Origin of the sequence: Mycoplasma zalophi (assembly GCF_018914005.1) — a bacterium.
In the GTDB taxonomy this organism is placed as follows: Bacteria; Bacillota_I; Bacilli_A; order Mycoplasmatales; family Metamycoplasmataceae; genus Metamycoplasma; species Metamycoplasma zalophi_A.
The window spans coordinates 634,388-692,058 of record NZ_JAHMHI010000001.1 but is presented as its reverse complement, the minus strand read 5'-3'; the positions used below and the strand labels follow the sequence as shown (position 1 = coordinate 692,058).

At 24.9% G+C, this 57,671-nt stretch carries 52 protein-coding genes, 2 tRNA genes and 3 rRNA genes (2 of these 57 running past the window's edge); 28 read left to right on the top strand and 29 right to left on the bottom strand.

The window, feature by feature from the left end; translation table 4 throughout:
* Window positions 1-287, bottom strand: the 5' end (the start) of a protein-coding gene (cysS, locus tag KQ877_RS02730) for a cysteine--tRNA ligase (protein ID WP_216488206.1). It extends 916 nt beyond the left edge of the window; the window shows 287 of its 1,203 coding nt (coding positions 1-287); it begins with the start codon at window positions 285-287; the stop codon falls past the left edge of the window.
* Between the two features lie 62 nt (window positions 288-349).
* Between cysS and argS the strand changes: the two genes are divergently transcribed.
* From argS to KQ877_RS02615, 23 genes are all read left to right on the top strand, one after another.
* Complete coding sequence (gene argS, locus KQ877_RS02725; RefSeq protein ID WP_246529761.1) at window positions 350-1,963, top strand: arginine--tRNA ligase; 1,614 nt, start codon at window positions 350-352, stop codon at window positions 1,961-1,963.
* Window positions 1,964-1,975: 12 nt separating this feature from the next.
* Window positions 1,976-2,500 carry a hypothetical protein gene (locus tag KQ877_RS02720; RefSeq protein WP_216535981.1) on the top strand — a complete coding sequence of 175 codons (525 nt, stop codon included), beginning with the start codon at window positions 1,976-1,978 and terminating at the stop codon, window positions 2,498-2,500.
* Window positions 2,501-2,521: 21 nt separating this feature from the next.
* On the top strand, window positions 2,522-3,919 hold the full coding sequence (gene gltX / locus KQ877_RS02715; protein ID WP_216535980.1) for a glutamate--tRNA ligase: 1,398 nt from the start codon (window positions 2,522-2,524) through the stop codon (window positions 3,917-3,919).
* A complete protein-coding gene (locus KQ877_RS02710; protein WP_216488209.1) occupies window positions 3,903-4,277 on the top strand; it encodes a hypothetical protein in 375 nt (124 codons plus the stop codon). Before gltX ends, KQ877_RS02710 begins: the two co-directional genes overlap by 17 nt.
* A gap of 56 nt (window positions 4,278-4,333) precedes the next feature.
* Window positions 4,334-4,948 (top strand): chromate transporter, encoded by a 615-nt coding sequence (locus tag KQ877_RS02705; protein WP_216488210.1) that lies wholly within the window; start codon window positions 4,334-4,336, stop codon window positions 4,946-4,948.
* On the top strand, window positions 4,948-5,619 hold the full coding sequence (locus KQ877_RS02700) for a chromate transporter (RefSeq protein WP_216488211.1): 672 nt from the start codon (window positions 4,948-4,950) through the stop codon (window positions 5,617-5,619). Before KQ877_RS02705 ends, KQ877_RS02700 begins: the two co-directional genes overlap by 1 nt.
* A gap of 8 nt (window positions 5,620-5,627) precedes the next feature.
* Window positions 5,628-6,434, top strand: a complete 807-nt coding sequence (locus KQ877_RS02695; protein ID WP_216488213.1) for an Hsp33 family molecular chaperone HslO — start codon at window positions 5,628-5,630, stop codon at window positions 6,432-6,434.
* A gap of 137 nt (window positions 6,435-6,571) precedes the next feature.
* On the top strand, window positions 6,572-8,386 hold the full coding sequence (gene dnaK / locus KQ877_RS02690; protein ID WP_216535979.1) for a molecular chaperone DnaK: 1,815 nt from the start codon (window positions 6,572-6,574) through the stop codon (window positions 8,384-8,386).
* 141 nt (window positions 8,387-8,527) lie between these two features.
* Window positions 8,528-8,618 (top strand) — tRNA-Ser (locus KQ877_RS02685).
* A gap of 32 nt (window positions 8,619-8,650) precedes the next feature.
* Window positions 8,651-10,171, top strand: coding sequence for a cardiolipin synthase (gene cls / locus KQ877_RS04260; RefSeq protein ID WP_216488217.1), 1,521 nt, complete (start codon window positions 8,651-8,653; stop codon window positions 10,169-10,171).
* Between the two features lie 91 nt (window positions 10,172-10,262).
* Window positions 10,263-10,336, top strand: a tRNA-Gly gene (locus KQ877_RS02675).
* A gap of 180 nt (window positions 10,337-10,516) precedes the next feature.
* Complete coding sequence (locus tag KQ877_RS04255) at window positions 10,517-15,166, top strand: DUF4011 domain-containing protein (protein ID WP_216535978.1); 4,650 nt, start codon at window positions 10,517-10,519, stop codon at window positions 15,164-15,166.
* A 182-nt stretch (window positions 15,167-15,348) separates the two neighbouring features.
* The gene (locus KQ877_RS02665; protein WP_216488221.1) at window positions 15,349-15,951 is read left to right on the top strand and encodes an FMN-dependent NADH-azoreductase; all 603 of its coding nucleotides are present in this window, start codon (window positions 15,349-15,351) and stop codon (window positions 15,949-15,951) included.
* 161 nt (window positions 15,952-16,112) lie between these two features.
* Window positions 16,113-17,003 carry an MAG4940 family membrane protein gene (locus tag KQ877_RS02660; RefSeq protein ID WP_216535977.1) on the top strand — a complete coding sequence of 297 codons (891 nt, stop codon included), beginning with the start codon at window positions 16,113-16,115 and terminating at the stop codon, window positions 17,001-17,003.
* Window positions 17,004-17,012: 9 nt separating this feature from the next.
* Window positions 17,013-19,217, top strand: coding sequence for an MSC_0775 family lipoprotein (locus KQ877_RS02655; RefSeq protein ID WP_216535976.1), 2,205 nt, complete (start codon window positions 17,013-17,015; stop codon window positions 19,215-19,217).
* 55 nt (window positions 19,218-19,272) lie between these two features.
* On the top strand, window positions 19,273-21,303 hold the full coding sequence (locus KQ877_RS04250; protein WP_216535974.1) for an Mbov_0121 family peptidase domain-containing ABC transporter: 2,031 nt from the start codon (window positions 19,273-19,275) through the stop codon (window positions 21,301-21,303).
* A 390-nt stretch (window positions 21,304-21,693) separates the two neighbouring features.
* Window positions 21,694-22,143 carry an rRNA maturation RNase YbeY gene (gene ybeY, locus KQ877_RS02645; RefSeq protein WP_216488226.1) on the top strand — a complete coding sequence of 150 codons (450 nt, stop codon included), beginning with the start codon at window positions 21,694-21,696 and terminating at the stop codon, window positions 22,141-22,143.
* Window positions 22,144-22,150: 7 nt separating this feature from the next.
* Window positions 22,151-23,035, top strand: a complete 885-nt coding sequence (gene era, locus KQ877_RS02640; RefSeq protein ID WP_216535973.1) for a GTPase Era — start codon at window positions 22,151-22,153, stop codon at window positions 23,033-23,035.
* A gap of 1 nt (window position 23,036) precedes the next feature.
* The gene (locus tag KQ877_RS02635; protein WP_216535972.1) at window positions 23,037-24,665 is read left to right on the top strand and encodes a hypothetical protein; all 1,629 of its coding nucleotides are present in this window, start codon (window positions 23,037-23,039) and stop codon (window positions 24,663-24,665) included.
* A 277-nt stretch (window positions 24,666-24,942) separates the two neighbouring features.
* Window positions 24,943-26,313: an ABC transporter ATP-binding protein gene (locus KQ877_RS02630; protein WP_216488229.1), complete on the top strand. Its 1,371-nt coding sequence runs from the start codon at window positions 24,943-24,945 to the stop codon at window positions 26,311-26,313.
* The gene (locus KQ877_RS02625; RefSeq protein WP_216488230.1) at window positions 26,313-27,149 is read left to right on the top strand and encodes an ABC transporter permease; all 837 of its coding nucleotides are present in this window, start codon (window positions 26,313-26,315) and stop codon (window positions 27,147-27,149) included. Before KQ877_RS02630 ends, KQ877_RS02625 begins: the two co-directional genes overlap by 1 nt.
* Window positions 27,142-27,999: an ABC transporter permease gene (locus tag KQ877_RS02620; RefSeq protein WP_216535971.1), complete on the top strand. Its 858-nt coding sequence runs from the start codon at window positions 27,142-27,144 to the stop codon at window positions 27,997-27,999. The genes KQ877_RS02625 and KQ877_RS02620 overlap by 8 nt, the downstream gene beginning before the upstream one ends.
* On the top strand, window positions 27,986-29,608 hold the full coding sequence (locus tag KQ877_RS02615) for a hypothetical protein (RefSeq protein ID WP_216488234.1): 1,623 nt from the start codon (window positions 27,986-27,988) through the stop codon (window positions 29,606-29,608). Before KQ877_RS02620 ends, KQ877_RS02615 begins: the two co-directional genes overlap by 14 nt.
* A gap of 23 nt (window positions 29,609-29,631) precedes the next feature.
* Here the strand turns inward: KQ877_RS02615 and KQ877_RS02610 are convergent, their stop codons facing one another.
* Together KQ877_RS02610 and mutM are read right to left on the bottom strand one after the other, a co-directional pair.
* On the bottom strand, window positions 29,632-29,865 hold the full coding sequence (locus tag KQ877_RS02610) for a Smr/MutS family protein (RefSeq protein WP_246778000.1): 234 nt from the start codon (window positions 29,863-29,865) through the stop codon (window positions 29,632-29,634).
* Window positions 29,866-29,874: 9 nt separating this feature from the next.
* A complete protein-coding gene (mutM, locus tag KQ877_RS02605) occupies window positions 29,875-30,699 on the bottom strand; it encodes a DNA-formamidopyrimidine glycosylase (RefSeq protein ID WP_216535969.1) in 825 nt (274 codons plus the stop codon).
* Window positions 30,700-30,749: 50 nt separating this feature from the next.
* Between mutM and KQ877_RS02600 the strand changes: the two genes are divergently transcribed.
* Both KQ877_RS02600 and KQ877_RS02595 read left to right on the top strand, forming a co-directional pair.
* Entirely contained in the window at window positions 30,750-31,217 is a 468-nt protein-coding gene (locus KQ877_RS02600; protein WP_216488240.1) for a Sua5/YciO/YrdC/YwlC family protein, read from the top strand.
* A 27-nt stretch (window positions 31,218-31,244) separates the two neighbouring features.
* Window positions 31,245-31,712: an RpiB/LacA/LacB family sugar-phosphate isomerase gene (locus KQ877_RS02595; protein ID WP_216488242.1), complete on the top strand. Its 468-nt coding sequence runs from the start codon at window positions 31,245-31,247 to the stop codon at window positions 31,710-31,712.
* Window positions 31,713-31,740: 28 nt separating this feature from the next.
* Here the strand turns inward: KQ877_RS02595 and KQ877_RS02590 are convergent, their stop codons facing one another.
* The 16 genes from KQ877_RS02590 to rrf (KQ877_RS02515) form a co-directional block, all read right to left on the bottom strand.
* Entirely contained in the window at window positions 31,741-33,033 is a 1,293-nt protein-coding gene (locus tag KQ877_RS02590; RefSeq protein WP_216535968.1) for a YitT family protein, read from the bottom strand.
* A 47-nt stretch (window positions 33,034-33,080) separates the two neighbouring features.
* Entirely contained in the window at window positions 33,081-34,181 is a 1,101-nt protein-coding gene (locus tag KQ877_RS02585; protein WP_216535967.1) for a YitT family protein, read from the bottom strand.
* 29 nt (window positions 34,182-34,210) lie between these two features.
* Window positions 34,211-35,611 (bottom strand): replicative DNA helicase, encoded by a 1,401-nt coding sequence (dnaB, locus tag KQ877_RS02580; RefSeq protein ID WP_216488247.1) that lies wholly within the window; start codon window positions 35,609-35,611, stop codon window positions 34,211-34,213.
* Window positions 35,612-35,629: 18 nt separating this feature from the next.
* Complete coding sequence (rplI, locus tag KQ877_RS02575) at window positions 35,630-36,085, bottom strand: 50S ribosomal protein L9 (protein WP_216488249.1); 456 nt, start codon at window positions 36,083-36,085, stop codon at window positions 35,630-35,632.
* A complete protein-coding gene (locus KQ877_RS04245) occupies window positions 36,066-38,051 on the bottom strand; it encodes a DHH family phosphoesterase (RefSeq protein ID WP_216535966.1) in 1,986 nt (661 codons plus the stop codon). The genes rplI and KQ877_RS04245 overlap by 20 nt, the downstream gene beginning before the upstream one ends.
* 59 nt (window positions 38,052-38,110) lie before the next feature.
* Window positions 38,111-38,662, bottom strand: coding sequence for a ribosome biogenesis GTP-binding protein YihA/YsxC (gene yihA, locus KQ877_RS02565; protein WP_216535965.1), 552 nt, complete (start codon window positions 38,660-38,662; stop codon window positions 38,111-38,113).
* Window positions 38,663-38,702: 40 nt separating this feature from the next.
* Window positions 38,703-38,951, bottom strand: coding sequence for a 30S ribosomal protein S18 (gene rpsR, locus KQ877_RS02560; protein WP_216488254.1), 249 nt, complete (start codon window positions 38,949-38,951; stop codon window positions 38,703-38,705).
* A 13-nt stretch (window positions 38,952-38,964) separates the two neighbouring features.
* Window positions 38,965-39,477 (bottom strand): single-stranded DNA-binding protein, encoded by a 513-nt coding sequence (locus KQ877_RS02555; RefSeq protein WP_216488256.1) that lies wholly within the window; start codon window positions 39,475-39,477, stop codon window positions 38,965-38,967.
* Window positions 39,478-39,496: 19 nt separating this feature from the next.
* On the bottom strand, window positions 39,497-39,958 hold the full coding sequence (gene rpsF, locus KQ877_RS02550; RefSeq protein ID WP_216488258.1) for a 30S ribosomal protein S6: 462 nt from the start codon (window positions 39,956-39,958) through the stop codon (window positions 39,497-39,499).
* A 159-nt stretch (window positions 39,959-40,117) separates the two neighbouring features.
* Window positions 40,118-41,302: an acetate/propionate family kinase gene (locus tag KQ877_RS02545; protein WP_216488260.1), complete on the bottom strand. Its 1,185-nt coding sequence runs from the start codon at window positions 41,300-41,302 to the stop codon at window positions 40,118-40,120.
* A gap of 74 nt (window positions 41,303-41,376) precedes the next feature.
* Window positions 41,377-42,162 carry an MAG0110 family membrane protein gene (locus tag KQ877_RS02540; protein ID WP_216488262.1) on the bottom strand — a complete coding sequence of 262 codons (786 nt, stop codon included), beginning with the start codon at window positions 42,160-42,162 and terminating at the stop codon, window positions 41,377-41,379.
* An 8-nt stretch (window positions 42,163-42,170) separates the two neighbouring features.
* Complete coding sequence (gene whiA, locus KQ877_RS02535) at window positions 42,171-42,998, bottom strand: DNA-binding protein WhiA (protein WP_216535964.1); 828 nt, start codon at window positions 42,996-42,998, stop codon at window positions 42,171-42,173.
* 78 nt (window positions 42,999-43,076) lie between these two features.
* Window positions 43,077-43,180, bottom strand: a 5S ribosomal RNA gene (gene rrf / locus KQ877_RS02530).
* Window positions 43,181-43,230: 50 nt separating this feature from the next.
* Window positions 43,231-43,334: ribosomal RNA gene (gene rrf / locus KQ877_RS02525) — 5S ribosomal RNA — on the bottom strand.
* A gap of 103 nt (window positions 43,335-43,437) precedes the next feature.
* Window positions 43,438-44,250 carry a hypothetical protein gene (locus KQ877_RS02520; RefSeq protein ID WP_216535963.1) on the bottom strand — a complete coding sequence of 271 codons (813 nt, stop codon included), beginning with the start codon at window positions 44,248-44,250 and terminating at the stop codon, window positions 43,438-43,440.
* Between the two features lie 194 nt (window positions 44,251-44,444).
* Window positions 44,445-44,548, bottom strand: a 5S ribosomal RNA gene (gene rrf, locus KQ877_RS02515).
* A 163-nt stretch (window positions 44,549-44,711) separates the two neighbouring features.
* Between rrf (KQ877_RS02515) and KQ877_RS04240 the strand changes: the two genes are divergently transcribed.
* Window positions 44,712-45,245: an NUDIX domain-containing protein gene (locus KQ877_RS04240; protein WP_216488269.1), complete on the top strand. Its 534-nt coding sequence runs from the start codon at window positions 44,712-44,714 to the stop codon at window positions 45,243-45,245.
* A 61-nt stretch (window positions 45,246-45,306) separates the two neighbouring features.
* Here the strand turns inward: KQ877_RS04240 and KQ877_RS02505 are convergent, their stop codons facing one another.
* From KQ877_RS02505 to lepA, 3 genes are read right to left on the bottom strand one after another with little or no spacing between them, the layout of a single operon-like run.
* Window positions 45,307-45,534 (bottom strand): YneF family protein, encoded by a 228-nt coding sequence (locus KQ877_RS02505; protein WP_216488271.1) that lies wholly within the window; start codon window positions 45,532-45,534, stop codon window positions 45,307-45,309.
* Between the two features lies 1 nt (window position 45,535).
* Window positions 45,536-46,450 carry an MSC_0882 family membrane protein gene (locus KQ877_RS02500; RefSeq protein WP_216488273.1) on the bottom strand — a complete coding sequence of 305 codons (915 nt, stop codon included), beginning with the start codon at window positions 46,448-46,450 and terminating at the stop codon, window positions 45,536-45,538.
* Window positions 46,451-46,458: 8 nt separating this feature from the next.
* Window positions 46,459-48,252: a translation elongation factor 4 gene (gene lepA, locus KQ877_RS02495; RefSeq protein ID WP_216488275.1), complete on the bottom strand. Its 1,794-nt coding sequence runs from the start codon at window positions 48,250-48,252 to the stop codon at window positions 46,459-46,461.
* Window positions 48,253-48,352: 100 nt separating this feature from the next.
* Here lepA and plsY point away from each other — a divergent pair, with 100 nt between their 5' ends.
* The gene (gene plsY, locus KQ877_RS02490) at window positions 48,353-49,015 is read left to right on the top strand and encodes a glycerol-3-phosphate 1-O-acyltransferase PlsY (protein ID WP_216535962.1); all 663 of its coding nucleotides are present in this window, start codon (window positions 48,353-48,355) and stop codon (window positions 49,013-49,015) included.
* 151 nt (window positions 49,016-49,166) lie between these two features.
* Here the strand turns inward: plsY and KQ877_RS02485 are convergent, their stop codons facing one another.
* The 7 genes from KQ877_RS02485 to KQ877_RS02455 all read right to left on the bottom strand — a co-directional run bounded on the left by KQ877_RS02485 (window position 49,167) and on the right by KQ877_RS02455 (window position 57,378).
* Window positions 49,167-50,258 carry a hypothetical protein gene (locus tag KQ877_RS02485; RefSeq protein ID WP_216535961.1) on the bottom strand — a complete coding sequence of 364 codons (1,092 nt, stop codon included), beginning with the start codon at window positions 50,256-50,258 and terminating at the stop codon, window positions 49,167-49,169.
* A gap of 130 nt (window positions 50,259-50,388) precedes the next feature.
* Window positions 50,389-51,261 (bottom strand): ECF transporter S component, encoded by an 873-nt coding sequence (locus tag KQ877_RS02480; protein WP_246777999.1) that lies wholly within the window; start codon window positions 51,259-51,261, stop codon window positions 50,389-50,391.
* Entirely contained in the window at window positions 51,251-52,576 is a 1,326-nt protein-coding gene (locus KQ877_RS02475; protein ID WP_216535960.1) for a M17 family metallopeptidase, read from the bottom strand. The genes KQ877_RS02480 and KQ877_RS02475 overlap by 11 nt, the downstream gene beginning before the upstream one ends.
* Entirely contained in the window at window positions 52,576-53,949 is a 1,374-nt protein-coding gene (locus tag KQ877_RS02470; RefSeq protein WP_216535959.1) for a M17 family metallopeptidase, read from the bottom strand. The genes KQ877_RS02475 and KQ877_RS02470 overlap by 1 nt, the downstream gene beginning before the upstream one ends.
* 8 nt (window positions 53,950-53,957) lie before the next feature.
* Entirely contained in the window at window positions 53,958-54,623 is a 666-nt protein-coding gene (locus tag KQ877_RS02465) for a uracil-DNA glycosylase (RefSeq protein ID WP_216488286.1), read from the bottom strand.
* The gene (locus KQ877_RS04235) at window positions 54,613-55,452 is read right to left on the bottom strand and encodes a methionyl-tRNA formyltransferase (RefSeq protein ID WP_216488288.1); all 840 of its coding nucleotides are present in this window, start codon (window positions 55,450-55,452) and stop codon (window positions 54,613-54,615) included. Before KQ877_RS04235 ends, KQ877_RS02465 begins: the two co-directional genes overlap by 11 nt.
* 96 nt (window positions 55,453-55,548) lie before the next feature.
* A complete protein-coding gene (locus tag KQ877_RS02455; protein WP_216535958.1) occupies window positions 55,549-57,378 on the bottom strand; it encodes a multidrug transporter MATE in 1,830 nt (609 codons plus the stop codon).
* Window positions 57,379-57,487: 109 nt separating this feature from the next.
* On the opposite strand from KQ877_RS02455, the gene KQ877_RS02450 reads away from it, so the two are divergent.
* Window positions 57,488-57,671, top strand: the 5' end (the start) of a protein-coding gene (locus KQ877_RS02450; RefSeq protein ID WP_216535957.1) for an aspartate--ammonia ligase. 797 nt of this gene lie beyond the right edge of the window; 184 of the gene's 981 nt are visible here — the first part of the coding sequence; it begins with the start codon at window positions 57,488-57,490; its stop codon lies off the right edge, out of view.

Genomic DNA, 57,671 nt, shown 5'->3' with positions numbered 1-57,671 from the left:
GAATCAGTAACTCTAGCTATTTTAGTAGGTTTTAAAATATTAAAATCCTCTAAAAGTTTTAAGTATAACTCAGTATTTTCATTTGCTAATTGTGTTTCTGAAATATTTAATTCAATTGCCCTGTTAATTATTTTGTCATCAATATCTGTTATATTGTGTAAAAAGAATATCTCTTCACCTAAATATTTTTGACCTCTTACTAAAATATCAAATGTTAAAATAGGTCGCATATTTCCAATATGAACTAAATTATAAACAGTTGGGCCACATACGTAATATTTTTTCATATCTATTATTATAGTTATATAACATAAAAAAGATCATAAAAAAGTATTATAATATAAACATTATGAGTGCTAAAGAAAAAATTATCGCTTCAATTGATGAAGCTCTAAAAAAATTAAATATAGAAAAAAAAGTTGTATTAACAGAGGCAAAAGATCATGGAGATTTTGCTTCAAATATAGCTTTAACATTACAAAAAGAATTACAAAAAAGTGCAATGGAGGTTGCACAGGAAATTAAAGACAATATCGACATGACTAAATATTCAATAAAAGAAATTGAAATTGCCGTGCCCGGATTTATGAATTTTTATGTTGAAAATGAAGTTTTTTCAGAAACGATTGACAATATAAATAAATTGGGTCAAAATTATGGAAAAGGAACTAAAAAACTTTACCCAATAAATCTTGAGTATGTTAGTGCTAACCCAACAGGATTTTTACATATTGGACATGCACGTAACGCCGCTATTGCCGCAACTCTTGCAAATGTATTAGAATTTGCTGGACACCCAGTTGTAAGAGAATATTATGTAAATGATGCAGGAAATCAAATGAACAACTTAGCTGCATCACTATTTGCACGTTATCAACAAATTTTTGATAAATCTTATCCTATGCCTGAAGATGCATATAATGGGGGAGATATTATTTATTTTGCCGAAGAATTTTACAAGGAATTCGGTGATAAATACAAAGGTGCTGAATACGAACCAAATAGAGAATTTTTTAGAGAATTCGGAAGAAATATAGCACTACGCGAAATCAAAAAAGACATGAAAAGATTCGGAACATGATTCGATCTTTATTCAAGTGAAACTGATTTATATACAAACAACATTGTTTTTAATGCTATTAACCGTTTAAAAAATGTTTATGATAAAGACGGAGCAAAATGACTAGCAACAACAAGGGGAGGATACGACGACAAAGATAGAGTTATTGTAAAAAGTGACGGATCTTATACATATATGTGTGCAGATATTGCTTACCATGAAGATAAATTATTGCGTCTAAACCACCCAGATGGTGTTATTATCGATGTTTGAGGAGCTGACCACTCAGGTTATGTAGAAAGAATTAAATATGCTTTAACAGATTTAGGATACAAACGTAACCAATGTGAAATGGTTTTATTCCAATTATTAAGAGTTGTTAAAGATGGAAAAGAAGTTAAAATGTCTAAACGTCTTGGAACCTCTTTAACTTTAAGAGAATTAATGGATTTAGTAGGAAAAGATGCAATTAGATTTTTCTTAATAAACCGTTCATACAATTCAAAAATTGACTTTGATATTAGTAAAGTGAATGAAGAATCTGAATCAAATGCAATGTTTAATATTAAATATGCTTATGCAAGAGCAAATCAGCTTTTAAGTAAATCAAATTACAAGGATAATCCAAAAGCTGGAGAATACACAAGTGAATTTGAAATTAAACTAGTAAATGAATTAAAAAAATATGCTGATTTAATTCAAACAATGGCAAAAACATATAAAGTAAACTTATTACCACCATATTTATTAGATTTATCTGGAGCATTCAACAGTTTTTACTCTAATTCTAAAATTTTAGGTTCTGAAGATGAAGAATCACAAATTGCTTTAGTAAAAGCAACAAAAGAAGTTCTTGAAAGCGGACTAAAATTAATGGATTTAGATATAGTTGAAAAAATGTAGAATAGAATAAATATGAAATTAAGAAAAAAATGAATATTGCCAATTGTTTTTGCAGCAACGATTACACTAGTAACAACTCCTTTAATTGCTGCTTCTTGTGGTTTTAATTTAAAACAAACAGATCATTCAAAAGATAATATCAAAACATCTAAAGCAGAATTTATAAGATTATTTGCAGATAATCAAAATAATTTTTACGTAAAATACACAGGTTCAAAATTTGAAGAAGATGCTAAAAAAAATAATTTAATCGATGTTACTCAATTTTATGATAATTTATTAAAAAAATATGTAACTATTGATAACATTGAAAATTACGCAAGAAACTATGCATGAAAATGATATTTCAAGGATTTAGGGGCAAAAAAAGTAGAATTTTACCTTTATAGCGTACCTGTTGAAGCTCTTGCAAAAAAAGATCCAACTTTTATAGAAGCTGAACAAAGTGTTTATGGGGATTGAACTAAAATTGTTGACAAAAACAGTAATCGTCCTTTAAAAAAATTTACACTAACTTTAACTTTTGATGAAATTTAATATGAATTAAAGGGATTAAAAATGAAAAAAATAAGAACACGTTATGCACCAAGTCCAACAGGATATTTACACATCGGAGGTGCAAGAACAGCATTATTCAACTATTTATTTGCGAAACATTTTGGTGGTGATTTTGTATTGAGAATTGAAGATACAGACGTTGCTAGAAATGTTGTAGGTGGTGAAGAAAGTCAATTAAACAATCTTGCTTGATTAGGTATAATTCCAGATGAAAGCCCGATAAATCCAAATCCTAAATATGGAAAATATCGTCAATCTGAAAAACTTGAAATTTATAAAGAAATAGTTAATGAATTAATAAATCAAGGTTTAGCTTACAAGGCATATGACAGTTCAGAAGAATTGGCTAAACAGCATGAAGAAAGCGAACAAAAAGGGATTCCATCATTTAGATATGATAGAAATTGATTAAAAATTTCTGAAGAAGAAAAAAATAAAAGAGATCAAAATGGTGAATTTTCAGTAAGATTAGCTCTACCTAAAAATCATATTTACAGTTGAAATGATTTAGTTAGAGGAAATATTAGTGTAAATAGTGATGATATAGGTGATTTTGTTATTTTAAAAAGTGATGGATACCCAACATATAATTTTGCAGTAGTTATTGATGATAATCAAATGGAAATTTCACATGTTTTAAGAGGTGAAGAACACATAACAAACACCCCTAAACAATTAGCAATTTATGAAGCATTAAATTATGAACCACCTAAATTTGGTCATTTAACAATAATTACTAATATGGAAGGAAAAAAACTTTCAAAAAGAGATAATACTTTAAAACAATTTATTGAAGATTATAAAAATGAAGGTTATCATGCTCATAGTATTTTTAACTTCTTATCTTTACTAGGTTGAACTTCAGAAGATGCAAAAGAAATAATGTCACATGATGAATTAATTGAGAAATTTTTATTTGAAAGATTATCAAAAAGTCCTTCAAAATTTGACATTCAAAAAATGGAATGATTCAGTAAACAATACTGAAAAAATACTGAAAATAGTTTTTTTAAAAATTTTTTAAACACTTCAAAAGATGATCAATGATTAGAAATTTTTATTGAAACATATAAACAAAACATAGTAACTTTAAATGACTTAAAAAAGGATTTAGAATTATATGAACAACCAATTCAAAAATTAGAAATTGAATTTGAAGTTAATGATGTTGTTAAATATTTTTATAATTCTTTAAAAGAAAAAGAATTCAGTGTTGAAAATATTCAACTAGCTATAAATGAAACAAAAGATGCCTTAAATGTTAAAGGAAAAAACTTATTTATGCCAATAAGAATTGCAACAACATATGCAGAACACGGACCAGAACTTGCAAAAGCAATATATTTATTTGGTAAGGAATTAGTTTTACAAAGATTAGAAAATGCAATTGGAATTTAAAAGTATTGTAAACTCAAACAATAATGAATTTCTAACACAATATACAACAAATTACATTGAAGAAACAGAAGATGAATTTATTGTTTTAAAGTTTGAAAATGATAAAAACAAACTCCAAACAATAAAAATTTCTAAAGAAGTAGTTTTTATTCAAGATGATTTACAAAATTTTGAATTACAACACAAAAAATATTGTCTAATTCATTATTTGGTGGATGAAAAATATATTGAGTTTTATTCATATCTAAAAGAAGTTTTAATAGATGTAAATGAAATAAAAATTTCATATGATTTAGTAAATAATTTAAGCGAAAAAAATATCTTAGCTTCTGTTGATATTAATATAAAAACTAGTTAACAAAGAAACTTAGAAATTTCTTTGTTTTTTTATATTTAAATAATAAAATTAAAAATATGGAAAAAATAAAAAATAAACAAAACAAAGTAAAATCATGACGTGTTTTTTTGTTCATTTTTATGTGTACTTTTATTGGTTTTGGTGGTGGTAATGCTCTTTTACCTATTGTTTCTAAGTTTGCAGTTACTAAATATAAATGAATTGACAAAAGAGAATTTGAAGATGCTGTTTTAATTTCTAATATGATTCCCGGACCTAGTGTTGTAGAAACTTTAAGTTTTATTGCGATTAAATTACTTGGTTTTTGAAAAGGTTTTATTGTTTCATTACTAGCATTTTTACCACATTTATTATTTAGTCTTATTGTTTTTATATTACTAAATAAATATGCAACTAAATATTTATATATATTAGCAGCTTGCGTTTTACCAGTTATTATTGGTGTATTAATTAATTTTGGTTTTAAATATTTAAAATACAGTTACAAAAACATAAATTCTTTTTTAGTGACTGTATCATTTTTAGCCACTTTATGTTTTTGTTTATTTATTCCAAGTCCTTATAATGTCCCAGCAATACCATTATTAATAGGATTGTTTTTAATATTTTTTATCATAAAAGTTAAGAAACTCAAAAAATATAACACTAAAGGCAAAGAAGGTGAGCAATAATGTTAGTGTTTTTTGTGGGATTAGGATTTGTATTTTTAAGTGCTTTTATAGTTTTTGGTGGTGGACAAGTTTTTTTACCGATTTATAAATGAATATTTGAAATATTAATTAACAACTTCAATTTACACATGCAAATTGACCAAATTGACCAAGTTTTTGCAGTCGCAAATGCAACCCCAGGAATAATTGGTACTAAATTAGCATTTTTTACAGGTTATTTATTAAGTTATGATCAAAGCGGACAAGCACAGTGATGAGGATGACTTGCAATGTTTTTAACTTATTTAGCAATTTGTATTCCAGCAATATTTTTTATGTTTTTTACTATGAAAATATTTACCAAAAATCAAACAAATACATATTTTATTGCTTTTAATAAGTATTTAAAACCTTGTTTAGCTGCTATTATGATTTCGCTTGCGTTGCAATTAATTTTAAGTATGGCAATACCATATTTAACTTTTAATGGTAGTTCACAATATATAAGCACAAATTATGAATCTTTAAAAAGTCAAATATTTTCTGGTTGAAGAAAATATGTTTTATATTTTTGGGTTCCATTTTGTGTTATTTTAACAATTTACTTACAAAAAAAACAAATTCCATTATTATATTTAATATTAGGATCTATTATATTAGGATTCATTATTTTTGAACCATGGTTGTTATAGGAGAAAAAATGTCAAAAGTAATTACATTAGAATTAAATAATTCATTAATATTTTTAACAGATGCTGTTTCAATTGCTAAAGTAGCTTCAAAAAAACAAAATGCGGTTTCGCTTTCAAAACACACTTTAGCAAAATCACTAGCTTTATTTAGTCCTTTAGGACAAATTATTTCAAAAACTGGAGATATTTCTACAATTATAAGATCAAGAGGAAAAATAGAAAATTTAGTAGTTGATGTAAATCACAATGGAGTTGTAAGAAGTTATATATCTGATCCTGGTGTAGTTTGAGACGGAAATATAAATGAGGCGCTTACAATGTTTGCATTTAGTGATGCATATTTAAGAATTAGAATTTTAGATAAAAAATTTGCAAGTTGAGATAGTGAGATAAAAATGAATGAAGTAACATTAGTAGATGACTTAGCACAATTTTTTGCTCAATCACAACAAATAGCAAGTGCAGTTTTTAGTTCTTTAAAATTTGACAAAGACGAAAACATAAAAGAAGCATCAAGTTTAATTTTTACATTATTACCTCAAGCAACAGATGAAAATATTAAATGAATTGAAGATTTTATTAAAAACAATTCATTTATGGAACTAGGGTTTAAAAAAACTTTAAAACTTTTACTTGAGCAAGGTGCTAAAATTCACTCAGAAAAAAAATTACAATGAAAATGTTCTTGTTCAATAACAAAAATGAAAAAAGCATTAAAACTTTTATCAAATGAAGAAATAGAAAAAATTAAACAAGAACAAGGAAAAGTAGAAATAAAATGTAATTTTTGTCATAGAGCATATATATTGTCATAAAATTGTTGTAATTTGCAACATTTTTTATTATTTTAAAAAATTAGCACTATTTTAGTGAGAGTGCTAAAAAATGTGCTAAAATTTAATTATCATTAATAAAAACCAATCTTAACTATATATAAAATAAGGAGTAAAAAATGGCAAAAGAAATTATCTTAGGTATTGACTTAGGTACTACTAACTCAGTTGTTTCAATTATAGATGAAACAAAACAACCTAAAGTTTTAGAAAGCCCTACAGGAAAAAGAACTACACCATCAGTAGTAAGTTTTAAAAATTCAGAAATTATTGTTGGTGAAGTTGCTAAAAGACAATTAGAAACAAACCCAGATGCTATTGCATCAATTAAACGTTTAATGGGTACAAGTCAAACAGTTAAAGCAAATTCAAAAGAATATAAACCTGAAGAAATTAGTGCAATGATTTTATCTTACATGAAAGATTATGCTGAGAAAAAAATTGGTCACGCAGTACAAAAAGCAGTTATAACAGTTCCAGCTTATTTTGATAACGCTCAACGTGAAGCAACTAAAAACGCTGGTAAAATTGCTGGATTAGATGTAGTAAGAATTATAAATGAACCTACAGCAGCTGCTCTTGCATTTGGAATGGATAAAGACAAATCTAAAAACCAAAAATTATTAGTTTTTGACTTAGGAGGAGGAACTTTTGACGTTTCAGTATTAGAAATGGAAGAAGGAACTTTTGACGTATTATCTACATCAGGAGATAACCACTTAGGGGGAGATGATTGAGATAATAAAATAGTTAACTGAATCGTTTCAGAAATCAAAAAAGAGCACAATTATGATCCTACAAATGACAAAATGGCAATGGCAAGATTAAAAGAAGAAGCTGAAAAAGCAAAAATTACTTTATCAGGTTCATCAGTTGCAACAATTTCATTACCTTTCTTAGCAGTTACAGAAACAGGACCTATAAACGTTGAATTATCACTTAAACGTTCAGATTTTGAAAAAATGACTGAAGATTTACTAGAAAGAGTTAAAAAACCTATTTATGATGCTTTAAATGAAGCAAAATTAGAAACTAGTGATTTAGATGAAGTTTTATTAGTTGGTGGTTCAACAAGAATGCCAGCTGTTCAAGAACTAGTTGAAAAAACATTAAACAAAAAAGCTAACCATTCAATAAACCCAGATGAAGTTGTGTCAATTGGAGCTGCAATCCAAGGTGGAATTTTAGCTGGTGATATTAGTGATATTTTACTATTAGATGTTACACCACTAACTTTAGGAATAGAAGTTGAAGGAGGAATTGTAGCACCTTTAATACCAAGAAACTCAACAATTCCTATTACAAAATCACAAGTATTTTCAACAGCAGCAGATAATCAATCAGCAGTAAGTATTGTTATTGTCCAAGGTGAAAGACAAATGGCATATGACAATAAAATCTTAGGACAATTCAATTTAGAAGGTATTGAACCTGCGCCTCGTGGAGTTCCTCAAATTGAAGTAAGTTTCAATATTGACGTTAATGGAATTACAAAAGTTACAGCAAAAGATAAAAAAACAAATAAAGAACATACAATAACCATTGAAAATACATCACAATTAACTGAAGAAGAAATTAATAAAATGGTTAAAGATGCTGAAGATAACCGTGAAGCAGATAAAAAACGTAGAGAAGAAGTTGAAACACAAGTTCGTGCAGAAACTTTCATTAATCAATTAGAAAAACAATACAACGAATCAAAAGATAAATTAAATGAAGATCAAAAAGCAAAAAGTGAAGCAGAATTAAAAGAATTAAAAGATCTATTGGCAGAGAAAAAATTCGAAGAATTAAAACAAAAAATGGATGCATTTGAAGCACAAGCTAAAGCATTCCAAGAACAAATGGCAAAATCAGGAATGAAACCTGAAGATTTAGAAGAAATGTTAAAAAATCAAAACAACAAAACAGAAGAAGACGAAAGTCAAAATTAAAATATATTTTTCCCAATTCACATAATAATTATTAAAGCCTTCGGGCTTTTTTTATTTTAAAGTAAATAAAAAACGTAGAAAAATAGAGTTATGTATGAAAAAAATATTTTTTTATGTATAATATAAATACACTTTAAATGTGGGTTGGTACTCAAGAGGCTGAAGAGGCGGTCCTGCTAAGACTGTAGGGGAAGCAATTCCCGCGGAGGTTCAAATCCTCTCCAATCCGCCATTTTTTTATACTTTTTTTGTATAATTTTTATAATGAAAAAGAATTTAAATAATAAAAAAATTCAAACAGTTATTTACTATATATTGTTAATATTGCTATTTATAAGCATTACTTTTATTTTATATTTTTTTAGTAAATACAACAACAAGGTGCTATTTGCAATTCTTATTGCACTATATTTTCTAAACTTAATTTTTAATTTAATTATTTTTAGTCAAGATAGAAGTTCTGAAAGTAAACAATCTTGACAATTTATTTTTGCAATTTTTCCTTTGATAGGACATGTTTTATACATAATATTTGGACAAAAATATTTAAAATCAATGACTATTTCTGAATATAAAAAAGAAACTTCTGAAATTTTTGTTAATGAACAAAAATATGACTTAACAAAATTTAAAGAAAATGAAAAATTTCGTGAATTTGAAAAAATTTCTAAAATGAGCAATAGATTGCTTTTACCAGCTAATATCATAACCTTTGACAACGGTTTTCATTTTTTTTATGACATATTCAAAGAATTAGAAAAAGCACAAAAATATATCTTTATTGAAACTTACATCATAAAACCCGGAGAAATTTTTGATCAATTAAAAGAAATACTACTAAAAAAAGTTAAACAAGGCGTAGAAATAAAAATTTTAGTAGATGATTTTGGATCATGAGATATGCCAAGCATAGTACTAAAAAATCTTGAAGATAGTGGAATTCAAATAACAAAAGCAGAGAAAATTGCTTTTCCTTTTATAACAAGTGTAGGAACATACCGTTCACACAGAAAATTTATTATTATCGATGGAAATATTACATATACAGGTGGATGCAATATCTCAGATGAATATGCAAATTACTCAAAAAAATATGGTGTTTGAAAAGATTCAAATATAAAACTTATAGGTCCTGCTAACGATTTTTACGTTAAACTTTTTTTATACGATTGACAAAAACAATCATATAAAATTATTGAAAATTCAGAAACTTATTTTTTTAAGCACGAACAAATTGATTACCAAAATTTAATAACAAGTATTGAAGATGGTCCTATCACTGATTACCCTCTTCTTGAAAGTACTTTAATTAAAATATTAATGGAAGCAGAAAATTCTATATCTTTTAGTACTCCATATTTTATTCCTACAAAACGTTTAGAAATGGCTATTATTGGAGTTTTATCTCAAGGTATAAAAGTTACTATTTATATTCCTGGTTTTTCAGATAAAAATTATGTTTACTATGCAACCATTGATAATCTTAAAACTCTTGTAGAATATGGATTAGAAGTTATTATTGTTAAAAACACTTTCTTACATGCTAAAATGGCAGTTATTGATGATAAAATTGCTTATTTAGGAACTATGAATTTAGACTATAGAAGCTTTTATTCACAATTTGAAATTGCTAATTTTTATATTGGAGAAGCAACCGAAGATATAAAACAAATATTTGAACAATATAATAAATTACATGATAAAGAAGCATATGAAAAATTATTCAAAAGAAAACATAGCAGATTTATGTATTTATTAGGTAAATTATTTAAACCTGTTTTATAATTTTGTTTGTTAATATTAAAATATTTAAAAAATAAATTTTTTTTATAAATTTAATTTTTTTTATGTATAATATTAAAGCAACAAACAAAAAGCGAGTGTAGTTTAATGGTAGAACTTCAGCCTTCCAAGCTGACTGTGAGGGTTCGATTCCCTTCGCTTGCACCATATCAGCAATGACCGCCACGAAAGTGGTTTTTTTATTACTTTTTTTATCATTTAATAAATTAGTTCGCTAATTACACTACTAAATTAAAGGTATTGATCTTTAATGTATAATTTATATATATTTTAAAATGAATTTATTTATTTAAAAATTACATAAATTATTTGTATCTTGGAGTGTGTATGAATAGAGATAAAATTATTAAAAGTACAGAAACATGAAAAGGGGATTTATTAGATTTATCTTTAAGAAACAAAGCTTTAAATTACTCTTTTAATCCTTCAAAAAATTTATCTAGACTTAAAATAATAAGCCCTGATTTAAACCAAATTTTAAACATTATTGAAGATAAAAAATCATTTGAAATTGCAAATATAAATTACAAAAATGAAAATACTGAAGACTCAAAAATAATTAAACATTACAACTATAATGACTTATTATTAGTTGAAAATTCATTAAAAGAAAATGTTTTTTATTCAGATATTGATAAAAAAGATCAAGTGAATGTACTAAAAAAAATTAGCAAAAAATACCTTGATTTTATTGATCAATATTCAATTAATACATTATTTTTAGCTGTTGGATTGCTAAAATGACGAGAAGAAGAAAGTGATTTAAATTACTATTCACCTTTAATGTTTATTCAAACTAAATTAAAAAGTAAAAAAAATATAAAAGAAAACAGCGCATTTAATTTAATATTTAATGAAGAATCTATTTTAATACCAAATATTACACTTATTAAAAAGTTAAATTACTCATTCGGAATTAAAATAAATATTGAAGAACTTGAACAAGCAGAAACAAATATTGAAAAATATAATTTAATAAAACAAATATTAAAGCAACACTTTCAAGACGAAAATTGAGGTTTTATTGATAATGTTTATTTAGATACTTTTAGTTTTTCTAAAATAAATATATTTGCAGACTTAGAACAAAATGAAAATAAAATTATTAATAGTAAATTTATTCAATCTATGTTGGGTGAAGAAATTCAAAAAGAACCATTTGATGTAATAAATGAGTCAAATGTTGAAGAAAAAATTGACATTAATAATTATTATCATATTCTTGACTCAGATTCATCACAAGAAGTTGCAATTCAAAGTGCTATTCAGGGTCAAAGTTTTATTTTACAAGGGCCTCCAGGTACAGGAAAATCACACACAATTACAAATATAATTACTGAACTTCTTGCAAGAAATAAAAAAATTCTTTTCGTTGCTGAGAAAAAAGCTGCACTTGATGTTGTTTATAATAATTTAGATAAAATTGGCTTATCTGATTATTCTATTCCAATTCATAGTATTGATTTAAATAAAAAAGAAGTGCTAAAAAATCTTGCAGATTCTTTAACTAAGGGTGAAAATAAACTGATAATTGATCAAAATAGTTCGCAAAACTTAGTACACAATTACAAAAAAACAGTTGATTATTTAAGTAAATATGGAAAAGAATTATTACAATTAAGAAAACCGCTAAATATAAGTTTATATAGATTAATTGGAAAATATTACACTTTAAAACAAACAAAAGATTTATTGTTTGCAATAAATAATTTAGAATCTATAAATTCACAAAAACTTGAAGATTTAAAAATCACAATCAATGAATTTGAAACATGTTGCCAATATTTTAACTTTAATGTTTCAAATAACCCTTGATGAGGAAGTAAATGAACAAAAATAAATATTCAAGAAAAAGAAGAAATAATTCAAAAATTAAATTCAATTAGCACTCTTGCTCAAGATGTATATAAAAAGATTCTTTCAGTCCACAAGTCAATAACAATAAATGATCAAAGTTTTGCAAAAAATATTACATACTTAAAAGATATTTTTGAACAAATTCTTAATTTAAATATAAAAATAGATGAAAAAATATTATACCTAAATAATATTGATGATGAAATTGAAAAATACGATCTTCTATTATTAACATTAAAAGAATATAAAGAACTAGAAAATAATTTAAGTGGAATTTTTGATTTAAAAATAACACAAACTAATGTAAATAAATTTGTACAAAACTACAAAGAAAAATATAAAAATCCTTTGCGTTTTTTAAGTGTAAAATGATCTTTTGTTAATAAAATTTTAAAAAAATTCTCAAAATCAAAAGATAAAAATTTAATACACAATAATCTTGATAATTTACTGAAATTTAAATCCTTAGATAATAAATTAAATGAAATAAAAAATACATTAAATTTTGCACCTGGTATTTTAGAAATTAATAATTTAAAAGACATTCAATTATCTTTAAAATTAATCAGTTCAATCAATAAATACAATGTTATTAGTGATTTTACTATTGATAAAATCAAGTTAACACAAATTGTAAATCTTGATATTAGATACAAAAATGATATAGAAGAAACATTGGAATTAATAAATAAATTTTTAGATAATTTAGATTACATATCTTCAAACTTTGAAAAAAATATCTTTGATTTTGACACCTTATCAATTCCACAATTAAAAGAAAAATTAACTTTTTTAAACAATACTCACAATGATCTTGGTATGATGGTTCGAATTAATAAAGTAAAATCTGAATTAAATGACCTAGAATTAGCAGATTTTTATACAAAAATTTTAGAAGCTAAAATAACTAAGAATTTTTATAATGTTTTTATTAAACGTTTCTACAAACTTATTATTGATACAATAATAACAAAAGATATGCAAGAATTTAATGACTCAAGCTTAGAAACTTTTAGAGATATGTTTATAAATGTAGAACAAAATGTAAAAGAATTAGCAAAAGCAAAAGTTGAAGCTAATTTACTAAACAACATACCTAATAGCAATGGTTTAAATAGTCAAAATATCGAAATTAAAATCCTTAAGGCAGAAGCAAATAAATCAAGAAATATCATGCCTTTTAAAAAGATATTTGAAAAAATTCCCAACTTACTATTGCAACTTAAGCCTTGTTTAATGATGTCACCTCTTTCAGTAAGTGCTTACTTAAAAGATGCAAATATTGAATTTGATACAGTTATTTTTGATGAGGCATCGCAAGTAAAACCTGAAACAGCGATTGGTGCAATTTATCGTGCAAAACAAATAATAATTGTTGGTGATAGTGAACAATTACCACCAACTAACTTCTTTAATTTAATTGATCAAGATAATGAAATAACAGAAGACGATGATGATTCAGTATCAATAAAAGGTTTTGATTCAATTCTTAATATGGCTAATATTTCATTAAATACAATTAAATTAAGGTGACACTATCGGTCAGTTTTTGAAGAACTAATATATCCTTCTAATAGAGAAATTTATAATAATTTAATTACTTTTCCTTCAAAATTAAAACCAAAAGAATTTGAGGGAATTAATAAAATATATGTAAATGGTTTATTTGTTGAAAGAAAAAATGAAAAAGAAGCAGATGAGGTAATTAAAACCATAGAAAAAATAATATTAAACTATGGAGTAGAAAGTAGTGTAGGAGTTGTTACTTTTAATCAAGAACAACAACTACATATCGAGAAAAAAATTGACAAATTCAAACAAAAATTCCCTCAATATAGTGAATTTTTCAGTCGTGAAAAAGAAGATAATTTTTTTGTAAAAAATATTGAAACAGTTCAAGGGGATGAAAGAGAATTTATTATTATAAGTTCAGTATATGGACCTGATTTAAATAACAAAATTTCAATGAGATTTGGGCCTATTAATAATGAAAATGGGTATAAACGTTTAAATGTCGCCTTTACGCGGGCAAAAAGAGGAGTTATTTTAGTTTCTTCTTTAAAATCGGAAGATATTGATTTAAATAGAGCAGAAGGTCGTGGAGTTAAATTCCTAAAAACTTATTTAGAAACTGCTGAGTTTGGTATAAATCCTTTAATTGATAATAATGATGATATTATTGAATTTGATTCACCTTTTGAAGAAGAAGTTTACAATGAATTAAATAGATTAGGTTATAAAGTAAAAACACAAGTGGGGAGTTCAGGATATAGAATAGATTTAGCAATTGTTGATCCTAATAATCCAAATAATTATATTTTAGGAATCGAATGTGATGGTTCTACATACCACTCATCAAAAACAGCCAGGGATAGAGATAGATTAAGGCAAGAAGTTTTAGAAAAAAGAGGTTGAACAATTCATCGCATTTGATCAACTGATTGATTTACAAACAAATCAAATCAATTAAACAAAATTAAAAATGTGCTTAAAAGCATCAATATTCACCCAAACAAAAGGCAAATTGCAAATAAAGTAGAAAATCACTTATTTAGTGTAGTAAAAAAAGAAGAAACTAAAATAGAATTTCTTACATTACCAGATTTTGACGATGAATATTTATTTTCAAATGTATTATCCAATTCTAATGCTTCATATGCAACTGATAAATTAAAAGAATTAATTACTGAATATCAAGTATTACATATTTCTCACATTAAAAAAATTCTTACTTTTATATTTAATCGAAAAGTATATTCATCATATGTACAGGATTTTGCAAATAGAATATTTTCATTATTAAAAAAAGAAAATTTTGTATTTAATGAAGATTTCATTATTGCTCCTGATATTGATAAAAATACTATAAAATTCAAAAAAGCAACAAAAAGATCGCCTGAAACTGTTTATTATTTTGAATTTGTTGATTTAATTTTACGCATTATTAATTCAGTCAAAATAATTGACCAAAATTCACTAATGAGATTAATAATTAGTTATTTAGGTTATACATCTTTAAACACAACTACAAAACAATTTTTAGAAAATGTTCTTGATAAAATGGTTCAAGAAAATCTAATAATTTATGAAAAAGAAAGTGATATTTATAAATCACTATAAAAAAGTAAATATATTGAATTAAAAGTACCTACAACTAGGTACTTTATTTTTTAAAAAGTAAAATTTATAAAAAAACGATTTTTCAATGATTTTTTTACTATTTTTTTAATTTTTTGATTTTATTTAGCACTTTAATAAAAAGTGTGCTAAAATATAAACATCAAAAGTAAGGAGATTTTATCATGGCAAAAGTTTTAATTATTAATACATCACCAGTTTCAAAAGACTTATCAATTTCATATGGAATGGCACAAGTGTTTAAAAAAGCTTATTTAGCGGCAAATCCACAAGACGAAGTTGAAGAATTAGATTTAAATGAAGTAGAAATGGCTCACAAAACTATTGATTCAAAAAATATGGGTCCAGAATACTGAAATGAAGAAGATTCAGATAAATATATTGAACAATTAAAAAATACAGACAAAATTATTTTTGTTGCTCCAATGACAAACTTCAGTATTTCAGCATTAGCTAGAAATTATTTAGATCACGTTTTAGTAGCAAACAAAACATTTAGTTACAAATATTCAAAAGATGGAGATGCAGTTGGATTATTACCACATTTAAAAGTTCAAATATTAGCAACACAAGGGGCACCATTTGGATGATATTTATGAGGAAGTCATACTGCTTTAATTAAAGGAACATTTGAATTTGTTGGTGCAAAAGTTAAAGAGCCTTTAATGATTGATGGAACAAAAACCCCAATGTATGCAGGTTGAACAAGAGATCAAATCATTGAAAAACACATGGATAGAATTGTTGACGCAGCTTCAAAATTCTAATCATTATTATTAAATTAAAAAATCAAAAATAGCATTATTTTAAACGTTATTTTTGATTTTTTTGTTTTTTCACGATAAATTATCATTTTTTCCGTATTAAAATATTTTTATTTTTTTAATAATTTATAATTATTATTATAAAAAATAGGAGGAGAGAGAAAATGACACCAAAGCAATTATTAGCAAAAAGTTGAAATTCAACTGGTTTTATGTATGAATTTATTGCTGTTTATACATTAATTTTCTTTGTTACACTTTGAATATTTTTTGCAAAGTTAAATAAAAAAGAAAATAATAAGTTATTTATGACATTAGGTTTTACATTTGCAACATTTTTAATGTTTATTATTCCTTGATCATGAAGCTTCTTTTTATCAGATAGAAGATCATTTGCTTTAGCAAATCCTATTGTGGTTTTATTACAAGCAATGCTTCAAGGTGTAGATGTAACTAAGAAAACATTTGAACCCATTTTTACTGGGATTTGATATTTAATTGGCGGACAACTTTTAGGTGGTTTAGCTGGCTTTATAACCTTTGTACCTTTATATTGTTTACTAAGAAACTTTTTTAAAGATGTTGAAAAATACTCTGACAGCTTAAAAGAAATAAGTCTTTTAAATACATTTAAAATAAATAATAAAGCTAACAATAATGCTAAATATTTTGCTATTAAAGAGGCAATATTTATTTCATTATTTACTACCACAGTACCACTTTTAAACTACGTAAACCAAACAAATTATGGAGCAACTCCATATGATAAAATGTTTTTAACACTTGCTGTTATTGCATTTACAATATACATATCATCTTATTTTGGATATTATGCATTTCATATATTCTTTACTTTTATTAACTTTATAATGACTGTAATTTTCGCTTTATATCAATTAATAAAGAAACAGAAAAAATTAATAAATAAAACGAATATTATTAAAGATTCATGAAGTTTTGCAATTACTTCATCTTTAAGCATAACAATTCCTTTAATATTTGGTTTAATCGTAGCACAAATTACTATAAATTCAGGAGCAGGAATAAATTTTTAAGGAAAAAATATGAAAAAGAAATTTTATAATTTGTTATTAATCCCCGCATTAACCTTACCATTTACAGTGGCAGCTTGTGCGAGCCCAAAAACAGAAAACGCAAATAGTACGGACATAAATGAAACTACAAAAAATGAAAATAACAATGTTTTTAGTCAATTAAATTCTGGATTTCATTTTGAACCAGTAGCTAATTATTTTAAATACAACGATAAAACAAATGAAGTGTTTAAATTCAAGAATGAAGAAGCAGATGCTTCTAAAATTGAATTTACTGATTTTTCAAAAAACGATTATGTTCCAAGACATTTTGATTTTGATTTTGATGCATTTAAAAAAATATTAGTAGATCAATTAAAAATAGATCAATTATTTGTAAATAAAATAAACTACAAATTTGATTATCATAATATTAGAGTAGATTCAGCAAATATTCACAACGTGATTTTACCAATTAAGGTTCTTGTACCTGCTGAAATTGAAAACAATAACAAAAAATTATTTACTGAACACAAAGTAGAATTTACATTAAAAGGAATTAAATTAAAAGCTAGTGATATTAAAAAATATCAAGAAGTAGATAAATTAAATCAAGAATTACAAAAACAAATTAATAGTGAAAATATTCAAGTAACTTTTGATGATACTAAAAAAGATGAATTTGTTGCATTACTAAAAAAATATAACATTAATGAATTATCAACTAAACAACTAAATAGCATAATAAAACTTAGTGGATTTGATTTAGATGCTTTAAAACAAAAATATCCAGGTCAAGGAATTAATATTTTTGTAAATGAAATTGATTTAACAAATAATCAAGAATTAAATAAAATTACTCTATCAATAAGAATTGCAAATGGATTATTTGAACAAGATAGAAAAACCAAAGAATTAACAGAAGAAAGTAAAACTAATGTTGGATTTACAATTCATAAAGAAATTGAACTAAATGAAGAGTGACAAAATGTATTTTTAGATCAAAAATTAAGCAATAATGTTTTATATTCAATAAAAAATAATAACATTTATAATGCTGATTTTATAAACTTAACTGCTAATGATTTTGTTTTTTATTCAAATAATAAAGATGCTGTTTATAAAATAGTTTCATACACACCAATAGATTTAAGAAATGGATTATTAAAATTCCAGGCTAAAATCAATGAAAAAACTTATGATTTTGATAAAAAAGTCGGAGTAGGAAACTACACAAACCCATTTGAAGATAACTTTGTAAAAGAAAATGTTAATGCATATAACTTTATAATAGATACTTTAACTCGTGAAGACTTAGCAAAAGTAAATGAATCAATTTACAATATCTTTGGTACACATATGTTATCAGGTGGATATGATTCAACTAGATCAGTTTATGCTGCAAAAACTTCTGTACCTAACTTTTTACACGTTGGAGAAGATTATTTAGCACCTTCATTTACACCAATAGTTGCTCCATATGATGGTGAAATTATTGGAATATTTAATAGAGAATATGATGCTTCAGAAAAAGCTGATGCATCATCAGTTGGAACAACTTTAATGATGAGAGTAAAAAAATCTACACTAAATTTAACTCCAGCAGAATTTGAAAAACACTTCCAAATAAAAGATGATAATCTAGATAGTTGAATGTATATTGGATTTATTCACTTAGATAGTAACAGAACTTTAAGTCAAGATATAGGAATAACGCCACTAAATTATACTTCAGGTAATAGAAAATATGTTGTTGCAGATAATATTGATCCAGCACATCCAAAAGTAGTTAAAAAAGGGCAAATTATTGGATTTTTAGGTAGTCCAGATACAAATGGTGGATGAATGCCACACGTTCACATTACTGTATATAACAACACAAACAAAACCTACAATGAAAATAATTTCTTTACAAATGTTTCTTCAACTCGTGAAAAGCGTGTTAATGGTTATAGTGTAGAAAAAAGAAGTAATCCTACAAGCATTCGTGTTGATGGAGTATTTGCTAAATCATTTGGTAAAAAACCAGTTGCTTATGAAGTAGATCCTATTACTGGTAAAAAAACAAAAACAGAAGCCGGAGAATTTACTTGAATTTCTAATCCAATGAGTGAACAAGAAACAAGAAATGGATTTGTAAATCCTAACGTTTTATTCAAAATAAGAGGTGATGAGTCATTTTCATTTGACCTTGAGGAATTATTTGAATTACAAAAATCTCAAAACGAAAATTAAATACAAAAAGTTAACATTTTTTCTAAGTGTTAATTTTTTTTTACTTTAAATAGTAATGAAAATAAAACTACAACAAGATATAAAAGATTGCGGAGTTGTTTGCATTCAAGCATTTTATAAATACTATTTTAAAAAATGAATAAATATAAATGACTTAAAAACTCAGGCTAATTATTCTCAAAATGGTTTAAATTTAATAGAAATGCAACAACTTGCATACAAAAATAATTTAGATATGAAAATACTAGAAGGAGATTTTCATAGCTTTTTGCAGCTAAAAATTACAAAACCATTAATTGTATTAGTAAATAACAATAATTTATTACATTACATAATTATTGTTAAAAAAGATCACAATAAATATGAAGTTTTAGATCCTGCAAAAGGAAAATATTTAATTAATGTACAAGAGTTAAAACAAAAATATTTAAACGTTATTTTAAGCATTGAAAAAGGTAACAGAACAACTTCATATAACTTTCAAAAGAACACTATTTTTTCAGTATTTAATAATTTAAAGTTAGTATTATTTTCAATAATATTGTCCATTGTAGTGTTTCTTTTAAATATTTTTAGTTCTTATCTTGCAAAACAAATTATTGATAATATTTTATCTCTAAAAAATGAAAATTTAATTACTACAATATTTATTGTTAGTTTTTGAGTAATTTTTTCAAGAATATTGATTAATTTTTCACTCTCGATGATAGAAAATAAAATTCAAATTAATTTAGTAAACAACATAACTGAAGTATTTATACAAAAATTACTCAATGCTAATTTAATTTCTTTAAATAAATTAGATAAATCTGACGTTTTAAATCGCTTTTTTTTAGTTAATGCAATTGCACAATATCAATCACAATTTTTATTGATAATTTTTAGTCAAAGCTTCGGATTTATAATATCTATTATTTTTTTATGATATTTCAATATTTATCTAACATTAATTGCTTTAATTTCATTAGTTATTATATTGTTAATTTCGCTTTCATTTAACTTTCTAAATAAACCGCAATATGAAAAACTAATAAAATTATCTGAAGAAAATATAAATAACTTTTTAAATTTAATTTTAAATTCTTTCCAAAACAAAAATCTATATAATAGTGCATATAATTTTCAATCTTTTGTAAAAACAAATAAAGAATACTTATTAAAATCTTATACTTATCACCAAAATACACTACGAAAAGACAAAATAGTTAATTTAATAATGCAAATTACACCTGTTTTAATTATGTTTATTGGAGTTAAAGTAATTTACGAGCAAAATATAAACTTAGGAATACTTATTATTTTTAGCACATTTTATAATTATTTATTAAACCCTATTTTAAGTTTTTCTTTAATTATTTCACAATATACAACTTACAAAATTAATTTAAATAAAATTAACTTTATTTTAAATTTAGATACAACTAATAATTTTCAACCGTTTTTACAATTTATAAAATGTAACAGCATAGAAATTAAAAACTTAGAATTTGGATACGTTCCAAGTGTTAAATTTTTAAAAATAAATAAACTTAATCTTATGCAACATTCAACTTTAGAATCACAAAATGGTACAGGCAAAACTACATTTTTAAAAATACTAGCAAAACACTACGACTATAAAGGTTCAATAAAAATTAATAATATAGAACTTAAAAATTTCAATAATGAAGAAATATACGAAAAAGTTTTATATCTAAATAAAAATATTTTATTTAGTGCAAAAAATATTTTTGAACAAATTACATTAAAAAATACTAGTTTAGAAAATCAATTTTATATTAATTTTAAAAAATATAATTTACAAAACATTCTTGATTACGTTAATTTAAAACTGGATACAACATTAGAAAATAATGCTACCAATTTAAGTAATGGACAGCAAGCAATAGTCAATATTTTCAGTATATTTGCAAACAATTATTCAATAATTTTATTAGATGAAGTATTTGAACATTTAGATGAAAAAATATTTAATAATCTCAAAATAATTCTTCAGAAACATTTAAAAAATACTTATACTTTAGAAGTTTCTCATTCAAAAAAATATATTTTTAATGAAAATGTTATTAGATTAAATGAAATTTAAATTTTCTAAGCTAGAGATTTTTATTTTAATCATAACAATATCTATTTTGCTTTCACTTATTTTGTTTTAATATTTTTTCAAAAGTCAAATTTTGAATACAAAAAAATAAAAATAATTGACAATAAACAACTTATTTTTGAAACTGATTTGAATCTAAATAGGTTCTTTAAAGTAAATGACATAATTACATTAAAAATTAATGAAAAAGAAATTTTAGCTAAATTATTGAGCGTTACAAAGACACAAAAAGGCTTTTTTGTATTTAAAATTAAATTTTTAAATTTTATGCATTTTTTTAAGTTTTTTGATGTTTATTTAAAAATTACAATTTTCTCTGAAATTATTAAATTTTTTGGCTAATTATTACATTATTTTTATATAATAAAATTTATGAATAGAATTTTATTTACAAATGATACAAATTATCGTTTTAGATACAAAAAAGACTACCAAAATATCTTAGACCTTGCAAAAGAAGAATTTAATTCTGAAAAAGATATTGATGTTGATATTTTAATTGTAAATAACGAACAAATTCAACTATATAATCAAGAATACAGAAACAAAAATTATCCAACAGATATTCTTTCATTTCCTTTTGATGATGACATGTCATTAAATTTTTTAGATAATAGACCACTAGGGCAAATAATTATTTCATATGAAAAAATAAAAGAGCATGCAAAAGAATATAACCATAGCATAAGAAGAGAATTTTGCTACATATTCTGCCATGGAATTGCTCATTTATTTGGCTTTGATCATTTAACACCTGAAGAAGAAGCAAATATGAATAAGCACGTGGATGCAATTATGGAAAAATTAAGCATAAGTCGTTAGGAGAAATATGAAAGTCTGTACAATAGCAATAATAGGAAGACCAAACACAGGAAAAAGTACGTTATTAAACAAATTAATTGATTATGATTTATCAATTATTACAAATGTACCACAAACTACAAGAGATCAAATTAAGGGTATTTACACTGATGATAACTATCAATTAGTGTTTATTGATACACCAGGAATACATAAAGCACAACATGTATTTAATGAAAAATTAAATCAAGCTAGTTATGATAGTTTAGAAGATGTAGATTTAGTACTATTTTTACAACCTGCCAATGAAGAAATTGGAAATGGTGATAAATTTATCATTAAAAAACTAGAAAATGTCAAACATAAATTTGCTATCATAAGCAAAATTGATTTAGCTACAAAAGAAGAAATTGATAACAAAGCTAGCGAATTATTAAAATATAAATTTGACACTGTAATGGGAGTAGGTTTTGGTTTTGATACAACTTATGAAGATATTTTAGAAGTTATTAAAAAAGAATATGCAGACAATCTAGAGGATTCTGAACCTTATTATGATCCCGAATATTTAACAGACTTACCAATGCGTTTTATCGCAAAAGAAACAATAAGAGAAACAGCATTTTTAAATTTAAAAGAAGAACTCCCTCATTCAATTGCTGTTGTTATAGATGAATTTACAGAACAAGAGGATGGAAGACCATATATTATAAGAGCAACGATTTTTGCTAAAAAAGAATCACAAAAAGGAATTATCATTGGCGCTAATGGAACAATGATAAAGAAAATATCTATGTTATCTAGAAAAAAACTAGAAAATCAATTTTCACATAAAATATTTTTAGAAATTAAAGTAAAAGTTAATAAAAATTGAGTAGATAAAGAAGACCAAATTAAAAAATTAGGATATTAACATGAAACTCATAAAGTTTAAAACTTTAAAAAAAATACTTCTTTTTACATTTTTAACCTTATTAACAGCAAGCATTACTACTGCTGTTATTTTTAAAATTAAAACACCTTATTTAGTTAGTATATACAATTATGAATCATATTTATCAAAACCACTTATTGCAAAAATAAACAAAAAATACTCATATCGTGTGTTTAATGATATAAATGTGTTTACAAAGGATATAGAACAAGGAAAAACTGTTGGCGGTGTTGGAAGTGATTTTCAAATTGCTAATTTAGTATTAGAAGGCAAAATTAAAAAGATAAACTGAAATATTCTAATAAATAATTTATCAAATAATAGAGAAGAAAAAAAACAACAAATACAAAATATTTTTACTGATATAACAAATTCACACATTGAAAAATATGAAAATTGAATTATTAATAAAATAATTGAAATTAACCCTGAAAATACTAAAAATAGAGATTCTTTTAATCATGTAATTAAACCTTATTTATATTACAAAAACGAAAATATAAGCAATAGAAATTCAAGAGAAAATATCTTAGGATTTGAAGTCGATTCTGAAGAGGGAATTGATAATTTTTATGAATTTTTAATACCTTACTTTATTCAAGACAAAGTTGTTGCTTACAACATAAATAAAAATTCAAGACCACATGTAACAACCTTAAATTCAAAAAAAGATTTTAATTCTAGAACATGAAAAAATATTTACGAAACTCTTTATAATTCAGGTTATCGCAAATTTGGATGAACTAATGTTTATTATGACAATTTAATGTTAGGACAGTATTTTGCATCAGAAGAAAATAAACACAATTATTTAACTGAAAATGGACTTGAAAATATTAATTTAAATAACATCGATAACATAATTGAATATTTTAAAGATTTTGTATTTTCTACTACTAAACACTCAATTTTAGAAACAAAATACAACAAATTAGCAACAAATGGACTTGAACTTGTAAATGATTTAATTGATCCAGGTAAAGAAAAATTAGATGCAGCATTAATGTATAATGGTGACGTTTTGGATAGTTATTATTCAAATGATAATTTTAGTATGTTAGAAGACGGAAAAAATGTAGACTATATAAGACCACAAAATAACATGATTTTATTAGATGCATGAATAATTTCTAAATCTGTAAGTGATAGTGACTCAGATGCAATGCTAAAATATTTAAAAGAAGTTGTTTTTGACACAATTGATTACTCATATAATGAATTAATTACAGTTTATTACAACAATGTATTAAGTAATTTTGATAATAAAGAATCATTAAGAGATAAATTATTTACAAATGATAAACCAAAAACAATTTCTGAACTAGATACTGAATTTTTTACTCAAAATTTCGAAAAATTCAAAGATTTTGATTTCAGTAATATGTTATCTAATTTTGATAATGTAAACTATACACCAACAATAAAAAATGAATTTAACTTTTTTAAAAATTACTATTTTTTAGATGAAAATAAGGAAGTAGATATAAAAGCTCAAAATATATACAACATAAATATTGATGAAGATATTTATTATTCATTTTATGTTCCTTTAGACAAAGAAGTTAAGTCAACTGTTGTAAAAAAATACTTTGAAAAAACACACTCATAATTTATTTATAAATTTTCAATTTATAACCCTTAAAAACATAAAACTATGCTAAAATTTTTATAATATGTTAAAGAGGCAAAAACTTAAATTAAATGTAAATAATACTATGTGACTTTTTTTTGTCAATATTTTTACTTTGACTTTTTGCACTCTTAAATGATTAAATACTGAATACACTCAGTATATTTATAATTCTGCCCTCGTTATTTAGAAATTAAGTCATTTAATGATGATTTAATTTCACTTTTGTATTAAAAAAATATATTAAGGAAGTACAATGGAAATAAATAACAAAACTCATGAAAAAAATAAAAAAATATATCCTATCATTGAACTTGTTGATGTAGTTAAAGAATTTGAAAACAAAACTGTTTTAGATCATATTAATTTAAGTATTAATCGTGGTGAATTTATTACATTATTAGGTCCAAGTGGTAGCGGTAAAACTACAATTTTAAGAATAATTGGTGGTTTTGAATGAACCACACGTGGTGAAGTTAAATATAATGGAAAAGATATAAAAGATCTTTCTCCACACAAAAGAGATGTGTCTACAATTTTTCAAGACTATGCACTTTTTCCACATTTAAATGTTGAAAACAATATTAAATACGGTTTAAGACTAAAAAGAAAACCGAGAGAAAATGTAAATACATCATATTTTAACACTTTACAAAAAAAACAAAAAGATTGAAAAAAAATAGCTGAATCTAAAATGAAAAATTTAGATAAAACTATGACTCAATATGAAAAAGAATTAGAAAATACTAAATTATCAACAAAAAAACAAGCAAAAATTCAAAAATGAATTGACGACAGCGATTTTCAATATTCATATTGAGAAAACTATGTCGACCTTAAAACAGAAGATTATGAAAAAAAACATTTAACGAGAAAAATTACAAATGCTGAAATGGATAAAGAAGTTGAAGAAATAATTAAACTTGTGGGTCTAGAAGGAAATGCAAAAAAACAAATTTCAAACCTAAGTGGAGGAATGAAACAAAGGGTTGCACTTGCAAGAAGTTTAGTTATAAGCCCTAAAATTCTTTTACTTGATGAACCTTTAAGTGCATTAGACGCTAAAATACGTGAAAAAATGCAAATTCTTTTAAGAAATTTACAAAAAAAATTAAATTTAACATTTATTTTTGTAACTCATGATCGTGATGAAGCCTTACAATTAAGTGATAGAATTGCAGTTATACGAGATGGTCAAGTTGAACAATTTACAACACCTCATCAATTATATGATTATCCAAAAAATAAATGAGTTGCTAACTTTATAGGTGATGGTAACTTCTTTGATGCTGTTTTTGTTAAAAAAAACAAAGTAAAATTCATGGACAAAGTGTTTGACACAATTCATACAGAATTTAAAGAAAATGAAAATGTTGATGTTTTAATTAGACCCGAAGATATTTTGATTTCTAAGTTAGACAAAAATTCTAAACTAGAAGGAATAGTTAAAAAAACTGTTTATAAGGGAAGTTACTACTACATAGACGTTGAAGTAAATAATAAAATTATTTACGTTGAAACCATAAATAAATTCTCAGAAGAACAAAAAGTATATCTTTCATGAGATGATGATGCAATTCATATAATGGCAAAAGACACAAAAGAATGAGATAAAGAACTTATATAATGTTAGAGAAAATCAAAAATAAACTAGGTTTAAATTTAAGATTATCTTTGATTTTACCTTATGTTATTTTCAGTGGTTTATTTATAATTTTGCCATTAATATTAGTAATTATTAAAGCTTTTACTCCTTTAAACAATTCTTTTAATAACTGAGAAATAGCTTCTTCAAAAACTACTTGAATTATTATGTGAAGAAGTATTTGAACTGGTTTTGTTGGTGGTTTTTTGTGTGTATTAATTGGGTTTCCATATGCATATATAATCGCAACATCCAAATCTAATGTAACTAAAAATATTGGATTAAGTTTAATTTTAAGTCCTTTATTAATTTTTACAATTTCAAAAGCATTATCAATAAGAGGGTTATTTTCAGTAATTTTTGATGAAAATTCACTAAATAATGAAGCTTTTTTAATATTGGGAATTATTTACTTATATATTCCTTTTGTCATTATGCCTCTTTATCAAGTTTTAAAAAATATGCCTTCTAACATAATAGAAGCTTCACAGGATCTTGGGTATGGAAAAATTAAAACTATGTTAAAAGTAGTTATTCCATACACCCTAAAAGCAATATTAGGTGGATTTAGTTTAGTATTTTTAATTACAGCTACATCTATTATTTTAAGTGATAGATTATTACCAAATGGTTCACAAAATCAATTAATTGGTAATTTAATTAATAATTTTGCAAATGCTTCAAATCCTTTTGATTTAGCAAATGCTTCAACTCTTGTTTTAATTACTTTATTGGTACTTATGTCTATATATGGAATTATTTATTTAATACCAGTGTTATTAAATAAATATCGTTATAAAGGGGGTAACAATGAATAAGATTACTACTTATATAAAAAAATCATATATAGGAATAATTATTTTAATTTTTTACATTCCTTTGATTTTTGGAGCAATTTACTCATTTAATTCACCCAGTGATAAAGGGATTTTTAGTGTAACAACATGAAATAAATTTACCTTTGCAGCTTATACTGAATTATTTTCAAAAAGTCATTTTTCAGCTTTTATAAATTCATTTTTAATTGCAGTATTTACTTCAATTATTGTCATAATATTAGCTTTATTAACTGTTTTTGGGCTTTGAAGACAAAAAAATAAACGTTCAAGACAATATGTTCAATCATCATCAAACATACCAATGATTAATAGTGATGTTGTCACCGCTCTTACCCTTGCAATTGTTTTGACCTCATTTTTTGGAGTTTTAAAAGCTACAAATGAAGGATTTATTAGAGTTATAGTTTCTCATGTGGTAATTATTTTACCTTATGCTATTATGATTATGTTACCTAAATCAGATAAATTTTCAAAAAATATTTTTGAAGCTTCAGAAGATTTAGGATATTCAAAAATAAAAACCTGATTTAAAACTTATTTTGTTTACATGCTAGGTAGTATAGGATTTGTTTTTGTAATCAGTATGGTTTTAAGTTTTGATGACTTTATCATCACAAGAATAGTTTCAAACACTGAAACACTAGGAACTCAACTTTATGAAGGACAATTCCAAGCATGAAGTCTAGCACTTGGTTCTATTTCACTTTTAATAGTTATAGCAGCAAATATTTTTTATATTTTAACCAAAACTCACTTTTTAAAAGCAACACAAGAAAAATTTAAAAAAGTTATAAATAGAAATAGGAAAATTGAAAATGTTAAAAAGTAAAGTTAAAAAAATAATAACTTTATTTTCTGGAATTATTTTAGGTCTTATTTCAGTTATTTCTGTTGCTTTTGCTATAACAATAAAATTAGATACAGGATACAAACCAAGTATTTATAATTATGGTTCATATTTAGAACCTTCTATTATTAAAGAATTTAAATCAAAATATAATTACAAAGTTTTTAATGACATAAATGAATTTACAACTGCTTTAAATAATGAAAAAGCAATAGCTGGAGTGGGAAGTGATTTTCAAGCAGCTCAATTAATTATTGATGATAAAATCAAAAAAATCGATTTTAAATTACTATTTAACATTGAAAATAATATTTTAAATGGATTAAAAAATATATTTCGTAAAGAAATTATTGATCACTTAATTGTTTATGACAACTACATTTTAAGTTTGATAAAAATTAATTATCCTCAAAAATTATTAACAGAAAATACATATGATGTTGATGGTGATAAAAAAGAAGACCATTTTTGAGAATACGTAGTTCCTTATTATTCACAAGACAAAGTTATTGCTTACAATGTAAACAATAAATTCCGTCCACACATAAAATTAACAGAAGAAGAAAAAGAAAACGGGATTGAATTCAAAGACAAATCATGATTTGGAATTATGAAAACTTTAAAAGAACATGGATATACAAATTTTGGTTGAAATAATGCATATTATGATAATTTAATGATTGGTGCATTTTATGAGAACTACAAAAATCCAGGAACATGAATTGATGAAAAAACAAAAAAATTAAAGCAATTTGATTTTACAAATTATACTAATGCAATTGATGGATTTAATAACTTTATAAAAGACACTACAACATTTGATATTCGCGATACAAAACACAACTTTTTAATAGGTGATGGTTTAGAACTTTTAAATACTTTAATAGAGCCAAAATTAAATAAGGCAGATGCAGCTATTTTATATAATGGTGATGCAATTGATGCTTATTATTCAAGTGATAATTTCAGTGATACTGATGATGGTGATATTAAATTTATTCGTCCAAGAAACAATTACTTATTAGTCGATGTATGAATTCAAGCAAAATCTTTAACTACGCAACAATCAAATGATTTTATTTTAGAACTTAAAAATAAACTCTATAATGAACTTGATGCAAATGAATCGACTAAAAAAATTGAACAACAATATGAATTATCATATTTAAAAACTTTAAAATCATTAGTAAATGAATCAGAACAAGAATTAGAAGAAAATTCTATTGCTAAAAAAATTTATGATATTTTAAATCAAAACAAAATTGATAAAAATCTAGACAAAGATATTATTCAAGAAATTTTAGATCTTCATTTAGAAAATGAAGATGCTTGAGCAGATGAATTTGCAAATGCTTTTGGTGAAGTTGAATATACAGAAATTATCAATTTTGATTACGTAAATTACACCCCAACGTTAAAAGCTACATATAATTTTATTAAAAAATGATACTTTGGAACAGATGAAGTAGCAATACAATTATACGATCAACCAGATCAATCTGAAGATTATAATGTATATATTTATCAAATAATTGATACTCAATTAAGAACAGCAATTAGTACATATAATTATAAAAGTATTAAGAGTTAAAAAATCAGGTAATCCCTGATTTTTTAACTCTTATTTTTTAAAACAATAATTGATGATTGTTGTGAATTATTATATTTTCAATAATATCCTTCTTTATCTAATATATCAGCAACTAATAATTTTAAACTTCCAGTACCATTACCTGTGATTATTTCTAAACTGCGTGTATAATCATCATTATTAAATTCAAAAAGTGCATTTAAAACCGCTGCAGTTGCTTTTTGTACAGTATATCCATGTAAATCTATTACTCTCACATTCACTCCTTAACTTTCTTTTTGACAATTTGGACAATAATATGTTCCACGACCATTGACTTTTATTTTCTTTATGATTGTATCACAGTTTAAACATGGCTTATTTACTCTTGTATGTACTTTAAGAAAGTTTTGAAACTGTCCTTCTTGTTTATTTAAAGACTCATAACTATTTATAGTAGAACCACCCAATTCAAAACTTTTATCCATTATTAAGGTTGCATTTTGTAAAATTTCTTTTAATTTTGATTTAGAAATGTTTAATGAAGGTTTTGCAGGAAAAACTTTTGAAGCAAATAATGTTTCATCAGCATAAATATTTCCAATTCCTGACACTAGTTCTTGATTTAATATTAAAGTTTTTATTGCAACGCTTGATTTAGAAGTTTTTAAATATAATTTATCTAAATTAACTTTATCAGGTGTTGGAGCTAATTTATTTAATGGTTTTGTTTCTAGATAGTTCGCATTAGTTCTTAAATGAACAGTTCCAAACATTCTTGAATCTAAATATTGAAGTTGTGAATCATCATTAAAATAATAAACTAATCTAGTGTGTTTGTGTTTTTTAGCTTCAGTTTCAAAAAAATGATATTTTCCTTCCATTCTTAAATGGGTAACTAAAATTTTATTATTAGATAATTGAATAATGATATGTTTTGCAATATTAAAGATATCTAAAATAGTTTCATTTTGAACAAAACTACTAAATTCATCAACTGTTGCTTCTTTTATTAATTTAGGTTGTAAAACTTCAACTTTATCAATAGTTTTATTTAAAATTCTTGATTTTAAAGCTTTTGTTACAACTTTTACTTCTGGTAATTCTGGCATATATAATATTTTAAACTATTATTAATTTTTAAATACTATAATTTTATAATATGAATAATAAATTTAAAGACGTATTTATTTGCACAACAGATACAGTTATGGGTATTGGTGTAAAAATGAAAGATAATAATATTAATCTTTTATATGAACTTAAACAAAGAAATTTAGATAAAAAAATAATCATTTTGGTTTCATCAATTAAACAAGTTGAACAAATTACAAATTTAAATCAAAATGCTTTAGATTATATTCAAAAATACTGACCTGGAGCTGTAACTTTAATAATAAATGATATTGGTTTTAGAATGCCAAATCAAGATAAACTTCTTGGGTTTTTAGAACAAAATGGACCTTGTTACGTCACAAGTTGCAATAAAAGTGGATTTCCTGTTGCTAAAAATATTGAAGAAGCCAAAATATTATTTCCAGAGGTAACAAATTTTTATAAATTTGGTGAAATGTCACAAAAACCTTCTTTAATAATTGATGTAGACACTCAAAAAATATTACGTTCATAATTTCAAAATATATTGTAAAATTTATGTATGGAAACAAAGAAAAATAATCAAATTATAGCATTTGCTAGTGACCATGCTGGTTTTGAACTTAAAGATAAATTATCTAAAAAACTAATATCTGAAGGTTATCAAATAGTTGACCTTGGTCCAGAATCAGGTTCCACTAGCGTAAGCTATGCTGAATATGGATTTAAACTAGCACATTACCTAAAAAAACACCCTGAAGCAAAAGGAATTGGTGTTTGTGGAACAGGTTTAGGAATAAGTTATGCACTGAATCGTTTTAGCTTTATAAGAGCGGCCAGAGTATCTAGTTTAGAAGATGCTAAATTAGCAAAACTTCATAATGATGCTAATGTTTTAGCATTTGGTGGAAGACAAGTTTCACTTGAAAATGCTTTTGAAATGTTTAAAACATGAGATTCAACAGATTTCGAGGGTGGAAGACATATTCAAAGAATAGAAACACTAACAGAAGAAGGATCTAGTGAATAAAAAACAAGCAATTTTTAAAGCTTGTTTTTTATTCAACTTTTTGAGTATTAAATTTTCCTTTTACATTTAAAACTGGTATAACATTTATTCATGCTTTTGGATCTACTTTATGAATTTCACGAAGTATTTCATTTTGTTCTAAAAATAAAGCGATTGTTTCTATTCTAGAATTTTCTTGTTGAGTAAATCCTGAAGTTTGTTTTATTATGCTATATGCATGTCAATAATTTATATTTTTAAAGTGTATACATATATCATTAATTTTTGAACTATAAATTTCGATTTTTACTTTTTTATATTTTGGGTAAATAAAGTTAATTATTAGGTTATAGAAACCGATATAAAATACTGTTGAAATACATCTTACTAAATAAACACTGCCATCTCATGGGTGATCTAAAACATTACCAGTATATTCCAAAATACCTATTACAACAATACTAAACGCAGCAAAACAACATGCTATTCTAAAACTAACTTTACCTACTGACATTTTTTTAACTCTTGAGATGTAATAAATAAAGATATCGCTTCCTGCCGTTGATCCTCAATGTTTTCAAGCTATAGCAGCTGCTAACCCACCTAATACACTACCACCTAATGTATAAATTATTACTGGTCATGTTTCAACATTCATATTTAAATGTGGATTTAAATTTCTAAAATATGTTCAACCATGAGTACCGGCTTTTAGAACAACTTGTTGAGTTGATTCATTGATAACATCTTTTTGTAATGTTCAATTTTGTCATTGACCAACTATATTAGATCCAATCGGTTGTCCTAATTCATTTACTAGACTTGATCCTGTAAAGTTTCCATTTGGATATACAGTTCAAGAAATTTTTGTACCATCTAAATCATATGATGTGTAATAAATACTAAAATCGTGTTGTAATCAATCTCTAATTACATACGGTTTATTAGGATCAAAACCATAGAAAAAGAATTCACTTACTATTTGAAATACTAATCAATAAAGAGTTAAAATCATAAATAATCTTGAATTCTTCTTTCAAAAAATAATAATAAAGGGAAGGTTAATTAATAAATAAAAAATTGCAAAATATTGTCTAAGTGACTCAAATGTATAAGTTATTACTTGAATAAGTGCACTTGTACCACTAGCAACTGTTCCAGCTTTTGCTAAGAAAGTGGCAATTCCTAAGTTAAATAAAAAAGCACTTATGAACATTCAAAGTAATTTTTTAGGAAATTTTTTTCAAGTATTTAAAATTGTTAAATTGTGACTATTTATATGAAATGGATCAATATCATCTGTTGTTGTTTCAACATCTTTTTCTTTAAAAATATTTTTCATGTTATGCCTTAAATTTTGTTTATTTATTATATCAAAAAATAGTTTTTTTAATCAATATATGAAGTATCAAATTCACCAACCACTTCGTGAATTGGTAATATACTAATCCATGCGTTTGCATCAACGTGTTTTATCTGACCAATTACTCAGTCTTTTTCTAAAAATAATGTTATAGTTTCTATTCTTCCAAAATCTTTGTGACTATAACCACTAACCCCATAATATATATTATGTGAATGGTTATATTTAATTAGTTTTAAGTGTTCAGTAATTTTTTCGATTTTATTTGAATATATTTCAATTTTTACTTTTTTATATTTAGGATACATTAAATCAATTACAAAAGAATATACCCCAATATAGATAACTGTACAAATAATCCTTACTATTAAACGTGTTAGAGGATTTTTTTCAGCATCTCAAGTGGCTTTTCAAGGCCTCGAAGGTATTAAATCATAGACTTCTAGAGTACCTAAAACTAAAATACTAAAAGCCGCAAATGACATGGCAACTATAAATGCAATTTTACCAATTGACATTTTTTTAACCCTAGAAACATAATAAACAATAACATTGCTACCAGCTACACAGCCACCAGCTCGTCATGCTATAGCAGCTGCTATGCCATCTAAAACTCCACCTATTATACAATACACAATAATAGGTCAAGTTTGTCCATCATAAAATCCTTCACTTGAAGGTTCTAAATTAAAAGCATTTCAATACTTATGACCATTTGGACTATATAAGGTAATTGTTTCTGTTAAAAATTTATCAATAAATTGAATTTGTCCTAGTATTAATTGACTAACCACCTGAAAAAATAGCCAATAACAGGTTAAAACCATAAATAATCGAGGATTTTTTTTTCAAAATACAAAAATAATTGGTAAATTAATTAATACATAAAAATATCCAAAATATTTATCTCAATCCATTGTAAATGTAATTATCTGAGTAAGAGAACTTGTTCCTGTTGCAACAACGGCTGCCTTTGATAAAAAAGTGGCAACTCCAATATTAAATAAAATAGCACTAATAAAAATAAGAAGTAATTTTTTAGGTAATTTTGCCCAGATATTTAAAAAATTAATGTTATGGGGATTATAAACTTTATTTCATTCTTGCTGGTTTATCTTATTTTTCATTAATTTATCTCCTTTTTTTATTGTTTATTTTATTCTCTGTCATCATCAATAAACTTGTTTAAATTACCCATAAAACCTAATTTTACTGTTCCAATAGCACCATTTCTATTTTTTGCAACAATGACACTTGTGCTAGAAATTCCCACGGATAAATCATCAAAATCTTTTGAGTCATTTTCATCAGAATTTGTTTTTCCTTCAACTGGCTTTCTTTTATAATATTCTGGCCTATATAGAAAAATTACACTATCAGCATCTTGTTCTATTGTTCCGCTTTCACGTAAATCAGAAAGTATAGGTTGTTTATCTTCACGACTTTCTACTTTTCTAGATAATTGACTTAAGGCAATAACAGGACAACCTAATTCTTTTGCTAATTGTTTTAAACTTCTTGATATTTTTGAAACTTCAAGTTGTCTATTATCACCTGAATTTTTTGTGTCATTAATTAGTTGAAGATAATCTACAATTAATAAATCAATAGTTTTTGTTTGCTTAAATCTCCTACAAACTGAAACTAATTCATTGATATTTAAAGAACTTTGATCATTTAAAAATAGTGGCCATTGCTTCATTTTTTCAAAAGTTTCCTCTAAAGCATATCATTGTTCTTCATTTATATTTCCTTTTTTTAGATTGCTTAATGGTGTATAACTTTCAAATCCTATAACTCTTTCAACTAATTGAACATTTGTCATTTCTAAACTAAAAAATAAAACACTTTTTTTCTGTTTTGCAACATTTGCAGCAATATTTAATGCAAAAGCTGTTTTTCCCATAGAAGGTCTAGCTGCTAAAATAACTAAATCTCCAGGATTAAATCCTAAGGTTAAATCATCTAATTTTTTAAACCCAAATTTTAAACCGGTACTCAATTCATTTTTACTTCTTTTTAATAAAAGTGATTTATTCTCTTTAAGAACATTATCAATTGTTTCGTAATGAGATTTAGATGATGAAATATCCATGTTAATTAAATCGATTTGTAGATTATTGATAATGTTATCAATATTTTCTTTTTTCATAAGTCGATCAATTGATTGTTCAATTAATAAGTTAAGTTGTATTTTTTTGGAATAAGGTATTAAAACATTTATATAATCTTGTGCTTTATCTTTATATCCAATGTTTTCTACTAAAAAATCTAAATAGTCATTTTTCTTGTAGTTATCAATTCCTAAATTTTGGTCCAATATGTTATTTGTTATTAAATAGTTATAAAGATTTTTAAAATCATAATCTGGATATTCTTCAGATAAATTCACAATTGACTGATAAAGTATTTTATTTGCTTTATAGTAAAATAAATTTTCTGTTAAAGAATCGGCAACTTCTTTATAAATTTTAGAGTTAGTAATTAAAAGTCCCATAAGTGGGATTTCATTATCTAAAATATTTTGCTTATCATCCTGACTTAAAAATTTCTCCATTGCCTATTTCTCCATATTTTATTTAGATTCGTGTATTCTTACTTTTAAAAATGCTGTTACACTAGGATGTAAAATCACAGGTATACCGTGAATTCCTAATGTAGTAATTGATACCTTATCGATTGAATGATTAGGTAATTTAATGTTGTGTTTTGTTAATAGTTCTTTTGTAATTGCTTTAGATGTTATTGAACCATGAACAATATTAATTCCATTTTTTTCTGTGTGAACTTTAAGTTCGAAATTTAATTCAATTTTTTCTATTTCTGCTTTTAAAGCTTCTGCTTCTGCAATTCTTTGTGCTTCGTTTTCTGCTAATGAGTCAAGAATTTTTTTTCTATTAGCTAAGGTTGAAGAATTAACAGGTTGTGCTATACCATTTCTAATTAAATAGTTTTTTGCAAACCCATCATTTACTTCTATAATTTCATTTTTTTTATTTTTCTTAAAATCTTTAATTAATATTACTTTCATCTTTTATACTCACAATCGCTTGAATAAGATTATCAACAAATACCTCTAATGATTCGGTATCTGAAACTGACGCCGCTGCTCCAAAATGTCCACCACCATTCATAGCTTCAGCAATTATTTGAACATTTGTATTTATTCCTCTTGCGGACATTTTATATTTATTAGATCCAGGAATTTTTGCTATAACAAATGCTGCTTTTCTTCCTTGTATTCTTAAAATTTCTTCTGCGGCTATTGCAATTATGTCACTATCTACTTCTTTATCGTATGCAGCAATAAAATAATCTTGTTTAACTTCTTGAAGATTTTCTAAGATTTTTGACACAGTTTGGTGAACTTCTTTAGTCATTTTTAATGTTTCTATACTTGTAGAACTACTTGCTCCTCATTCTTCTAATAAACTTACTGCATTAAAAGTTTTTGAAGAAGAAGTTTTTTGGAATCTATTTGTATCCATATAAATACCATCTAATAACATTTGTGCTGACTGAAGAGTTATATATTGATTATTTTGACTAAATACCAATATTTCAGTGACTATTTCTGATGCACTAGATGCTGTTGTGTCAATATATAAATTTTGTTTTAGTACAAACTCAGGTAATTTAGAAATTCTGTGATGGTCTAAAACAAAAACATTTTCTGGGTTTATATTTTTAAATGCATTAGGATTTTCAATTCTGTTTATATCTGCTGTATCAACAATAATAACCATCGTTGATTCATCATTTAATTTTGTTGCTTGCTTTGGACTTATAAATAAACTATTGTCATTTTTTAAATATTTATCTTTTTGTTTTTTACATGTTGCATCAAAAGTTGTGTTTTGAATATAAGCTTTTTTATTTTTTGCTCTAACTATGGTTGCTAATGCATAAGCAGAACCTAATGCATCTAAATCAGCTTCTTTATGTCCATAAATTATTACTTTGCTAATATCCTGAGAATTTAATTTTTCTTTAAGTGCTTTTGCAATAAAAGAAATCTTTGTTCTTGAACTATTTAAAGCAATTTCTGATTTTGAACCAAAGTATAATGGTTTTTGATTTTTTAAAATAACAGTAACTTGATCACCACCTCTAGATTGAGATTGAGAAAGAGCATCTTTAGTTGTTTCTGTTAATTCATCTAATTTTTCCATTCCAGATGCAAATCCTACTGAAAGGGGAATTCTAAATGTTTTACCATTAATATCTTCTGAGTTTATCGTTGTAAAAAACCTGAAATTATTAGCAATAAAATTTTGCAATGTTTGTTTTGTTGTTATTAAAAAAAATCTATTGTTTATAAAACGTCTATAAACAAAATCATATGTTTTTGATAAATCATCTAATACTTTTACAACTGAATTATAAATTTTAAATATTTCTTCTTCAGAATATATTGATTGATATAAATCCATTGAGTCAATATCAATTTCACCAAAAACAGTTTTTTCTGATTCATATAATGTTGTTATATTTTGTAATGACGTTACATCTCGGACCATTAAAATATTTTTTTCTGGTAAAAAATTAATTTCATAGAAAAAATCATTGTATTTTGTGGTTGTTTTAAAATTTTTCTTAGATAAAGTTTCAACATTGAAGACAGTATCTAAATTTTTACCTATGATTTTATTTCCGAATCTTTCTTTTATGAAGTGAGAAACTCAAATAATTTTTAATCTTTCATTAAATACAAAAATTCCAACACCTTCTTTTGCTATTTCTTGTTCAATATATTGATTTAAAGTACTTTTAACAATAACATTATTTTTATAATTTTGATACGTTAAAAAACCAAGAATTATCATAGCAATAAAAGAAAAACCAACCAAAACACTTAAACTTACTATTCCTAATAAAGGGAAATTTTTGAAAATATTGCTAATTACAAAAATTAAAATAAAAGAAACAATAAGAAGTATTATTGTTGTTATTCATAAATAAATATATTTAAAACGGAATTTTATTTTATTTTTCATACTTAAATTATACCTTATAAGGTATAAAAGCAAATAACAAGCAATATAAATTCAATAAATTAAATTTCATAATAAGATTTTAATTGATCTAAATTTTTTCTTGTTTTAGAACTAACATAAAAAACATTTAAAAAAGGGAAATAATTTTGTATATCTTTTTTTGTTTTATTTAATTCTTTTTGGTTGCTTTTATCTATTTTTGTAACAATTAAATTAACTTGATGGTTTAAATTTAAACACATTTCAATCATTTCCATATCGATAGAAGTTAGTGAAATTCTTGAGTCTATTAAAATGTTAATAGAATATATATATTCTCTATCTTGTAAATAATTTCCAATCATGTTTGAAATACTTTTTTGTTCAGTCTGGGACATTTTTGCATAACCATAACCAGGTAAATCTACAATTATTTTGTCTGTATTAGTTGAAAAATAATTAATTAATTTTGTTCTTCCTGGAGTTGATGAAACTTTTGCTATTTTACTTTGTGCCAACGAATTTAACAGTGAACTTTTTCCAACGTTACTTCTTCCTCAAAATAAAATTTCTTTATTTGTGGAATTTAATCAAGAATCTTTTTTATTAGCTGATTTAATAAATTTTCACATATTAATTTAAAAAAGAGCCCTACAAGGACTCAATTTTTAATTATTTAACTCTACCACTACCTATAAAAGGAAGTATTGCTACTATTCTTGATCTTTTAACTGCTGTAGCTAATGTTCTTTGGTGACGTGAACAGCATCCTGTAATACGTGATGAAAGGATTTTTCCATGTTGGTTAATGTAGTTTTGTAATAATTCTTGGTCTTTGTAATCAATATATTCTTGGTTATTTATACAAAATTGACATGGACGACGACGTACAAAAAGTTTTTTATTTATTTTTCTTGCCATATTTTTCTCCTAATTAATTGTTAATTTCTTTATCTAATTCATCTGCAAATGCTTCTCATTCTTTATTTACAACGGGATTTATATTTGCATTTGTATCGTAAGAAGATTGATTATTACTGAATGAATAATTGTTTTGTGACGCTTGTTTTTGTTCAAGTTGATTAATATCCAATGTATCACCATTTTGTTCTTGGCGTCTCATTTGAGCCATTTTTTTAGTTTCAAGAGCTTCAACATTATCAACATTTATAGTGTAAAAAGTATTAATTTCACCATTTCTAGTCATTTTTGATGTTTGTAAAGAACCTTCTATTAAAACTAATGAACCCTTATCTAAAAACTTATTGATAAATTCAGCATTTTGCGCTCATGCAACGCATGGAAGAAAATCTGTTATAGGTTCTGAATTAGATGAGAATTGTCTTCTTGAAACAGCGACAGTAAAACGTGTATAAGGTGTGTTAGAACCAGTTACACCAGTAAATGGTGTCTGTGATATTCTACCGGTAATAATAATTTTATTCATTCTATCTCCTTAGATTTTATTATTCTTCTGTTTTAGGTGATTTAGCAAAATCTTTTTTTGTAGATCTTTCAAATTTTCTTACAGGTTTTTGTGCTTTATCATCGTTTGAGTTTGTTTGATCAAATTTTCTAACAAATGGTTTTTTGTCATTTGAACGTGGTACGAATTTTGGTCTTCTTGCTTTTGAAGTTTTTGGTTTTCTTTGTAGAGGTTTTTCTGTATCTAAATTAATTACTAATGTTCTTAAAATTGATTTATTTAAAACTTCTCTACGGTTGAATTCTTTAATTTCTTCAGCAGAAGCTTCAACATTTAAAACAAAATATTGAGCTGTGTTTACTTTTTTAATTGGATATGCTAATTGTGTTCTTTCTAATTTTGTTAATTCTTTTTTAGATTTAAAAATTTCATTAACAAATTTTTCAACTTCTTCTTGTGAAGCTGTTGAGTGAACTAATAACATAATTTCATATTTGTTCATTTGTTCTCCTTTTGGACTTTTGGGCCTTTTTGGCCAAGGAGTGCCTTCCCTATTTGATATTTAAAAATATAGTTACTTGAAAATAACTTATATTATTATAATATAATTTTTGAAATTTAAGTTATGTTAATAAAAAAAAATGCCGATTGGCATTTTTAATTATTTTGTTGTTAATTCTTTTGCATCTGTAGCAATCATTAATTCTTCATTTGTTCTAATTACAAATACCGGAATTTCACTATCATCTGAACTAATTAAAGATCATTTATCAAATTTTTCAGTATTTTTTTCTGATAATTTTACATTATATGAGTGAATTCTATTAATAATGTTTTGTCTAGTTAATGGATCGTTTTCTCCAATACCAGCTGTAAATACAATAGCATCTGGTTTTTTAGCAATTTTATTTAAATATAAAGCTAAGTAGTCAGCTGATTTTTGTGCAAATAAATCAAGTGCAAAACGTGCATTTTCGTTTGTTAATTGAACTTTTTCTAAGTCACGCATATCGCTTGAAATTCCACTAACTCCTAATAATCCTGATTTTTTGTTTAAAATATCAGTTGCTTCTTGAGCATCAATGTTTAATTCTTTAGATAAATATAAAACTATTGAAGGATCAACATCACCACTTCTTGTTCCCATCATAACTCCTGAAAGTGGAGTAAATCCCATGGTGGTATCAATAGATTGTGAATCTTGAATAGCACATAATGATGAACCATTTCCTAAGTGTAGGTTAACAAAATTAACTTTTTCTTTGTTTAGAATTTCTTGTAATTTTAATGTTACAAATTTGTGACTTACACCGTGGAAACCGTATTTTCTAATTGAGTATTCTTCAGCTAAATCTTTGTCAATTGCGTATGAATAATTGATTTTAGGAATTGTAGCGTGGAATCCTGTGTCAACCGTCATTGTTAGTTCTGCATTTGGTAATAATTTTTGAAATGCTTTAATAGATTGTATAGCTCCTGGATTGTGCAGAGGTGCTAATTTTGTATTTCTGTGGATTTCAAATAACACTTCGTCAGTTATGATTGCTGATTTCATTAAATCAGGTCCAGCATTTACAACTCTAAACCCTACAACTTTAATATCATCAATTGATTCAACAACACTGTTTTCACTTCATTGTTGTAAAATTTCTCTAACGGCTTCTTCGTGATCTCTTAAACCAACTTTTTTTTCAAAAACTTGACCAGCAAATTTACAAACTAAATTTCCGTCAACATTGATTCTTTCAGCTAGACCTGATGCTAGTAGATCAAGGTTTTCTTCATTAAATAATGATCATTTAATTGATGATGAACCCGCATTTATAACTAATATTTTATTTATCATTTTTTCTCCTGTTTAATTTTATGTTCGTTTCAATATAATAATTTAATCTTTTTGTATATTTAATGCTTTTGTTGTTACTTATTTCTTAGCATTAACATTAAAACTTTTCAAATTAATCCAATAAATAAAATATATAAATTGAATCCAAAAGTAATACTTAGTCCCACAATAACTAAATTGTTTTTATCACTATTTTCTAATTCAACGTCATATTTTTTAATAATTTGAAAATTAAATCCAATTATTACTAAAGATACTATGATCATTAATGCAAAATATAAACTTCAAATTTTATTTGATCTAAATACTGTAAAAAATGAAATTATTCACATAACAACTGTGGCAATAATTCCAACAGTTACTATTCAAGTAAATTTACTAAAATCTACTTTATCAAAGTATCCTAAAACACCAACAATTGCAAACATTGCTATTGGTATAATAAACATTAATATTGCATGAGCCATATTTAGTTGTGAATAAGCATTTAATGCTAATGTAAAAAATGTTAAAGAAGCTGTACTTATTAAGACATAAGCAAAATAAGCAATAATGGACATTACTATACTGATTTTTTTATTTTTTTTGTAAGCAAAAAATAGCTGAAATATAAAGCATGCAATAAATTCCACAATAATTGACACATAAATGAATGTCTGAGGTGCTATCCCTACACTTAATGTAAATGAAATTCATGAGATATACACGCTAGGAATTGAAGCAATTACTCCACTAAATAAAATAGTTATAAAGATTCCTAAACTAAATCACAGTAAACTCAAACCCAAAAGTTTGTGTTTTTTTTGAGTTTTTAGTTCACTAAATGAGTAATTTACTGTTTCATTGTCGTATTGATACATATTTTCTCCTATTTTTTGTATTTATTATACACCTTATCAATTTTTTTTAAATAATAACCTAATGTAGACTTTGTTTTTTTTATGTTTTTTTGTTCCAAAAGCAATACTAAATCACTTAAGCTTGCACCATCATTTTCTTTTTTAGTTTCATAAAAAATAATTTGTTCATAGGTAAATAGATTTTGCAAATCATTAGCACAAATGAAATTGTATTGATTTAAAAAATTTAGATAGCTTTTTGCAATTTTTTGTTGATTATAAAAATCAAAATTAGTCAATCTATTAATTGTGTTTGTATAATCTCTGTCAATCTTTTTTTCTTCAAAAATCAAATAACTTTCTACAGCGCCAATCGCTTTTAAAAAGTCACAAATTTGTTCAACTTTTTTAATATATAACAAATAGTGATCTTTTCTAAAAACCATTTTAAAAGATATTCCATAATGATCCATTGTGTCTTGAATATCATTTGCAAACTTAAAATCTTTTGTTTTTATTTCAAGATGATAGGAAGTGCTTTTTACATCACTAACAGATCCACTAACAATAAAAATACCTGCAAAAAATTCTTTTTCCTTTCTATATTTATAAGTAAAAAATATCTCAGGCATCTCAAATAAAAGTCAATTTTTTTTAGGTAACTTGTATTCAATGTTTAATGTTTGTAGGATTTTTTCAATGAATTTTCTAATATTTTCATTATTTATTATTAATTTATGTATTTTGGTATTAGTTTGAGTATACAAAATCCCATTTAAAAAATTTATCGCTGATTCTCAACTTATTTTTTGATCGATTACTTCTAATTTAACTTTTTGCGTAAATGTTATTTTCATATATTCTCACAATGTTTATTATTTATTGACTTATTAACTATTTTTTATATCTACATTTTAGCAAAAAAAGATAAAAAAAAATAGCAATGTCCTATTTTCCCATACGGTATCGTCGGCGATGAAGGTCTTAACTGCTGAGTTCGGAATGGAATCAGGTGAACCCCTTCTCTTTGATTGCTGTAATTAATATTGTATACTATTTTTTTTAAATTTTGCAAAAAAAAGATAAAAAAAATAGCAATGTCCTATTTTCCCATACGGTATCGTCGGCGATGAAGGTCTTAACTGCTGAGTTCGGAATGGAATCAGGTGAACCCCTTCTCTTTGATTGCTGTAATTAATATTTTACACTATTTTTTTAAATTTTGCAAAAAAAATAAATTTTATTTATGCATTTTTTATTAACAGCAAAATATTACTAATTAATTATAAATAATGCTTAGTTTTTAATATATTTAGTTGTTGTAGGATCATTAATTAATGAAATAGAATTTATATTAAAAGTTTTGTTTATTCATTCCAAATCTTTTAATGTTTTTTCTATGGTTTCTTCACTAGGAGCTTTAAAGTAATAGTGAACATTACTATCCAAAAATGTTTCAATTCTAGTAATTTTTTCATTTTCAAATATGATAGAATAACAATACTCGTTATTTGCATCAGAACCTAAGAACCTTAAATTTAAACTAAACTTATTTGATTTTAATTCCTTTTTATATTTATTTTTTTCATTATATTCTAATTCATCAATACAATCTAAGTTAAATTTTGTTTCTTCATAAGTGTCAACAGACAGATTGGTGGGAATTCTAATTAATTTTTTAATATCAAACGAAGGACATAGAGAAATAGATGATTCTTCAATTTTTTGTTCAAATGAATCTCTATATATAATTCTTTTTCTTTTTCCTTCTACTGCCATTATATAATCATATTTGTTTATAATATTTTTAATATAATTAAGCTTTAACAAAGCTTTTTTTCAAAAGTTATAAAAGTAAATAATTTCTGTAATTGTTAGTTGTTTTTCCCAACTTGTATACCTTAAAACAAAAGGATTAAATTCAAATATATTTTGTCCTATGTTTTCAAATAAATAACTAAATTTAGGAAACCCACTTCAAAGCAAAGATTGATATATTAATTGATAAGTCAATTCTTGTGTTTTTTTACCTGTTGGTGAAAGCCAAGGATTTAAATATGAATATAATGAATAAAATTTTTCAATTCTTGTAAAGGTTTTATTTATCATATGTTGTTTAATGTAAGGGTATAGATAAAAAAATAACAATGAAAAAATAGAAACGATAAGAGAAAGAATACTAATTACTAATATAAAAATATTTTCGTTTTTCATAATATATACATTTTATCACTGTATTTTTTGCACTAAATCTAAAAAATACAATATTTAAAATTGCTTTTGTATTAAAAAAAGAATAAAAAAAATAGCAATGTCCTATTTTCCCATACGGTATCGTCGGCGATGAAGGTCTTAACTGCTGAGTTCGGAATGGAATCAGGTGAACCCCTTCTCTTTGATTGCTGTGATTAATATTTTATACTATTTTTAAAAAAGTTATTAAAAAAAATAAAAATTTTTTCTTACAATTTTTATATGTATATATTTTATTTTTAAACAGTTGTTTTTAATTGTTGTAATATATATGTATAAATTAGATATTTATAACTTAATTTAAGTTTAAGGAAAATATGAAAAAAGATAAATTATTGTATTTTACACCTTGATTAAGTCTTTATCAAACTGATAAAGGTTTTATTTATTCTGAAAGAAAAAATATTGATTCAGTTGCTGTGCTTTGTTATCGTATAACAAATAATCAAAGAGAATTTTTAGTTCATTTTCAACCATTACCCGAAATAAAGGAAAAACAAAAATGAGATGATTGTTTTCCGAGTCCTATTACTGGTGGTTTAGAACAAAATGAAACTTATTTACAAACAGCAATAAGAGAAACATTTGAAGAAGCGGGAATTAAAGTTACTGAAAAAAATCTAGTTAAATCATTTAGAATGTTAGCAACTACACAATCAAATGAAATTGTTTGCGGTTTTATTTTTGATGTTACTAATTTAAAACAAGTTGAACCTAGTACTGATGGTTCTGTATTTGAAAAAGTAAGTTATAACAAATGATATAGTGAAAAAGAATTCAAAGAAATAGTTAAAAATGAATTAACTATTGCTAGTTTAGCTTATTTATATTACAAATTAATTGAAGATTAATATAAATAAATTAGGTAATAAAAAATTAACATTTTATCGATGTTAATTTTTTAATTCATTTTTATTTAGCTTGTTTCATTGAACGCATTATGCTTTTAATTTGTGTTTCTGATGCTTTACGTCCCATTTGTGCAAACATAACACGAATCATTTTTTCATTAATTGGAGGATTTTCATCTAATTGTTTTTTAATTTTACGTTGAGTTAATCAAGCGGCAAAAATTGCTCCAACTAATAACCCCACTAAAAATAATCCAATAGCTAAAGCTGCAATAGCACCTGTTGACATATTAACCTCTTTTCCTTAAAAATATTTTCTTTGTAAAAATATAAATTATAAATGGCAATATTAATACCAATAAGATTGATATTAAAAATATTTTTGCATAAAAGCGATTTTGTTTCGCTTTTTCTTCTTGAATTTTTTGAATGATTTCTGTTTCTAATCCAAAAGAATCCCTGATATTTGTTATTCTTACTTTTCTTAATATAGCTCACATGATGTGAATTAATACTATTAAAAATATTATACCTGTAAATAAATAAACTCAGTTAATTGGATTTGGAAATGAATTATTTATTCATGTTTTAAAATCCAAAACAAAGGCGGGATTATTAGTGTCTTTATGAACTAAATCACCATACTGAATTCATTGTGAGTCTTTAATTGCTCAAAAAATTAATGTAAATATTCCAAAATAAAACACAGTTGCAATCGTGATTCAATTATGCGAAGTTTGTCTTAAAACTAATTTTCTGTACAAAATACCAATAAAAGCAGGTGTTGTTTTTTCTTGTCTTAAAATTGTTTCACGATAATCTTTAATTGATCTTTTTAAACTAGAAAATTCAATTACATCATTTATTCATTTTCACAACACAAACAACATAAAAACACCAATTAAAACATATCAAATTCATGGCGTTTTTTCAAGTTTAAATAATGTTGGTTTTAGAGCTAATAATATTATAAGTATTGAAGAAGTTACTAATAAAACAGATGAAATTAATATATTAAAAATTTTTGATAAATTTTCTCAATTATAAATTCTCATAATACTATTAGGAATAATACCTTCTGGATCCTTTGTTTTTGTTGATGCAAAAGATTTACTTTCAATTGTATTATTTATTGACATAGTAGCAGTATGTTGTGAATCATCATTTGGATTTTTATGTTCTTGATTTCAGGGTTTTAGTTGCATATTTTTCCTTATTTTGAAGTATCTGTTTTTAAAATTGCTAAAAATGCTTCTTGTGGAACTTCTACTGTTCCAATGCTTTTCATTCTTTTCTTACCAGCTTTTTGTTTTTTTAGTAATTTTTGTCTACGAGTAACATCCCCACCGTATAATTTTGCAGTAACATCTTTACGATAAGCTTTAACAGTTTCTCTCGCTATAATTTTACCACCAATTGCGGCTTGAATAGGAACTTCAAAGTTTTGACGAGGAATAACAGTTTTTAAACGCTCACATAATTCACGGCTTCTTTGATAAGCTGAATCTTTATGAACAATCATTGCTAAGGCATCAATTTTTTCTCCATTTAATAAAATATCAACCTTAACTAACTCAGATTCTCTTAAACCAATAAAGTCATATTCAAAACTTGCATAACCTTTTGAATAACTTTTTAAAAGATCAAAGAAGTCAAAAATTATTTCGTTTAATGGCAATTCGTATATTAATCTTCTTCTGTTTTGATCAATATACTCAATGTCAATATATTTTCCCCGTTTATTTTGACAAAGATCCATAATTGATCCTAAATACTCTTGTGGAAGAAAAATGCTTGCTCTTATATAGGGTTCTTCAATCATTTGAATATAACTTCTTTCAGGTAAAGAAGAAGGGTTGGTAATATTTATTGTTTCACCATCTGTTTTTGTTACATAAAATTCAACACTAGGTGCAGTCGCAATAATATCTAAATTAAATTCTCTTTCTAATCTTTCTTGAAGAATTTCCATATGTAACATACCTAAAAATCCAATTCTAAATCCAAACCCTAAAGCTTTAGATGTTTCTGGTTGGTATGAAATTGAACTATCACTTAAAGAGATTTTTTCTAAAGCATCTTTTAAATCATTAAAATCACGAGTATCCACTGGATAAAACCCAGTATAAACAACACTTTTTAGTTTTTTATACCCAGGAAGTGGTTCTGGTGCTGGATTTGAAGTTAATGTAATTGTATCTCCAACTTGAATGTATTTTGCATCACGAATACTTGCAGCAATTCATCCAACTTGACCTGCTTGTAAAAAATCTTTTTTAATTTCTTTTGGAGTTCTTATTCCTAATTCGGTAACAGAAAATTTCATTTTATTATGCATTAAAACAAACTCATCACCTACTGATATTTTTCCATTAAATAATCTAACAAGTAAAACTACACCACGATAAGCATCAAAATAACTATCAAACACAAGCCCAGTTAATGGTTTGGTAGTATCTGCTTCTTTTGGATAGGGAATTTTATTGATAATTGCATCTAAAACTTCTTCAATCCCTTGACCAGTCTTAGCGCTAACTAAAATAGCATCTGAAGCATCAATACCGATTACATCTTCAATTTCTTTTTTTACTGCCTCGGGATTTGCTGAAGGTAAATCTATTTTATTAATAATTGGAATAATTTCTAAATCATGTTCCATAGCTAAATACACATTAGCAAGGGTTTGTGCTTCAATTCCTTGTGTTGCATCAACTAACAATAAAGCACCTTCACAAGCTGTAAGCGATCTTGAAACTTCATAAGTAAAATCAACGTGTCCAGGAGTATCAATTAAGTGAAAAACATAATCTTTATACTTAATTTCAACAGCATTTAATTTAATTGTTATTCCTCTTTCGCGTTCTAATTCCATTTGATCTAAATGTTGAGCTTCTAAATCTCTTTTTTCAACAGTATTTGTAATTTCTAAAATGCGGTCTGCTAAGGTTGATTTACCGTGGTCTATATGAGCAATTATTGCAAAGTTTCTTATTTTTTTATCTGTCATAGTTTATATATTATAATAAATTTTTAATATTTCTTGTGTATCAGGTTAGCATAACATATTATTTTTTATAAATATATAATTGTTTTATATAATTTAATTTATGAATTACATTTGAATAAATTTTATTTTAATAGTACTTAGTTATTTCATTGGTTCAATAAATATAAGCATAATAATAAGTAAAAAAATATCAAAACAGGATATAAGAGAACTAGGTTCAAAAAATGCAGGAGCAACAAATATACTAAGAACATATGGAAAAAATGTTGCGCTTTTTGTGTTTTTATTTGACATGTTAAAAGCTTATTTAACGATAATGCTTGCATTTTTTATTCAAAAACAATTAAACACTCAACCATTTGTTGAAAATATTATTGCAATTAGTTGCGGTATAGGAGTTGTTTTGGGACACTTATTTCCAATTTATTTTAAATTTAAAGGTGGTAAGGGAGTTAGTTGCTTTTTAGGTATTACCTTAGCTGTTAATTTTGTATTATTTTTAATTGCAATTTGTTTATTTTTAATCATTATATTAATTACAAAATATGTTTCATTAGCTTCAATAACTGTCCCTTTATTAATAAATTTAATTTCCTTAATTCCTTGAATATCAACTGGCTTATTTGGTTTTACAAATGTACAAAATTTATTTTGACTACCTGCAGTTATTTTATTTATTTGTTATATTTTTGTAGTTATTTCACACAAAAAAAATATTTTAAGATTAATAAATAAAACAGAAAATAAAATATTTAAAAAATAATTGTATTAATACTGAAAAAATACTCAAATTTAAAAATCAAACACTATAATGTTTGATTTTTTTATGTTAAAAAAATAACAAAAAACAAGTTAAAATTTAAAACTTTTGTTTGTGAATTCTAACTTGTTTTTTAATATTTAAATTTTGAAAATTATTTTTTTAATTTTTCTTCTAGTGAAGTAATTAATTTTGTAAGTTTAGGAATAACAAATTTTGTTCCTAAACTTTTTAAAATAAATCTAGGCGCTTTAACTTTTTTACTAATATTAGCACTTAATATATTTCAAGTTATAACTGATGCTCTAGAAGCAATTTTATGTTGATCATCTACTAAGATAGCTAGTTTTAAAGTTTGAAGAATATTTTCAAATTTATTTGCAAATTCTGAATTAGCGACTGCTTCATTTCATTTGTTTTTTAATTTGTTTGCCAAACCACGATTTAAATTTTGTTCTTTAATTGTTTTTTCATCTCAATTTGAATTTTTAGGTATTTTTTTGAAGTCTAATTTTATTGTTTTAGATGTTTGGTTATTTAAAGCAAATTTTAAATTTAAAGATCATGCTGGTTTTTGATTGTAATTAATTTCAACAATTTTTATATCATCTGATATTGTTATCATTGATTGATCAAAAAGTCATTGTTTTATTAAAGTTACAACGTTTTGATATTCAGTTAATTTATTGTTTTCTTGTGCTTTTTGTTCTGTTATTTTACCTGTTTTAAGTTTGGTATAATCTGCTTTTTCTATTGCTTGTTTTAAATCTTGTGTAAAAAATTTGTCGCTAACATAATAATTGTTAAATTCTTCTTCTAAAAAATCTTCCATTTCTTTTAAAGTCATATCAGAATCAATGGTAAATTCTAATCTTTCTTCATTTAAATTAAAATCTATATTTGTTTTATTTATTAATGGAAGAACATTGGTTACAAAATCTTCACGTGTGAATTTTTTTTGCGCGTTAAACAATGGCATTTTTATAAAAATTTCATTGTATTCTTTTGGTAAAGAATTAACTGAATTAATTTCATTAATAAATTCAGTAAAAGATGATTCTTTGTTTTCGTTATTTGAATTTGAAAGTGTTATTTCCTTTATTTTATATTGAATTGGTTTTTCAACATCGGTATTTTTGTTGTTTATATTTGTGTAATTTTTTTGACAACTAACTAAAGAAATAGCTGCAATTGCACTAGTAGCAAGCATAGTTAATAATAATATTTTTTTATATTTTATTCTCATTTTTTCTCCGAAATAAATTTTTATATTGCTTATTTTACTATGAAACAAAAAAAAAAAAAAAACGACTCAAAAAGTTCAAATAATGTTGAATTTATACTGATTTTAGACATAAAAAATCAGCTAGTGCTGATTAAAACTGCCTTTGAATGTTTTCATGTTTATATTTTTTTTCTAAAAATTTTATAGCTGGTTGTAAATTGAAAATAAAGAATGTATAAATAGGTATTTCAATTAATGATTTAAAAATAATTGGAATCATAAAAATAAGGTAATAGTCTTCATATTTTCATGTACCACTTCTAAATCTGTTGTGATAATTTATGTAAGCAAATGGCCCTCAGAATCAACGATATAAAACAATAGTTATAGTTATATTTAACAAAATAACAAATAAATTTTGAGTAATTTTTTTAATTTTTTGTGATGAGTGTAGACTATGAAGTAAACAAATTACAATTACAACAATTCAAATTGAAGTTAATGAAGTGATTGAAATTCCTAAAACTATATTAAATGGAATATTTTTACCTTTTAATGATGTTTCTCTTTGTTTAATAGAATTACCATAGATAGAAATTACACTAATAAAAGTAATTGTTATCATAATTAACATAATAATTCCAACAATTCACAATCATTTTGAATCTAGTTTTCTTAATTTAAAAATTAATGCACTTGTTATTGAAATTAACACAGGAACAATTGCATATTCAGGCATTCAAAACTGAATTCCATAAATTAGTTGTGAGGTTGTATCACACAAAATACTTAAAATAGCACTTTTTACTGGCCCTAAAATAATTCCATAGACAACAAATAAAGCATATGTTATCGAAATGTTTCTAGGTCCTGTTAAAACAAATTTTTGAATCGAATGAAAAATCATATAAAGCGCTATTAATAGTCCGAAAATAGCGACATCATATGCAGTTAATTTAAAATTATTTTTAAATCAATTATGAATTTTTTGCGACACTGGCGTATCTGGATTATTATTTTTCATTTAAAGCAAGCTCCGTGATAGTTTGTACCATAGTAATGGTTGAAAAATTATTTTTCTTAGCCACACCTGCAATATCTAAATGTATTAAGTCAATATCTTCTCTAAATTCATTTAAAAACATAGCGGCAGAAATAGAACCACCAAGTCCACTTAAATCAGCATTTTTTAAATCTGCAACTTGTGATGATTTAATATTTTCAGCATATTCTTCATCCATCGGCATTCTTCATATTTTTTCATGTGCTTTTTTTGAAGCTTCTTCAAACTCTTCAAAAAACTCATCAGAAGTTGAAAATGCACCAACATATGTATCGCCTAATGCTTTAAAAATTGCACCAGTTAATGTAGCAATATCAATTAGTCTAGTTGCTTTTAAATTTCTAATTGCATATGTAATACCATCAGCTAAAACTAATCTTCCCTCAGCATCTGTGTTGTTGATTTCAACTGTTTTCCCATTCATTGATTTATAAACATTATCAGGTAATGATGCATCACCATTTACGCGGTTGTCAGTTAGCATTAAAACAGCTGCAAAATTTTGATTTGCTTTTAGTCTTGCAATTGCCTCTAAACTAAAAGCAGCAACTACTGAACCAGTCATGTCATATTTCATGCCAACTAATGATCTAGGTGATTTTAAAGAATATCCACCTGAATCATAAGTAATACCTTTACCTACTAAAACAGTTTTATTTTTATCATTAGGGTTTGGAGTATATTCAATTACTACAACTCTTGGTAAAAATAATGAACCTTTATTAACACTTAACATCAAATTCATACCTAATTGATGCATATCTTTTTGATCTAAAATAGTAGCTCTAACATTTTCTATATCTTTAAAGTGTTCTGGGATAAGTCTTGCAAGCGTTTCACTATTTGCAATATTTGGACTTAATGCTTGATAGTATCTGGCATTATTAACTGCTTGAGCAATAATTTGTGATTTTTTTGCAATTTCTTGAAAGTCTTCAAGGTTTTTTGAATATATTTCGTGTTCGAATATTAAATTTTCTTGTTCTTGTGTTTTTAATGAAAATGTTTTAAATTGACCATAAGTTAACCCGTAACTAAAACATTTTATAACTTCTTTTATATCTAAATTTTCACTAACAAAAGTATCTAAATCAATTTTATAAACTCTATTTGCATTTTTAGGTAAATTTAATGCAAATTTTTGTAAATCATCAAATGTTAATTTTTCTTTTGGTCCAACTATCACTTCTGCTTCATTTGTGTATACATTTTCAAGAATTTTTCATTTGCTTTCGCTATTTTCAGTAAATTTTGCTCTTAATATAAATTTTTGCATTATTTTTTCTCCTTTGCATAAGCATATTCAGTAAGCGTTGCAACTAAAGCAGCAAGTGGTCTGTGTTTTTCATCTTCAGTAGTTCCAGCTACATCACAGTGAATAAAATTAATATCTTCTGTTGCAAAGTTATATAAAAATGAAGCTGCAATATTACAATCACTAAGTGCTGCGTTTGTTGAACAATTTAAAAGATCAGCAACAAGAGATTCTTTATTAGGTTTATTAAATTCTTCATGAAGTGGCATTCTTCACACTTTTTCTTGTGCTAATTTAGCAGCAGATGAGAATATTTTTCACTCTTGATCACTATTTGTATAAATTCCTGAGTATTTATCACCTAAAGCAGTCAAAATAGTCCCTGTTAAAGTAGCAACATCAATAATTGTGTTTGCTTTTAAAACATCTTTTGCATATGTTATACCGTCAGCTAAAACCAATCTTCCTTCAGCATCTGTATCAACAATTTCTACAGTTTTTTTAGACATAGATACATAAACATTATCAGCAACTGAAGCGTCATTATTTAATTTATTATCAGTAATCATCATTACAACACTAACGTTTGTTTTTATTTTGTTTTGAGCAATATTTTTTAATGCATATGCAGCAATTACAGAACCAGACATATCCATTTTCATGTAATTCATATAACCATTAGTTTTTATGTTATAACCACCCGAGTCATAAGTAATACCTTTACCAACAATAGCAATTTTTTCGTCTGAATCTTTTAGTGGTCTATATTCTAAAACTACAACTCTAGGTTCATATAAACTACCTGCATTAACAGATAACATAAGACCCATACCTAAATCTTCAATTTCTTGTCTTTTTAGTACTTTTACGCTGATATTTTCAAGGTTTTTAAAATCATTTTCAATAAAATCAGCTAATCATTCACTTGTACAAACATTAGGTGGAGTAATTTGTAAATCTCTTGTTTGTCTTACATTTTCAACAAGCAAATTTAACTTATTTTCATAATCTTTATATTGATCTGTTTCAATTAAAAAATCTAATTGATATTTAGAATTTTCTTTTTCAGTTTTCTGATTATAAATTTCATCATTAAAAAAACTATTTCTTAAATAAAATGAACGTAAAACATCTTCATAACTAACATATTCATTAACAAAACTTTTTACATCTACTAAAAGATCTTGATCTTGATTTTCAATAATAAAATCAACTTTTGTTGTAAGTTCTGTGTAATTATTTATTTTGTTTACATAAAAATATAAAATATTGTTTTTGTTATCTAATGTAAGTGCTAATTTATTTTTAGAAACAAATTCAGGTGCATCAGTGTCTTTAAAAACAGCTTTTAAAAGCACAAATTCATTTCTTTTTTGAATGTATTGTTTATTCATATATCTCCTTAATTAATTGAATTTACTTTTTTAGTACTTCAATCTATTGTTTTTTTATTTATAGATTTTAAAATTAAATTAGCCTTTAAAAAAATATTTGAACCTAAAAACCCACGATAACAACTCAATCCTGAGGGATGTGATGTTTGCAGTATATAATGTTGATCTAGATGCAAATTTTCAATAAATTTTTGTGCTTTTTGACCAAAACTTAAAAAAATAACATTTTCATTTAATTCTAAAATTTTTTTAATTGCGTTAGTTACAAAAATTTCTCAACCTATTTTTTCATGTGCAAGTGCTTTATCTAAAATAGTTGTTAGCTTTGTATTTGATAACAAAACTCCCTGTTGTTTTCAATATTCTAAACTGTTAGTTTCAAAAGTAGCATCAGGGTAATTTGTTTTTATTTCTTTAAAAATGTTTTTTAAAGATGAAGGAGTTTTTGCATCATTTGTACTAAATGCTAAACCGTCCGCAGTACCTTTTGTGTAATATGGGTCTTGCCCTAAAATAATAACTTTTACATTACTTCAATCTAGTTCAAAAGCTTTATATCAATTTTTTATTTCAGGTACAATTGGTCGAGTTTCATTTTGTAATTTTTTTTCTAAATCTATAAAGTATTCTTTTTGTGACTCTTCTTCTAAAAATTTTTGTAAATTATAATTCATGTTTTACAATTTTTTTACCTTCATATTGATATTCATAAAAATATAAATAACCATCACTAAACATAACTTTTAAGGGGCTTTGGATTTTCTTTTCTGTTGCTCTAAACACTTTTATTCTTTTTTGATTTAAAAATAAAAATGCTCCAGGTTGATTGTTTAATGCTTTAATTTTTGCAAGAGCCTGTTTTTTGGTCATATCTTGAGTAATTTCACCTTCTTCATTTGAAATTTTTGGTGCATATGTTACTTTTGAAATATCCTGCTTAGTAGCTAAAATTGTTTTTGTATATAACCCTTCTAATCATGAATCAATATTTTCAATTGCTAAATCTGCCATTTTTTCATATGCTTCTAGTGCTGTATCTTCTTCTTGGACTTCAAATTTAGCTTTTGCGATCATATCTCCTGCATCCATTTCTTTAGTCATATAAATTAAAGTAATTCCCATTTCTTTTTCATTGTTTAAAAATGCATGCTGAATCGGTGCTGCTCCTCTATATTTTTCAAGTAATGAACCGTGAATATTAATAGAAGCTATTTTAGCTAAATTTAAAACCTTGGTTGGAATAAATTGTCCAAAAGCTGCTGTGATTAAAAAATCAAAGTCTAAATCTGATAATTCATCATAAATTTCTGATATTTTTTCTGGTTGAAACAATTTAATGTTATATTTTTTTGCAAGTTCAGCTACTTCGGTGTCTAGTAGTTCTTTTTTTCTATTTAGTTTTCTATTTGGTTGTGAAATAATTCCGACGATTTCATAATTTTTAATTAAATGTTCGAAAATTTTTGCACTAAATTTTATTGTTCCTGCTAATAGTAATTTCATATTATCAAATTATAAATTAATTAATATATAAAGCAAATAAAATAACAAAGTTGTTTATTTTTTTAAAATAAAAGCATCTATTAAGATGCCTTTTATTTAATTATTTGTAATTAGAGATTTTTTATATTCTTCTTCTAATTTATAAGCATGTTCAAAAAAATTATTTTCAATTTTTAAACTTCAAGTTAATTTTGTTTTTTTATCAATATTTGGCAGTGTTTTGTATAGTCATTTTAAACTTAATATAAAACTTATAATTCCTGTTACAAGTCCATTCAATGCAAATCCCACGCTAACAACTAAACTAGATTGACTATTTGGATAACCGTTATTAAATAATGCAAATCCAACTCCTACTGCAATTCCCATCACAAATCAAAATGTTATAAATGTTTCAAGAGAAACAACTAATATTGACATTTTAATATCATTAGTTGCTCTAAATAATAATATTCCCCCAATAGCTAAACTATAAAAAATCATTCTTAGCATATTAATTCGCATATATAGCATAACGTCTTTTAATCTGTTTTCAGGAACAAATAAAGAAATTGCAAAATACTTAGCAAAAGAAGCAACTAATATATAAACTAATAAAGCATAAATTGCAGCAATTAATAAAGATCCTCAGTATATTTGTCTTATTCTTTGAGTATTTCTTTGTGTATAGTTGTAACTTAGTAAGGAAGCAGCACCATCACTTATACCAAATAAAGCTAAAGCAAATAAGGTTATACTTGGAGCTGCTTTTGCTCAGTTATAAACATTAGTAAATCCATCGCTAAAAGGAAGATTATTTAAAAGTAAAGTTATCATTAAATTAATTAATCCCACCCCAAGAGTTCTTACAAAAGCACTTAATCCCAGTAAGGAAATAGGCATTAATAATCTTCATCTAAATTTAAAGTGTAATAAATGTTTATAACTTAATCACGTTGTATTTTGTTTATTACCAATTAATACATAAATTGAATATGCACCAAGGTTAAATACTCAACCAATTAATGTTGCTAAAGCACCACCTAAAATACCCATTTTTAAAACAATAATAAATACAGCATCAAAAGCAAGTCCGATGATATTTGCAACAATTGCTCAAATCATAACATGACTATTTTTTCCTTCTGCTCTTAATAAATAACTAAATAATAAATATAAAGCTTGTAAAATACTTCCTGAACCATAAATATATAAATAAGTATTTACTCATGAAGTTGCCATTTTGCGGCTTGCATCATAATATCCTTGGAAAATATGTGAGGGTAATAAATTAGATTCTGTTGCAAATGAAGCATTTTTAAATTCATCGTTTAATAAAGTTAAACTTGCTGAATTAAATTTTGAGTGACTTACAATTTGACCAGTTAAATTACTTCAAATAAAAATAAACATTAATAAGGTTGTAAATAACGCAACGACACATGAACTTCAAAAAGTAGTTGCTCAAAGATCTTTTCCAGTTCTTTCTACTTTTTTTGTAATACATTTTGTGTAATAAACGCTTGAACCCATTGGAACTAAAAATATAACAGCATTTGCACTAATAAAAAAAGGTGAAGCAGCATTCATTGAAATTGAAGCCATAACGTCACTGGAAATGGTTGAAATATATTCGCCATTAGGAAGTGTGGATGTATAAAAATTAAACATAGAATCAAATTGTTCACGATTTAATTGTGGTAAAGCACTGTCTAAATAAAAATACAATTTATCACTATTTGAAACTAGGTCACCATTTAATAATCCGATTGTTCTAGGCACAAAATTTAAAATAAATACTTGATTGAAAAACGCATAAAGACCCATTGTTAGCATCGTTAAAATACCAGGTATTGTAACAATAAAAATAGCTTTTTTTATCGGTGTTTTTTCAAACAATTGAATTGCACGCTGTTGTTTTTTATTTTCTGAAATTACCGCAGACATTTTTCCTTCTTTCTAATAATGATTTATTTTATCACTATGAAATAAATAATTAATAATTTTTTTATTTTTAAATATTTAATTTAGTAGAATTTAAAAGAAAAGGAGAAAAATGTATAAACCTTTATTAAACATTAACGAAACTCAATATGCAATTGCAAAATTAAAAAGCGTTTTTTCAACTTCTATTTCCAAGAAATTAGATTTAGTAAGAGTATCAGCTCCATTATTTTTAACATCAATAAGTGGATTAAATGATGGTTTAAATGGTGAAAAACCAGTTATATTTGAAGCAA